Here is a 46,873-nt window from a genome sequence, read left to right on the forward strand (position 1 = left end):
CTGGCTTCAGGGTATGTCTTTAAAAAATTTTCTGAATAGCCTTTTTGATATAATCCGATATCTATACCTAGTGGCAAAATTCTGGACTTTATTTTTGGAATAAGTTGTGCAGCCTCTAGGGCTTCTTGCTTGCTTGTAAAATGTACGGCCGCAGCGTTACGGAGGATAGGCGTTTCAATCCAGCGGAACGATAAAGCTTTAATCCAGCGACGACGATGAAGCATACCGTAGCGATTAAGCACCCCAAGAGGACGAATTATATAGGGAACTCGTTTGATCCGAGCTATCCATGCTGCTACAAAGGAGGAAAAAGAGAAGAGCGCATGAATATGGACAATGTCGTAGCGACGGATATTTCGCCACAACCAGAATGCCATCGGAAATGAAATTTTATAGAAGTGAATTTGTTTTTTGAAATAAATTCTATAAACATAAGCTGACTCTTTTATCAACTGACCTAACGGAACTTTATTGCCTTGGTTTTCTCGCTGTAGGTCGTGGTCAGTAGTAACTGTAGTTACTTTAACGCGATGTATTTCAAGCGCACGCTCTATATTCCGTATGGCTTGACTTGGCCCTCCATCAGAAAGAGCTATCGACGGGATGGCGTGGAGAAGATGTAGAGGCATAAATATTACTTAAATTCAACCTGACCTAAGACTTTCAACACAGACGCTAAACACCAGGTTCGATACCAAGCGTTGAGAGGCACGGGCGAAAACTTTTCTATTTCGAAAAGTTGCTCTGAGAATTCCTTCTGCAACCATTCTTTGAAAGGAAAAACAAACCCGCGCTTAGGTTGCCTTAATATCCAAGCTGGAATTTCTGGAACTGCTTTCTTTAGAAGCGACTTAGAACGCGTCACTCTTACTCTTGGCGGAAGTATATCAAGGGCCATTGCCAGACGCGCATCAACTAACGGTAAGCGCAATTCAATCCCGTGAGCCATCGAGAAAATATCACTGTCACGGAGCAGTTGATTCGTTAAATAACGTGTTGTTTCAAGTTGCACAATAACCGAAAGCGGATCTTCAGGTAACTCCGAATCACTAATTTCTGAAAAGGGTTCTTGTGTGGGCTCCTTGCCAACGATTTTTTTTGTAATTAAAAATGCCTCATCTGGCGTAAAAATTCCGCGAAAGGCATGGTATGCATGTAACCAAGAGCCTTTCCCCTTCAGATATGCTAGTAATCGCCGATAAACAGACCCTTGAGGCTTTCTAGCTAGCCATGGAATTAGCACCTTTCGAAAGGGAGAATGATATAATCTATAAATCTGTGGCACTCGATAAAAGGAAGGATATCCCCCGAATAATTCATCCCCTCCTACCCCAGAAAGAGCTACCTTCATACCTTCCCTTCGTGCTAATAAAGATACACACCACGTGTTAAAACCATCTATAGTCGGGAGATCTAAATGTAGTAAGAAATTTCTAAGCTCAACTTGACCTTGACTAGCACTTAAAATCCATGTAATGTGCTCGGTATTGAAATGATGAGCCGTTTTTTCAGCAAGATTAGCCTCATTATATAAGCGTTCATGGAAGCCTATGGAAAAAGTATAAATTTTAGAATTCTCCCCCAACAGCTTCCTAACTAGCGCTAAAATTACAGTCGAGTCAATTCCACCACTTAGAAATATTCCGACTGGAACGTCACTCACCAAATGTCTCTTTATTGATTCCTCGAGCCAAAAACGTGTGTAAGCTATAGGATTTTTGCAATCCACAATACTTATTGACTGGTTTTCCGAAATATTATCATTCATAGATATAGAAAAATGAAACTTGCCTTTTCTTAAACTTGAGTGATGTTCAATTCTAACAGATCCCTTGTCCCAAATTAGATAAGCACCACTGGGCACTTGCCGTATCTCACTCCATAGTGTTTGCGGTGAAGGAACACTACCCCATAATAAAGTATCCCGAAAGCTATTCGGACACACTGTGTCGCCATTGGTTCTTAAAACCTTAGATTCTGAAGCGAAGATGAGTGTCCCATCTTTGTTGTAACGATAATACAAAGGCTTAATTCCGTAAGGATCTCTCGCTAATATACCTTCTTTCCTATCTTCATCCCAAAAGGCAAAAGCATACATTCCAGCAAGATACTTAAAAACGTGTTCCTTATACTTAATGATGAGATATAGTAGGATTTCTGTATCAGATTGACTTTTAAAAGATTTTGTATCAATATGACTTTTCAAAGCTAGATAATTATAGATTTCACCGTTGAATACGATACCTTGCCTTTTACTAGTTGAGAGCATCGGCTGTCGAGCGCTAATAGATAAGTCGATTATTGAAAGTCTTGTGTGGATAAGAATAGCATTTTCCGTTTTCCAAAAGCCATGATCATCTGGACCTCTATGCTTGAGAGATCGGATTAAAGCGTCAGGATCACTGCCGTTGATTGAGCCAAAAAAACCAGCTATCCCGCACATAGATTCAGAGTATATTGATTTTTGAAAAAAAGCATGTTAATTTTTTGTCAAAATTCTCTAATCCATATGCCTCTATAACTCTTGTCCTGAGATATTCAGGATTATAAAATTGATGGTTAGGGTGCATCCGCTTCAGTAATGAAATTAAATTTAACATCAATTGGTTTTCATCATTCGGATTAATCAAAACGCCTAAATCGCCATTAAGTAAAGGCTCCGCAGAAGCATCCAAATTTCCAGCTAATACAGGCAAACCAGATGCAAGTGCTTCAAGAAACACAATACCAAAGCCCTCCCCTGTGCTAGGCATGACGAATAATTCCGCTGATTGATATAGGTAGGGAAGCTCATGCGCCGGAACGTATCCGGTAAGAGTTACTGAATCTTGAATGCCTAGTTTTTGAATAGTCTCTTTAATATATGGCAAATCATCCCCCTGCCCCACGAGCACATAGTGAGCGTTGGTAACTTCTTTCAAAATACTTGGCCAAATCTTTAATATACGGTCATATCCCTTGTATCGTTCAAGCCTAGATAGGTGACATACTGTTAACACAATTTTTTTCTCTATAGGAATACCATATCGTCTTAATATTCTACGATTCTTAACACCTATTCTAAATCGTTCACTATCCACTGTATCAGGCAACACAAAAAATTTATTCTCAGCAATTTTTTGCTCCTTAATTACAATGGTTTTGGTAAATTCACTTACTGGCAACAAGTAATCTGCTTCTTTTAATCCATTAATTCTATATTGATTTTTTAATCCCCACACATCAATTCCGTGCAGGCACACTGCATATCGAATCTTTATATACTTCTTTATCAAATTAGCCACAGGGCTAAAATTAACATGAGTTGTGATAATATAGTCAGGCCGCTCGATAAATGCCCACCAGATTAAATGGACTGTGTAGAAAAAAGTTCCTAGGTGACCAAAGCCGAAAAAAGATATGTAACTGTTTGCTAATTGGTTATCCTTTATCCCGATATGCCTTTTAGGCAAGGTTCGAACATGGATTCCGGTGATTTTTTTAATTCTCCTATACAAGATGTTGGAATAAGTTCCAATTCCACCACTACTCGGATCAAAGTCAGGAGCCCAAAGATGAATTATCTTTTTTTTAAATGGTTTAGAATATGATTCTATAGCAGAATCTGCAGCTTTTATAAATTTATTTACACCGTTTTCTATATTGTGAAATTTTATAGATTCTAAAGCAAAAGAAGACATTTCAACAATTTCACGCCGATCCATCTCTGCCACATTCGACAAGGATTGCTGAAGTGCCTCTAAGTCTCCCCCAGGGATAACCCATCCATTTCTTCCATCCTGAATTAAATCCAAAGCTGCTCCCATCTTGTCCGTAGCAATAACTGGCAACCCTGAAGCGAGACCCTCTGGCACCACCAGTCCCCAACCGTCATATCTTGATGGCACACAGAGTATGTCAGCTTCAGCATAGACTTGAGGTAATTCAGACCAGTCCTTGAACCCTAAAAAGCGACATTTAGAATTACACTCCTTTAGCTCAGTAGCAAGTTTTGCTTTTAATTCACCTTCTCCGAGTATAATAAGCTCAAGCCATGGATACTTAAAAAAAATCTGCTTATATGCTCTACAAAGCAAATCTATTCCCTTGCGAAAAATAAGCGATCCAGAAAACAAAATTTTGATGTTTTCATGAATTAACTTAGATGAAGTTCTGTGAAATCGCTTAAGGTTTGAGTAATACGGAATGTTGAAATAATCCCTCCTCAGTCCAAACTCTTTTTGATAACTCACAACGGCATATTCACCAATTCCCCAAATAGGGACTGGATTTTTATGCAAGGCTTTAAGAAGCACTTTACGTATCAATCTTCCAAGACGAGGATGTTGATACCCTAAACGCTCCCCCCAGAAAACCCAAGGGCGTTTTTGTGAAGCTCTCTGATTGATAAGTTCAAGTGCTCTTAGGTCATAATAATAATTAAAAATCACTAAATCTGACTCTTGAACCCATTTCCGCGCTTTATGTTTGTCATCCTCGAGAATACATAGATCGTGCAAATAATCCTCCTTCTGCATCCATAAGCGCTTTGAACTTTGGCCAGTCATATAAACTACCCTTAATCTATTTTTTAGCTCCTGATTGATCGCATTGAAAAACTCAACTTGGTAAGGAGATGGAAAATGAGTAACAACAGTAATCATATCTTCATTAAACCAAACTTAAAATTCTTTCTGCAACGGTATGAGGTAAAAAATTTTTTTCTACATATGTGTTTCTTGACCATATTTCTAGGCTTCTAGGATTTAGTAAAATTTCATCAAGGACTTCAATTATTCTTACAGAACTGACCTCATCCAATATCTTGCCATTAACGTTGTCCTTTACAACTTCACCGCAGAAACGAGAGGCTATCACTGGCAATCCTCTATTTATAGCTTCAAGCTGAGTTATACCAAAGCCATCTGAATGCGTGGGAAAAACAAAAACATCAGCTTCTGAGTAAAATCGGTCAACCTCGCCTCTTGCTACCGCACCGAAAAATTTAACTTTCTCTAAGCTCCATTTTTTTTTTGCAACCGAAAGATCAATTTGTATCGGTCCAACAATCCAAAATTCTATAGGCCTTTCTTTCAAAAATTCTGCCGCTTCTAGAAGTTCGACTATTCCTTTTCTGATACTAACTTGTCCTAAGAACAATACCCTCAAAGGCCGTTCTATATCAAATTTCAGAGGATAACTTTTCTTGTGATTCTCAACGGCTCTCTCATACGCAAGGGGCACGATCTTCAACTTTATTGAGTCTATACCAGCGCGCATGACTAACTCTTTCGACCAGGCTGAATTTACTAAGATCACATCGGCAACTGAGCATTCCTCGCGCCACAAATCCCAATATAAATTCTTTATCGGTCTCCACTTTGGTGCAAGCTCTGAGTATTGTCGCACCTTTTCTGCTATAATTTTTTCTTCTTCGCTACCTGGATCGATTTGCCCTAAGATCGTTTTCCAGCCATTTTCCTTGGCCCATTTGAGGAGGTTTCGTGCGGCATAGCTGTAGGCAAAGAGAATACCCTTTTCTATCGAATTTTTTTTTACGAAGTCGCTGAGCAGTCGAAGCGCCTGTTTCTGAAACCATTCGTTGCGCTCCATGAAAAGCTCTGAACCGCGCCATCCCCTCGCCCTCGCCTGGAATTCCCATGCAAGGGAAGCGCAGTTATTAACCAACACGGGAATGCCCTTCAAATCTGCATGATAACGCTCTCGAATATGTCTATGTGGAATGTAACCCCAGGCGCTCCTGGGACTCGCCCACAAATCTGTCACCAGTGCCGCAAGGCACCCATGCGTAGCTAAAGCTCGTGCTACGCCGTAGTGCTCCCGCGCGCCAATTTGAGCCACAATCCAGGGCCTGCAGGCAGCTCGATTCATAAAGATACCTCTTTAGTTCAAGAGCATCACCCTGTCTATGCTAGATTCAAACCTTGATGCAAATTGTAGAAGCTGACGCACGTCTCGCCGTATTTCCTTTTTTCGTAGCAACACCAATTACCTCCCACAAGCACAGGCGGCATACGCGATGAAGTTTCTAAAACCAAAATCGTTTCAGAATGAGCAATCTTTTGCGAATGAATAAATAACTCTAAATAAGACACCTCAGGCCAATCATAAGGTGGGTCAGCAAAAATAATATCAAAAGCCACCCCCCTCACTTGCTTTAACCATCGAAACACATCCTCGCAATATATCCTAGCCTCGTTACTTTCCAACTTCAGAGCCCTCAGATTCTTCCGTAGCATTTTCACAGCATCACGATTTACTTCCACCCATGATACACTGCTTGCGCCACGGCTATAGGCCTCTATCCCATAAGCTCCCGTCCCAGCGCACAGATCTAAAACTCGAGCCTCGATGATCTCGGGTCCAAGCATCGAGAAAACTGCTTCTCGCACACGACCTTGTGTTGGTTTGAGGCCTCTGCATCTGGCAACATTTATGCAGCGCCCTCTCCACATCCCAGCAATAATCCGAATGTGTGCCATACAGAAGCTTTGACGAAATTATGAAAAAAGGATTATATGAAAAGCTCTATGAATGATTCATCCGAGGCTACGCCATCATCGCCTTACAACCGCTTAAACCCTTTTCAAGCACCACTCATTGAAAATCGTCGTCTAAATAAACCCGGTTCTCAAAAAGACACCCGACACATCGTTTTTTCAATTGAAGGTAGCCAGCTCACCTATGAAGTAGGAGCATCTCTAGGAGTCTATGCACGAAACTTTAAAACTGTCGTCCACGAGCTCCTACAGGCATTAAAATGGCCAGCAGATCTCTCATACAACACTAAACCCGAAAGCGAGACGCGCCCAATTTTTGATGTGTTGCTAAGCGATTTCATCCTCAACCGTGTATCTAAAAAATTCGTTAAACTTGTCTTTGATCACCTACCTCAGGGTAAATCAAAAGATTCTCTACGAGCCATTGTCGAGGATCCCGACTTACTCGATGAATATACTCATTCACGAGACTACGTAGATGTCTTAAGAGAATATCCAGCGGAAGGCCTCACACCAGAAGAAGTGCTTCCTACTTTTAATAAAGCTGTCCCAAGGCTTTATTCGATAGCCTCCAGTCTCAAGGTTCACCCCAACCAAGTGCACCTCACAGTTGGAGTAGTCTGCTACCATACCCATGGCCGCACAAAATATGGCTACTGCTCCGGCTACTTGGCTCACGAGTTACCGCTCGGCTCTACCACCGGTGTCTATCTACAACCCTCAAAACATTTCCACCTCGCTCCACCGGATCGGCCCATCATCATGGTCGGCCCGGGCACAGGCATCGCTCCGTTTCGCGCCTTTCTCCAAGAGCGTGAGGCTACTGGGGCTACAGGAAAAAACTGGCTCTTTTTCGGCGATCAACATGCTGCAACCGATTTTCTATACGGAGAAGAATTCGAATCATATCGTCAAAAAGGGCTTCTCACTTACCTCCACACCGCGTTCTCCCGTGACCAAAGCGAGAAGATCTACGTGCAGCACCGAATGCTCGAGAACAGCCGTCAGCTCTGGGATTGGCTCCAAAATGGAGCTTACTTCTACGTCTGCGGAGATGCAAAACGTATGGCTAAAGACGTTCACGAAACCTTAATCCAGATCGCACAAAAAGAAGGCGGCCTAGATCGAGAAGCGGCTGAAAATTACGTAAACGTCACCCTCAGCAAAACTGAAAAGCGTTATCTCAAGGATGTGTATTAAGGGTTCATTCCTTCAAATTCACAATTTTCCCTTCGAAGATTTCTAGCGCCTTTTGTATTGCAGGATCTTTAAGAAACTCCTCTTCACTGATTTTGCCAGGAGGCTTGGTAGATTGTGCAGCCTCATCGATTCTCGCAGAAGGGACAGATTCGTTTTTCCTTAAATCCCCTTGCTTGGGCTCACATTTAAGCTCCGTCTCGCTTTCGACGACATAACTCACCGTCGTGGATTTGCCCAATAATGACGTTAAGCGGCTCGAGACAAAATCGAGATTGCTAGGAGATAAAAAAAACGGCAGCTTGTGTTTCAAGGCGGAAGGGATCCGGATGACGACTTTGTCGTTCTCATAACCCTGATACCGCAAAGTCAGAATAGCTTCGCGTTCCAGCGATCGTTCTTGGGCAAATACCTCGACTACCTTATTCCAAGCCTGCTCTGGTGTCATGAAGCTTGGATGGCCAGAAACAGAAGTGCTAGAATTCGTGGCAGTAGACTGAACGCCTGGCTCAGCAGAAAGCGATGCATCGGAAGTTTGAATCAACTTCGAGAGCACAGCTTCAATCTGCAGCTTGTGTTGAAGATGGCAGAGTCGCAACAATGTAACTTCTAAAAGAATATCCTTAGCAAGGCTGTAGCGGAGCGAAGCTTCAAGTTGGCTCAGCTCACGCATCCATTCAAGCACTGTTGCTTGATTAGTTAACCGAGAAAGATGCAAGATCGACTCCCTCTCTTGCTCTGAAATTTCATTCTTCAGTGCATCTGGCTGCGTCTGAGCGACGATAATATGCCTCAGAAGACGCATTAAATCTTGACTCAGCCGTGAAAAATCACGCCCTGCCTGCGAGAGCGCACGGCATTGTGTCAAGACAGCACCCACATTTGCCTGGGCTATCGCCTCAACCAGGGCCACAATTGGCGCAAAACCAGTGAGACCAAACATCTCACTAACTCCCTCCTCAGTGATAGGCGAACCATAAAAACTAATCACTTGATCAAGCGCCACTTCTGCGTCACGTAGGCCGCCATCGGCATGACGAGCTAAAAGACGCAAGGCCTCCGGCGAAGCCTCCACGTGCTCGTTTTTGCAAATATATGCTAAGTGATCCGCAATTAACTTTTCTGGAATTCTTCTGAAATCAAAACGTTGACAGCGAGAGAGAATCGTCGCCGGCACTTTATGAGCTTCGGTCGTTGCAAAAATGAATTTCACATGCGATGGCGGCTCCTCAAGCGTTTTAAGTAACGCATTGAAGGCCTCATGGGTAAGCATGTGCACCTCGTCGATGTAATAAATTTTGAAACGTGCAGCATTCGGCGCATAGCGCGCGCTCTCTCTGAGTTCACGGATGTTGTCAATATTCCGATTGGATGCACCATCAATCTCGATTACGTCAAGCGAACGGCCTTCCGCAATTTCTACACATACGGGATCTTTCGGATCAAAATCAACACGAGGGCCATTAGGACAATTTAAGGCCTTAGCGATGATACGCGCTGTAGAAGTTTTACCTGTTCCTCTCGGCCCCACTAGAAGATACGCTTGCGCTATACGATTCAGGCGGATGGCATTCTCAAGCGTCTTGGTGATGTGATCCTGACCAATAATTTCAGCAAACGTCTGTGGCCGATATTTCCTCGCAAATACTTGATAGCCCATACCTCTCCTAAATAATAACTCAATCACCTCCTACATGCTGGGAACGGCTCCGCCTGCACCACTGAGTCCTTCGATAATACCTATTAACGGCATAAAAAGTGCAATAACTATAATGCCGACAACGACAGCTAGAAAAACAATCATCAACGGCTCAAGAAGAGACGTCAGGCCTGAGACTGCATTGTCCACTTCCTCTTCATAGACATCTGCCACCTTGATTAACATTTCAGGAAGACGCCCTGTCTCTTCACCGACTCGCACCATGCTGATCACCATCGCCGGAAAAAGTCCTGAACTTTCAAGTGGCACGACCACACTCTCCCCCTCTTTCACACTATCGTGCACTTTGACTATAGCTTGAGCGACGACGTGATTCCCCACAGTGTCTTTCGTGATATTGAGGGCCTGCAGGATCGGCACACCACTGGAGACTAACGTTCCCAACGTGCGAGTAAACCTCGCAATAGAAGTCTTTTGAACAATCGGCCCAACAATTGGCAGCTTCAGCCGCCAAGCATCAAGCACTGCTGAAGTCTTGGGATTCGAATTAAGATATTTCACAATAAGGACGACAAGGATGATGCCCCCGACTAGGACAAGGACGTGGCTTTGGATAAAATGGCTAACGTTGATCACCATCTGCGTAAGCCACGGCAACTCTTTACCTCCAAGAATTTCATTAAAAATTTGTTGAAACTTTGGCACCACAAAGACCATCAAAACCCCCACTATAAGAGCCGCAATGGCTAGGACTACCACAGGGTAAACGGTCGCAGAAAGAATTTTTCCACGAATCCGCTCAGCTTTTTCTTGAAACTCTGCAAGACGCTTCAATACGACCTCTAGCACGCCCCCGACTTCTCCCGCACGCACCATATTAACGAAAAGTTTACTGAAAATTTTCGGATGCTGTGCAAGCGCCTCAGAAAAAGTGCTGCCACTTTCGACGTTCTCTTTCATGCTCACCAAGGCTTGGTGAAGCGCACGATTGCGTTCTTGCTGGATCAGCGCCTCCATCCCACGAACAAGGGGCAAACCTGCCTCGATCAGCGTCGCTAGCTGGCGTGTAAAGGTGGTGAGAACTTTAGTCTTAACTTTTGTCCCACCCAGAAAAAATGAAAAAGACTTTTTTACGCCCACGCCCTCTTTAGTAGAGGTCCTAGCGGGGATCAGCCGAGTAGGGAAATAGCCTTGCTGTCTGATCTGCGATGAAGCGTCTGCCTCAGATGCTGCTTCGATCACGCCACTGATTTGTTGGCCGCGGGCGTCAACGGCTGTGTAAGAGTATTGGGGCATAGGATAAGGTAGCGTTTACGTGTATTTTAAGACTTCTTCAATGGTCGTTTCACCATCAAAAATGTTTCTCAATCCATCAGCACGGAGCGTGGTCATCCCAAGTTCAACTGCCTTTTGACGTATTACAATCGAAGGAGCTTTTTGGTTTATCAATTCACGGATTGGCTCCGTAACGTCGAGCAATTCATATATTCCTTTGCGCCCCTTGTAACCAGTCCAATTACAATGCTCGCAGCCTCGTCCGTAGTAAAATTGCTTATCACCGACGTCATGAGGCGTAAGGCCGATCTGCCTCAAGACTGCTTCGGTAGGCTCATACGGAGTGCGGCAGTGAGGGCAAATTTTACGAATCAAACGCTGAGCCAGCACGCCTTCTAAGCTTGAAGAAATCAGGAAGGGTTCAATCCCCATATCGATTAGCCTTGTGATGGCACCCGGAGCATCATTTGTATGGAGCGTAGTAAACACAAGATGACCCGTCAGTGATGCTTGGATAGCAATCTGAGCCGTTTCAAAGTCACGGGTTTCACCGATCAAAATTCGGTCCGGATCTTGTCTCAAAAAGGCTCGGAGCGCGCGTGCAAACGTTAAGCCGATTGCTTCATTGACTTGCACTTGCATGATCCCCTCGATTTCGTATTCAACAGGATCTTCGACCGTAAGAATTTTAGTATCGATCGTGTTAATTTCTCGCAGACAAGCGTAGAGAGTCGTAGTTTTGCCTGACCCCGTCGGCCCCGTGACAATGAAAATACCATTCGGCTTTTGAATTGTCTCTCGAATATAAGCCAGCAGATGTGGCGGCATACCAAGCGCATCAAGATCGAGATTGACGGTGGTGCGATCAAGAACGCGAAGAACCACAGACTCACCAAATTGTGTGGGCAATGTGGAAACACGCAGATCGACAGGGCGCCCAGCCATGATCGTCTGAATACGGCCATCTTGAGGAATGCGTCGCTCGGCAATATTGAGATTCGACATGACTTTGATGCGAGAAGTTATCGCTGCTGCTAGAGATCGGGGCGGTGGCGTCATTTCATAAAGTGCGCCATCTACGCGATACCGAATCTTGAACTCATGCTCAAAGGGCTCAAAGTGAATATCACTAGCCCGGGCTTTGATTGCTTGAACGAGCACTGAATCAACATATTTGATAATCGGCGCAGCGCTTGCTTCAGCCTGGAGATCTTTTTCGGAAATATTGTAGGCATCGCCAAGTGAAATTTCTCCAGCGAGTTGGGAGACAAGATCCTCGACATTAGCCGTCTCCGAGCCGTAATATCGCTCAATAAGGCTCTGCACCTGAGCTATCGGGGCAACAACTATTTGAACCTCATATGGAAGATTGTTACGCAGCGTGTCGATGTTTTGCAGATCGAGTGGGTCTGTAAGAGCTAAAAACAAGATGTTATTTTCAAATCCAACTGGTAACGCCCCATGGATACGCGCCGTCTGAGGCGGAATACGACTCAATACATCAGGCGGAAACTCTGTGTGTGTGAGGTCAGGGACGTATCCCGCTCCTAATTCTTGGGCTATAAGTTGAAGAATCTCGTCACTCGTGGCGATACCAAAATCGCTAATGACTTGTAAGATGGGTTTGCCTGAACGCTGCTGCTCATCGCGTAGATCTGAATATTGCACATCATCAATACGGCCATTGTTTTTGAGGAAATTAAGAAGTGTTATAGGATTCATAGCTAATTCTTATCTCCAAGAGTGGTAGAAATAACTTCCTCGGGGGTCGTGATACCAGCAAGGACTTTGCGTATGCCATCTTCACGTAGCGTGCGCATGCCCAGAGCACGAGCTCGAGCACGGATGGCAGACGTGGACTGTCGATCGTTAATCATGTTGCGTATCTCATCGTCTAAAATGAAAATTTCAAATATGCCAAGACGGCCTTTATATCCTGAACCACGACACTTATCACATCCACGACCTCGCCTGAATTGAGCTTGTTCAATTTGGGTTGGGGTTAAATTTAAGGCTCGCAACTCTCCCTCTGTCGGCTCGTAAGGCATAGCACACGATGAGCAGACTTTGCGGACAAGTCGTTGAGCCATGACGGCACGCACTGAAGAGGCCACAAGGAAAGGTTTGATACCGATATCTATGAGTCGCGTAACAGCGCTGGTGGCATCGTTTGTATGTAGGGTGCTAAAAACCAAATGCCCAGTTAGTGAAGCATTAATAGCGATCGAGGCTGTCTCAGAGTCTCGTATTTCCCCGATCATAATGATATTCGGAGCTTGTCGGAGAATAGAGCGAAGCGCAGCTGCAAAGGTCATTCCTACTTCTTCGTTAACTGGGACTTGGTTGATGCCGGAGAGTTGGTATTCGACGGGGTCTTCTACGGTGATGATTTTCCTGTCGGGCTTGTTAATAGAATTTAAGCAGGCATAGAGCGTAGTAGTTTTTCCGGAGCCGGTCGGTCCAGTGACAAGAAAGATACCATCCGGTAAATTGATGATACGCTCCATCGTGGCTGCATCATCGCTGAAAAAACCTAAGTCAGGAAGCCCAAGCAATAGACTCGATTTATCGAGGATACGCATGACGATCCCCTCTCCGTGGACCGTCGGAATGGTAGAGACACGCAAGTCGAGTTGTTTACCATCAACAAGTGTCAGTTGGATGCGGCCATCTTGCGGGAGACGTTTTTCAGCGATACTCATCCTAGACATGATTTTAATGCGACTAATGATCGCAGATTGAAGGCGCTTCGGAGGGTCTCTCATCTCTTGGAGCACACCATCTATGCGGTATCGAAGCCGTAACCGCTTTTCAAGCGGCTCCAGATGGATATCACTAGCCCGCATGCGGTGGGCATCGAGGATCATACTATTTACCATGCTAATAATGGGCGCATCGCCTTCCGTCGCAGGTGCTGCCTCCTCATACTGAGTATTTTGCTTTAGAATGAGCTGGGCGTCATTGTTCTCTTTGCTTGAGATTAGTGTGTCGATGGATTCAGAGAGCGATCCATAGTATCGTTTAATCGCTTGCTGAATAGTATCAGGCGGAGCCACGACGAGCTCGATGTCTGTATTCAGGAGATTCCGCAAGGTGTCTTGCGTCTCAAGGTCATATGGATTAGAGATGGCGATACGCAGGATAGGCCCATCTTTAAGAATAGGCATGATTTGATACCGCTGAGCAAAATTCTTAGGCACTGCTTTGACTGCGTCTTCGTGAATATGATCGAGATTCTCGACAAAAGGCATGCCGGCATCAGCAGCTATGGCACACCAAATGTCATTAGGCATGATGAGGCCTTGGAGCTCGAGTTCTTTGGCTATACTGTTTCCGTTTTTTGCAGCAGAGGCCTGCACTGCCTCAGCATCGCTCTGGTTGATGTAACCGTGACGAACAAGGATTTCGAGAATGGCTGATTCAGGCAAGGGCATCATTTCTCGTAAATGTATCTTTTGCTCGAGCTTCTTGTCTATGGGATTTTTTTTGAAAAAAATATAATAATGTTGATTCAGCCTGAATAGCCCTAAGCTAGAGTCTTCGTGGGAATCAACCTTATCACTAAATCACTGTATTATCAGGAATCATCGTCCCCTTAGGGATAACGATGATCCCGTCTCGGATGCAGGCAAGAGGATGATCGAAATGACTGGGTTTGCCTTCGGGCGTGATAATGCAGTTCTTCCCTATTCGCACATTTTTATCAATAATTGCATCGCTGATCACGCTCCCATCGCCAATTCCTAACGGCACGGGAAACTCATTAGGCGGACGTTGATCTTCATAGTAGTCGGCACCCATGATTAATGTGTTTTTAATTTTAACATTGTGGCCGATTATAGTCCGGTTGCCGAGAAGGGAGCGCTCAATGTTCGCAGAGCCAATTTTAATGCCCGTGCAAAGAACTGTTCGGGTAAGGTTAGCACTGCCAATGACATTTGGACGAAGATTTCTCGGCCTTGTATAGATCGGAGCTGATGAAAGTCCGTAATCAAATGAAGGGTGCTCGTTACAAAGATCGAGGTTAGCCTCGTAAAATGCCCGCACTGTCCCGATATCTTCCCAGTAACCCTGAAAAATAAAGGAATATACGCGATATTGTTCGATAGCGTAAGGGATAACTTCCTTACCAAAGTCAAGCATACTGTTATTTAGAAGTCGATGCAGGACGGAACGATTGAAGATGTATATTCCCATGGAAGCCAGATACAATTCATCATCAGGAGATTTACCTAGTCTTATTAAGCTATCAGAATCGAGCCGCAGAGAGTCTAAAAGTTCTGCAGTCTGTGGCTTTTCGACAAATCGCTTGATCCGACCTTCTTGATCTACACACATAATTCCGAAACCACGCGCCGCTTCCCGTTTCACAGGAATTGTGCAAACGGTCACATCAGCCTTACGAGTGATGTGCTCAGCTAAGACGTCCCGGTAATCCATCCGGTAGAGTTGATCTCCGCTTAAAATCAAGACGTAATCGTGAAGGACGTTATCGAAATGCTTGAGATTGGCACGAACTGCGTCCGCCGTGCCTTGATACCAGCCAGACGTGGGCTCCGGTGTTTGCTGAGCTGCCATCAGCTGAACAAAGCCGCGAGAGAATTCCTCAAAGTGATACGTCTGCTGGATATGGCGATGCAGTGATGCACTGTTATACTGCGTCAGAAGATAAATGAAGCGCATCCCTGAATTAATGCAATTGCTTATAGGGATATCCACCAGACGATACTTACCTGCTAAAGGAACAGCTGGCTTAGCGCGATCCTTGGTTAACGGATAAAGCCGCGTTCCAGCCCCACCCCCTAGAATTACAGCCACAGTCCTAGGAATCGCAGAGTGAATCGTGCTGAGCAACGTGGGATTCATGCCCACATTCAATCGCGCTACACTCCCAATGCAATAATTAATCTCGATCTTATTCTCTGCGCGTCAAAAGCGGTAAGAGATACCAGAGGAAATACACGAGCGAGGTAATAAATGCCGCTACATAAGTCAATGCAGCTGCATTTAGCACACGTTCCACACCGACCGCCTCTTCGCCCGCACGCACGAGATTCATCTTTTGCAAAATCAATTTGGCACGACGCGATGCATCATATTCCACAGGCAATGTGATTAAGTTAAACAGCATAATGATCCCCCAACAAATCGCCATAAACCATGCCATCGCAACGACATTTGTGATTAAACCCGTCCCAAATCCAATCAATGGCAGCCACAATACTGCCTGGCTGGCAAACGTAGTCACACCCACGGCCGCCATCCGCCACTGCAAGGGCGCATATGCGATTTTGTGCTGAATCGCATGGCCACACTCATGTGCAGCTACCCCCAGTGCTGCTGGCGAGCTTCCATGATAAACTTCCGATGATAAGACTAACCGCTTATGTATAGGATCATAATGATCCCCGAGGGGAGACGGATGCTCCACTATCTCCACATCATGTATCCCAGCTGTTTGCAAAATCCTCCGAGCCGCTTGATAACCCGTGTAGCCAGAGGATACAGGGATTTGCTGATAGCGATAAAAGGTGCTTTTTACCCGCCCCATCGCTACAAGCGAGAGCACCATCGTCACAGCCATGATCAATATTGCTAACGTCATAAGTCTTCAGTCTTTTGTTTTTTTGTTTTAACGCCCATATTCTACCTCCATTCTCTCAACGTGCAAGCATACAAGCCTTAAAATTTCCCTCCCCATCACTCCGTCCCATTTACTAATCTGCCCCTAGCACCACAAACTCATAACGGTGGTTGCGATAAATATACAACAATAATTTTTGCTCAGGCTTTAATTCCTCCTGAAGTTTCTTAAATTCTTGAAGCGAATACTCCCGCAGCGCTTCACCTCCTTGTATTTCCAGCGCAATAATGATATCCCCCAATCGCAAAACCTCAGACGCCACAGTCTGGCTTACTACACTTCGCACTACAAGACCTTTCACCTCTTTCGGCACATTCCAACGGCTACGGAAATCATCCTCCAACGTGACCACCTGAACGTCAACAATCGGATTTTTCTTTCTCAAACCCTCTCTGACTTGCACCACATCCCTCACCTTAAGCGGAGCATTTTCAAGCTGATCAATCTCCACCTCCACCTGATACTCGCGCCACCTCCTCCCATCACCTTTCACGTGCTCCCCTCGCAAATAATCCAGCACAATCTTCTCCCCCGGAGCTGTCTGCCCCACATAAAAACGCAAATGTCCTGGGCCTATTATCCGCTCCCCGTTACACCGGATCACAATGTCCAACGGCCGCAATCCTACCCTATCTGCCGGCGATCCCTTTATCACATCAACAATCAACGCCCCACCGTCTCGATCAAGCTTATAAAAATCCAAAAAATCCGTCCGCAACGGCCTCAGATGACATCCCAACCTACCTCGCCTAATCGCCCGCCCCTCCCGTATCTCCTTATAAACACGGTGCGCCAAATTAATCGGCACCGAAAAACTCATCCCTTGAAAAGCTCCACTCCCAGATAAAATCGCCGTGTTTATTCCCACAATCTCCCCACGACTATTCACCAACGCCCCGCCAGAATTCCCCGGATTCAACACCACATCGCTCTGAATAAAATCCTCATAATTATTCGTAAACTGCGGAGCCCGATTCTTACCACTCACCACTCCCCGACTCACACTACTGTTGAAATCATACGGATTACCGAATGCCCACACCTGCTCCCCCACCTGCAACAAGTCCGAATCCCCGATCCTTGCAGCCTTAAGCCCACCCGCTTCCACCTTCAACACCGCCAGATCCGTCAGCTCATCCAAGCCTACCACCCTAGCCTTCATCCGCCTTCCATCATACGTCCTCACGCGAATGTCCAAGGCATGCTTCACCACATGAGCATTTGTTAATATAAACCCCTCCTCGTCCATAATCACCCCTGCCCCCAATCCCTCATCTCGCGGCAAACGCAGCCCATCCTCCATCCCACTTTCAACTCTCTCCCTCTCCTCATCCCACCCATCCATAAAAAAATCATCCCCTACCGATGCCGGCTGCAACGTCGTAATATTCACCACCGAAGGCAAGACCTGCTGTATCATCACCACCTGCTCCTGATTTAGCCTCTCAAGAAGCGAACCCTCCTTCCCATCTCCAGCATACCACCTCGGCTCACTCGGCTCGCTGACCACTCGCCCTGCACTCACCGACAAAGCCTTCCTCTCCGCCCTCCAGTCCAAGTAAAATAGCACCCCTAGCACCAATATCCCCACTAGACTCAACTCTGCCACTCTCAAATTAACTCTCTCCACGCCCCCCTTACATACCCTGCTCCGCTTCTCACGTCACGACCATTTCCAACCCCCCCCACATTCCTTAAATCCCACTTTTCACTTCTCCCACTCTCCTCTACCATCCCCCCGCCATGCACCTCTCGCCTGAAGAACAACTCGCCATCCTCACCCGCGGCACCGAGCGACTCATCTCCCCCGACCAACTCCTCCGCCAACTCCACTCCGCCACCACAAAAAAACAACCCCTCCGCGTCAAAATGGGCGTCGACCCCACCGCCCCCGACATCCACCTCGGCCACTGCGTCGGCCTCCTCAAGCTCCGCCAATTCCAAGACCTCGGCCACACCGCCGTCCTCATCATCGGCGACTTCACCGCATCCATCGGCGACCCCTCAGGCCGCAACACCACACGCCCCACCCTCTCCCGCGACACCATCCTCGCCAACGCCCACACCTACCAAGAACAAGCCTTCAAAATCCTCCGCCGCGACCAGACCGAAGTCGTCTGGAACGGCACCTGGTTCAACAACATGACCGCCCACACCCTCCTCGAGCTCCTCAGCCGACGCTCCGTCTCACAAATCCTCCAACGCGAAGACTTCAAATCCCGCCTCGAATCCCACCACCCCCTCGCACTCCACGAAATCTGCTACCCCCTCCTCCAAGGCTGGGACTCCGTCATGGTCAAAGCCGACGTCGAAATCGGTGGCTCCGACCAACTCTTCAACCTCCTCATCGGCCGAGACCTCCAAGAACAATGCCACCAACCCCCACAAACCATCATCACCCTCCCCCTCCTCGAAGGCACCGACGGCGTCCACAAAATGAGCAAATCCCTCGGCAACACCATCAGCGTCAACGACCCCCCAAAAGAAATGTTCGGCCGCGTCATGAGCATCCCCGACCCCCTCACATCCCGCTGGAGCGAAATCCTCTTCGCCGAAACTCCCGACCCCAGCCTCCACCCCATGGAAGCTAAAAAACGCCTAGCCCAAAAAATCATCACCCTCTTCCATTCCGCCTCAGCAGCACAACAAGCCCGCGAAGAATTCGAGCGCATCTTCTCCCTACACCAACTCCCCACCGACATCCCCTCCCTCACCCCCCCAACACCACTCCCCCTCACCAAACTCCTCGTCCACATCCACGCCGCCCCCAGCAACAGCGAAGCCCGCCGCCTCATCCTCGCCGGAGCCGTCTCCATCAACCAACAAAAAATCACCGACCCCACCACCACCCCCGACTACTCCACCCCCTTCATCCTCCGCTGCGGCAAACGCTTCTTCGCCCAAATCCAACCCCCACCCCACCCCCCCAAATAACCCACATCCACCAACCACTTCCATTCCCCGCCCCAAACCAACACACCCCACCCAATGCACCCCCAGTCCCCCCCACACATGCACGCCACCATCCTCCCAAATCTTACCACACAGCCTTCTGAGTCAGACCAAACACAACCCGTTCCCCTATCACACGTTCATTAAAGAACCAACCCCAGCCCCCAAGTCACAACTTTTCCGCCCCCCCAAATAAGCCATAAATTCACACCTCAGCATTCACACCCCACGCAAGACTTAATCCAGCCAGAGAATGAAACAGCCATCCTTCATGCACCCCCCTCTCACAAACCCCTCCACCATCCGACAGCTCCTCGGCCCCAATAAAAAGTGCCACCTAGCCGCCAAACCCTACCCCATCACCCCTAGACAATTCCAAGTCCTCCAACGCCTCGGCAAAGCCCTTCACGCCTTCCAACGCGCACTCCACCTCCTCTACAAATACAGCTACCAAGGAAAAACCCTTCCCCAAATCGCACAGCTCCTCGACGCAGGAAAACCCGCCCCCCTCATCCGCGCAGCACGACACCCAAGCCACCACAACCAACTCCCCAAACTCATCCGCCCCGACCTCCTCGTCACCGACAACAATTTCAGCCTCTGCGAAATAGACTCCATCCCCGGCGGCATCGGCCTCACCGCATGGCTCCAAGAGACCTACGCAACCACTCACCCAAACGTCATAGGCGCACCGAATGGCATCCGTCACGCCTTCCACACCACATTCCCCTCCGCGGACGTGCTCGTCTCCCAAGAAGCTGCCGACTACTACCCGGAATGGCACCACTTCCTAAACGGCCAAAATCTCTACTGGGCCGAAACCTACCAACCCACCGGCCGCCCCATATACCGTTTCTTCGAAACATTCGACCACCACCTAATGCCCTGGCTCTCCCTCGACCCCCCCACCCCAATGCAGCCGCCACTCAAGCCCCAACTCGAAGAAAAACTCGCCCTCGCCCTCTTCTGGCTCAAACCACTCGAAACCTTTTGGCGCCAACAAATCGGCGAAGCCTACTTCCAACTCCTCCGTCAAATCATCCCCCGCACCTGGATCCTCACCCCAGAGCCTCTCCCCTGGCACGCCGTCATCCCCGAACTCAACGTCCACTCCTGGAGCGAAGTCGCCTCCTTCTCCCAACGCCAGCGCCGCCTCGTCCTCAAAATCTCCGGCTACAGCCCCCTAGCCTGGGGCTCTCGCGGCGTCACCTTCGGGCACGACATCCCCAGCGAAGCTTGGCGCGCTGCAATCGAGACAGCCCTCCAAAAATTCGAGACCCAACCCTACATCCTGCAGCCTTTCATCGAGGGCCGCCTGGAGACTCACGAATACTTCACAGACGATAGCCTCACCGCCACCGCCCCCCTCACAGGCCGCACCCGCCTCTGCCCATACTACTTCGTTCACAACGACCAAGTCACACTCGCCGGCATTCTCGCCACACACTGTCCCGCCAACAAAAAAGCACTTCACGGCATGAGTGAAGCTGTTTTAATGCCGTGCGCGTTAGAATAACTCTCCGATTCAACCCTATGGAAAACGCAACTCAAAACTGGCTTAACATCCTCGAAACGCTTCTCCGCCACATCCGCCCCGCAGAATGGTTCACCTTCGCTCTCTTTGTATTTCTCGGCCTCCTGGCATTCTGGCTGATCGATCAAAAGATCGTGCGCCTCATCCGCCGCTGGCTCATTGCCCACGATGCCCACACGATCACCACCATCATCCATCTTATCCGACTGCCGTTGGCCATCACCATTCTGGCTTACTTCACCCTGCTAGGGCTGGAGCAAATCACTTCACTCCCCGAGTCCATTCAAAGCCGACTGCAACGCATCTACCCCACGGCCAATCTCGCCATCATCATCTTCTTCCTCTATCGCGGCGTAGATATTATCGCCGTCATCCTTCGCCGCTACTGGAGCATCCAGGAAAACACTCTCAACAGCCGATGGACTGAAATCGGCACTTTCCTTGCCAAAGCCCTGATTATCGGCATTGGCGGGATGACTCTCTTGCAGATGCTTGGCATTCCCATCCTGCCCATGCTCACCGGCGCAGGTTTCCTGGGCGCCGCTCTAGCCCTCGCCTCGCAATCCACCCTGGCAAACGCCATCGGTTCGCTTGAACTCATCTTCGATCGCCCCTTCCAAGTAGGCGACCGCATCAGCTTTCTAGATTACGACGGATTCGTCACTCGCATGGGCATCCGCTCCATCGAGATTACAAGCCTCACTGGAGAACGCATCACCTTGCCGAACAAAGACGTCGTCGATAAACAAATCCGCAACTATTCAAAGACCAACGACCCCCAACTCATAGGCTGCACTCGCATCCTTCTCACAGTCGGAATCGTCTATCAACACAGTCGCACTGAGATCCAGAAGGCTTGCCAAATCCTCGAAGAAATCCTGCGCAGCCATCCCAAGGTCAAAAAAGCCTTCGCGCGGTTCCGCGCGCTGGCTCCCTCTTCCCTTGAGATTATCGGCATCGCGTGGGCTGATTACAAAAACGGCGATGAATTTTTCGCGCTCCAAAGTGAATTACAGTTAGAAATCAAAGATCGCTTCGACAAAGCTGGCCTACAATTCGCCTACCCGACCCAGACTTTGTTCATAGAAAAGTTGCCAGGGGGGGGGATCGAACCCCCGACCTAAGGCTTATGAAACCTCCGCTCTAACCCCTGAGCTACCCTGGCTTGTCCAAGGATTGGAATAATGAACTCAATCGCCGCTAAGAGCAAGCTTTCTGCTTATTTTTGCTCTTCCTTCTCCGTCGGAGACTCTTTCACCTCTACGACCTCTTCTTTCGAAGTCGCTTTTTTCTTTCCTTCGACAATCTGCGGTGCGTCATCGGTCTTAACGCTGTAATTCACCCACTCAAGAATAGCCATTGGTGCGGCGTCGTTGCGCCCTGTAGAACGGCTGCCTAGACGTAAAATGCGAGTATAGCCGCCTTTGCGGTCCTGCATAGCAGGGACAATCTCCTCAAAGAGTTTTTTGATTGCCTCTTTGTCCCCTTTCACTCTCGCAATAGCCAGCCTTCTGTGGTGCAGCGTCCCTTTTTTGCCGAGAGTGACCAGTTTCTCGGCAAACGGACGTGTCGCTTTAGCTTTGGCCAGCGTAGTGGTGATACGATTATGACGGATAAGAGCTGTAGCAAGTTGAGCGATCGTCCTCTCACGATGCTCCTTCTTTCTACCAAGTTTACCACGTATTTTTCGATGTCTCATAAGCCCGAGAAATTTGACGTTACACCTTCGCAGTTTTAGATTCCACAGTCTTATTCAAAATCTCGACAATTTCAGGATCAAATTTCATGCCGAGCGTCAACCCAAGCTCCTGCAATTTCTCTTTGATTTCGTTCAAAGATTTCTTACCGAAGTTGCGGAACTTCAACATCTCGCTTTCAGTCTTCATAGCAAGCTGGCCAACGGTGAGAATATTTGCATTGTTCAGGCAGTTGGTCGCACGCACGGAAAGCTCGATTTCATTGACGCTCATCGTGAGGAGTTTGATTAACTTATTATCCTCCTGCGTCGCTTCAGACTTACTCTTTTCAAATTCGACCACATCCTCTTGGAAGTTGACGAAGATATCCAGATGCTTACGTAGGATACCTGCCGCTTGAAGCAAAGCATCCTCAGGCGTGATGCGGCCATCCGTCCAAATATCAAGAATTAGCTTGTCGTAGTCCGTTTTTTGCCCGACGCGACTGTTTTCAACCGTATATTTAACTTTACGGACGGGCGAGAAAAGCGAATCAATCGGAATAATGCCGATCGGCTGATCTGGCTTTTTATTGGCCTCTGCAAGCGCAAACCCGCGCCCTACTTTGACTTCCATCTCCATGTAAAATTTCTGCTTTTTATCTAAAGTGCAGATAATTTGATCAGGGTTGACGACCTCAACGCCGGGCTCGAGTCTAATATCCCCGGCAGTAACTGGGCCTTCTTTGTTAACGGAGAGGACCAAATTCCGAGTCTCGCGATTAGGGAGCTTGAAAAGCACCTTCTTAAGATTCAAAATGATCTCCGTGACATCCTCGACGACATTAGGCAGAGTGCAAAACTCATGTTGAGCCCCTTCGATTCGAATTGAGGTGATAGCCGCCCCTTCAAGTGAGGAGAGAAGGACTCGCCGGAGGGAGTTTCCAATAGTGTGACCGTAGCCGATCTCAAAAGGCTCGGCGATGTATTGAGCATAGGTGTCTGTCCTCGTCTCGGTGTTCTTAACGAGGCTTTTAGGCATTTCGAAGCTTCCTAGTCTGATGGGCATAAGGATTTATTTTAAGTTCTCGAGGTTGTTTGATTAAGTGGTAAAATGAGCTGGGTTACCCTCTCCTTGCCTAGCCTAGGCTTGAGAAGAGGACCGACAGCTCGAGAGAAGAAAAACCGTAGATTACTTGCATTATCGGGAGTAAAGTTCGACGACAAGCTGCTCGTTGGCCACTGGAGCAATTTCTTCGCGTGTAGGAAGCCGCTTTACTTCGCCGCGAAACTGCTCTTTATCAATCACTAGCCAGTCGGGCACAGGAGAAAGCTGCATCGCTTCGAGGCTACGCGCAGCATATGCACGAGATTTAGGACGATCGCGGACTTCAATGACGTCTCCTGTTTTAACCTGAAAGCTGGGAATATTCACCACTCGGCCATTGACGAGGATGTGGCGGTGTAAGACGAATTGCCGCGCTGCACGTCGAGAGCTCGCTAGGCCAAGACGGAAAACAACATTGTCCAGTCGAGTTTCCAAAAGTTGAAGCAAAATATCACCAGTGACACCGCGCTTTCTCGATGCAATCTCAAAATAGCGTCGGAATTGCCTTTCAAGAATGCCATAAGTGTAACGCAACTTTTGCTTCTCTCCGAGGGCAACGGCATAATCTGATTGCTTCTTGCGGCCTTTGATACCGTGAACGCCCGGAGGATAGTTGCGACGTTCAAGTGCTTTATGAGGGCCAAACAAAGCAGCGCCGAAACGGCGGCTTTTCTTGGTGCGAGGTCCTGTATAACGAGCCATAGGTTAATTTGTGTATAACGTTCGTTAATTACACGCGACGTGGTTTCCGTGGACGGCATCCATTGTGGGGGATGGGCGTCGTGTCGACGATAGAGGTAATTTCAATGCCAACTGATTGAATGGCACGGATCGCCGATTCACGGCCTGACCCCGGGCCTTTGACGCGCACTTGCACTTCACGCAGTCCATGAGCCATTGCACGCTTGCAAGCATCTTGCGCGACAACTTGAGCCACATAAGCCGTGGACTTTTTCGACCCACGAAATCCACATTTGCCTGCGCTCGACCAGGCTATCACATTACCATTAAGATCTGTAAGCGTGACAATCGTGTTGTTGAATGTGGCGAGTATATGAGCAATCCCTGTAGTGACGTTTTTAGCTCCTTTTACCTTTGCAATTTTGATTTTTTCAGGCGTCTCACCTAGCAAATCTGCTGCTGTAAGCGGGCTAACTTCTTCAACCACAGGCGGCGTAGCTTCAACTTTGGCATCTGCTTTCTTGGCCGCCTTACTGGACTTCGATGATTTGCTGGACTTGGTTGTTTTGGATGGCTTATTCGATGTCTCAGGTGTTGAGGGAGATGGAGTCTCTTCAGACATAGGCTTGAAGGGGAATTAGTATTAGACTTTGCCTCTCTTGGCATCTTTGTTGCGCTGCACACCGACCGTCTTGCGAGGACCTTTGCGAGTGCGAGCGTTGGTCGAGGTGCGTTGACCGCGAACAGGAAGACCGCGACGATGGCGGATGCCGCGGTAGCAGCCGATTGCTTGGAGGCGTTTGAGGTTTTGTTGGATTTCACGCCGTAGATCGCCTTCAATTACGTATTTATTCTCTTGGACAACTCTAATGATTCGGTTGATTTGTGAGTCCGTGAGGTCTTTGGCGCGAATGTCGGGGTTGATCTCTGCTTGTTCGCAAATGATCCGGGCACGAGCGCGACCGATGCCGTATATGTAGGGCAAAGAGGCAACTATTTTTTTGTCACCAGGAATTTCTACTCCAAATATTCTTGGCATAAAATATAAGGTCGAGGTTACCCTTGCCTCTTTTTGAGGCGAGGGTTCTTTTTATTAATAACGTAGATTCGCCCTTTGCGTCGGACGATTTGACAATCAGCTGTCTTTCTTTTGACGGATGCGCGGACTTTCATGGTATTGTGGTTTGAAATTGAGATTACTTTCTACTGATGACACGACCTCGGGTCAAATCATAGGGTGAAAGTTCTACCAAAACTTTATCGCCGGGCAAGACTTTTATAAAATTTAACCGCATTTCCCCTGCAGCATGGCAGAGAATGCGATGACCGTTCGAAAGGCTTACGCGTAGAAGGTTGTGATTCATGACTTCAACGACGGTGCCTTCGATTTGGATATTTTCTGAGTTGGCAGACATGTGAGGATCTCCGCTTCTTTTTCGGTGATGACAATGGTGTGTTCAAAATGAGCTGATGGAAGTCCATCTCGAGTGACAGCTGTCCATCCATCAGCGAGGATGCGAACATCTGGCGTGCCTAAGTTTACCATCGGCTCGATGGCCAGTGTCATTCCAGGCTTGAGTATAGGACCTGTGTGAGGTTGACCAAAATTTGGCACTTGAGGCTCTTCATGAATGTGACGACCGACGCCATGCCCGACAAATTCTCTTACGACGGAGAAGCGGTGTTTTTTGATATAAGATTCAATGCTATGAGATATATCTCCCACCCGAGCCCCTGCGCGCGCCGCAGCAATGCCGTGATAGAGAGCTTCTTCAGTCGCTGTGATGAGTCGCGCGATGTCGGCGGAAATTTCTCCGATGGGAATGGTCGCCGCGGTGTCTCCTATCCACCCGTTATGCAGGATGCCGACATCTATTTTTACAATGTCGCCATATTGGATGCGGCGCGAGCTGCCGATACCGTGGACGACTTCTTCATTGATGCCTATGCAGATGTGGCCGGGAAACTTTCGATAACCGTAGAACGCGCTTTTAACGCCGTATTCGCGCATAAGGTCAGCAGCAGCCTGATCAATCTCACGCGTAGTGACTCCTGGAGCGAGAAGATTTTTGAGTTGCTCAAGGATGGTCGCTGCCAGGGCTCCGCTTTCTCGCATGGCTTGGATTTCTGGTTCGCGCTTTATTGGAATTTGTGCCATGTGGGGGATGAAAGGATGTGTGTTTACTTGCTAGAAAGCGCGATGGTGATGCCAGCTATGACGAGGATACCAATCAGCGCGTAAATCCACACCAGTGTAGTATCGTCGACAGTCCGGCTTTGTGTAGTGGCTTGAAACGCAGAACGCCCGCGGATACGCCCCTTTTTGAGGAAACCGTCATAATGACGTTGGAGAAGGTAGGTTTCCATTTGCCTCATGACGTCTAGCACTACTCCCACCACAATCAGGAGACTTGTGCCTCCGAAGAATTGAGCCGTGACGTTGGGGATTTTAAGATTATGATGGATGATTAATGGCAAGATGGCAATGAAGGCAAGAAAAACAGCGCCAGCAAAGGTTAGCCGCGTCATAGCATGATCAAGGAACATAGCAGTGCCTTCTCCTGGACGCACACCCGGGATAGCTCCATTGTTCTTCTTAAGATCTTCTGCGATCTGAACAGGATTAAAGACCATCGCTACCCAGAAATAGGAGAAGAAAAAGATCATTAGCCCATAGAGGACGTAATACATCCAGCCGTGGGTGAGGTTATTGATGAATTGCTGAATGCCGATGGGCATGTTTGGAATGATGCTTAGAACTGTGCTCGGAAAGAGAATGATAGATTGTGCAAAAATCACTGGCATCACACCTGCATAATTCAGCTTCAGAGGAAGATAGGAAGACTGGCCTCCGAAAATTTTGTTTCCGCGTATTTGTTTAGCATATTGGACTGTAACCTTCCGTATTGCTTGTGTGATAGCGACGGTGGCAGCAATGACGGCAAAAAGAAAACCGAGTAGTGCGACAACTAAAAGGGGGCTCGTCACAACACTTCCTGCCGTGATTTTATTCCAAGCTTGGATCAGCGCTGCAGGAAGCTGAGCAAGGATACCTACGGTAATGATAATTGAGATGCCGTTTCCTATTCCCTTATCAGTGATTTGTTCTCCCAGCCACATGAGGAGCATGGTGCCAGTCGTTAAGCTAAGAATTGTAGTAAACCGAAAAAGCGGGCCAGAATCAGAAACCAAGGGTGTCCCTTCTCTCAGGATGATCTCTTGAATCCCTTTGAGAAGTGGAATGCTTTCGGGCTTTTCAAAACCAATGGCCAAAAGGTAGCCTTGGAAAACGCAAAAAACAAGCGTCAAGAGGCGCGAATACTGAGTGATTTTCTGACGCCCCCCTTCTTCTCTCGAAAGTTTGCCGAGACTAGGCACGATTGCCGTGAGAAGTTGCATCATGATGCTTGCAGTGATGTAGGGCATTACACTGAGAGAAAAAATAGCGCAGTTTTCAAGCGCTCCCCCGCTGAAAAGATTGAAAAGACCAATGACTGAGCCTTGAGCTTGTTGATCAACAACACTCTCAAAGAACATTCCCAATATCGTGGAGTTAACACCGGGCACCGGTATCGCAGCCCCGACCCGTGCGATAACTATCACCGCAAGAGTAAAGAGGATGCGTTGGCGAAGCTCTGGAATCTTGAAGCAATTTGAAAAAGCCGAAAACATGGATATTCAGGAGAAGTTATTTCGAAATAATTTCGACCGTTCCTCCCACGGCTTCTATCTTAGCTCGCGCCGCTGCACTGACAGCATGAACTTTGAATTGAAGCGGTTGCTTTATTTCTCCTTGAGCTAGAATTTTGACGCCATCCCAACGGCCATTCACAAGTCCATGTTGACGGAGAACCGCTTCATCTATTATCCCCGTAAGTCCGCGTTCCTCTATCGCTTTTAAGTTAACGGGCGCGTATCGAGTAGCAAACCGTGCATTGTTAAACCCTCTCTTAGGAATGCGGCGTATGAGGGGCATCTGCCCCCCTTCAAATCCCAATCGTATGCTCCCACCCGATCGAGCCTTTTGGCCTTTATGTCCTTTTCCGCTAGTCTTGCCGTGACCAGAGCTTTCGCCACATCCGAGTCGTTTTTTGCGGTGTCGAGCACCAGGTTTGTTGCTGAGTTGTGGAAGTTTCATAGACACGAATCCGAGATTATGGTTTATGGAGTAGATTGAGATGACGAATCGTTCGTGTGGTTATCAGACGATATCGATGAAGAGGCTTTCCACTTTTTTCCCCTAAGGGTGTAGATCTCCTCCGGAGATCTCAACCTGCAGAGCGCATGAAGAGTGGCGTGGACAACATTAAACGGGTTAGCTGACCCAAGCGATTTAGCTAACACATCTCGCACTCCTGCAGCTTCACAGACTGCTCTGACTCCTGCTCCAGCGATAATACCCGTCCCAGGAGATGCAGGACGAAGCAGAACGTAACCTCCATCAAAGTGTGCCTCTACGGCGTGAGGAATAGTGCCATCCTTGAGCACAATATCATAGAGCCTTTTGGTCGCATTCTCAGTCGCCTTGCGAACGGCGTCAGCAACCTCATTGGCTTTACCAAAGCCCACCCCGACTTTACCTTTGCGATCACCGACTACGACTAGAGCGCTAAATCCGAAGCGCCGACCGCCCTTGACAACTTTCGTGGTGCGATTGATGTGAACAACTTTATCTATTAACTCCGATGTGGGAGCCCGGTTAGAACGATCGGTGGTTCGAGAATTTCGCGTGCGATTGTTGCGCGAATTGTTTTTCCGATTCTTAGAGAGAGAATCAGATGTCTCGGCATTCGGCTCTGAGATTAAAGCCGCATTTTCAATGCCTTCATTAAGTGTTTCTGTATTTACAGTGGATTCGATGTCTTGAGTAGGGTTAGGCATATGAATTAACTTTTAAAATTCTAATCCAGCCTCACGTGCCGCATCGGCGAGCGCTTTAACTTTTCCATGGTAGATAAATCCGCCTCGGTCAAAAACGACTTGATGGATGTTTTTTTCTTTTGCTCGCTGAGCAATAAGGGTGCCAATGACCCTTGCGCTATTGACGTTGGCAGATAATTTTTTTGCGCGTAGTTCCTTTTCAGTAGTAGCCGCACTCGCTAAGGTCACGCCGGCTTCATCATTGATGATCTGAGTGTAGATGTGCTTGCCAGAAAAAGCCACACTAAGGCGTGGGCGCTTTGCGGTGCCACTGATTTTTTTTCGAATTCTTTTGTGGATGCGTTTGCGAACAATGCGACGGGATATGCGCATATGATATGAACGAGGTTATTTGCTTTGAGCTGTTTTCCCTTGTTTGCGACGGATATATTCACCGACGTAGCGTATGCCCTTCCCTTTATAGGGTTCTGGAGGATAAAATCTCCTGATGTCAGCAGCAACAGCTCCCACTTTCTGCTTATCTATGCCTTCGACACTGATGTTCACGCTATCCGTGACGGTTATCTTTATCCCTTCCGGAATCTCATAGTTGATTGGGTGGGAAAAACCAAGATTGAGGACCAGTGTCTTGCCTTGAACCGCTGACTTAAATCCCACTCCTTCGATTTGAAGATCTTTTTTGAAACCCTGTCGCACACCAATAATATGATTAGCAATTATAGCTCGAGCGAGCCCATGCCAAGCTTTGTGCTGACGGGTTTCTCCTTTATTTTCTAGGTAAGCACGTGATCCATCGAGTTTAAGGGTAATTTGAGGAGGCAATGTGTAACTGAGTTTACCTTTCGGTCCTTCGATATTCACAAGGTTATCTATGACGTTCAGTTTTACGTCACTCGGGATCTCTATCGGTTTCTTGCCTATTCGAGACATAGATTACAATCAATTAATGGACGGTGAGTAGTAATTCTCCTCCTAACCCTAATTTTTTAGCTTTATGGCCAGTTATGATGCCTTTAGGAGTTGATAATACTGCAATACCCATACCACCTAGAACTCGAGGTATTTCCTTGCAGGAGACGTAACGTCGAAGGCCAGGCTTACTTTCACGTTGAATGTCCGTGAGCGCGTATCTCTTACCTTCCACTCGAAGACGGACTTTGAGAAGCGGCTTTTTGCCGTTGGGTATGATCTCAACATCACTCAGGTAACCCTCTTCTTTTAAGACTCGGGCAATTTGCCCTTTTACGCGGGAATGGGGAACTGTAACTTCAACTAGATGTGCTCGCACCGCGTTACGGAGGCAAGTAATGAAGTCAGATATGGGATCGGTTTGCATAGCCTTATCTGGTTCTACCAACTTGCTTTCATTACGCCTGGTATTTCCCCCCACTGGGCGAGCTCCCTAAATTGTATACGGCTGACCCCAAATTTACGGATATAGGCCCTACGACGGCCAGAAATTTTGCAGCGGTTATAAGCGCGCGTCCTAAACTTGGGTGTGCGTTTTTGTTTAGCGATCCAGGATTTCTTAGCCATAAGAACGTAGGTGTTTGGTTTATTTAGCAGTAGTTTGTAGATTTCTATTTCGATCGGAAAAAGGCATGCCGAAGAGCTGTAATAACTCCTTAGCCCGCTCGTCATTCCTTGCCGTAGTTACGAATGTGATGTCCATCCCTATATTTCTTTTAACTTTATCGAGCTCAATTTCTGGAAATATCGTATGATCTTTGATACCCAGGGTATAATTTCCGTGACCGTCAAATGCTCGTGCAGAGACCCCTCGAAAATCACGAATACGAGGAAGCGCCATTACAATGAGCCGCTCCATAAACTCATACATCATCCGCCCGCGTAAAGTCACTTTTAGGCCAATCGGTTGATTTTTCTTGAGCTTAAAGTTGGATATGGCTTTCTTCGCTTTTGTTTGCACAGGTTTTTGACCAGTTATCGCAGCTATATCTTTTTCAGCGTCTTCAAGAGCTGTCTTTTCTTCCGTCGAGCCGATGCAACAATTTACAACAATCTTCTCGATCTTAGGTATTTCGTTAATGTTGGAATAACGCCCAGACTCCATTAAGCTTGGAACGATTTTTTCTCGATAAAGGCGATCAAAATTTGCCCTAGCGTTCATAACTCAACCAGTTATTTAGATTTGGCTGCTCTTTTTCTTTGAAATCGCTCTTCGTATTTTTTAACATCCATGACCTTTGAGGCGTGGATTGGCGCTTCTCGTTGCACAAAACCGCCCTTAGGATTTTTTGGGTTGGGCTTAACTGCCTTCGTGACAATATTTACTCCTTCGACGATCACACGGTTCTTCTTAGTAAGCACCTCCAGCACTTTGCCTTTCTTATTTTTGTGAACACCGGATATAACAATCACCTCTTGACCTTTCTTGACGTGAACACGGTGCCGCCTGGGAGCTAGCTGCGCTTTTCTCATACGATTCATAGAGCTATCAGACGACCTCTGGTGCAAGAGAGATAATTTTCATAAAGTTCTTATCACGCAGCTCCCTTGCAACTGGACCAAAAATACGCGTGCCACGGGGATTCATATCCTTATCTATCACCACAATCGCGTTGGAGTCAAAGCGAAGATACGAACCGTCGCTACGTCGAATCGGATGCTTTGTGCGCACCACTACTGCACGGACTACATCACTCTTTTTCACCGTGCCATCTGGAGCTGCTTCTTTAATGTTGGCCGTTATGATGTCTCCGACGCGTGCAGTAAGAGATTTTCGGCCTACCACACCAATCATAGTTGCTTGCTTTGCGCCTGTGTTATCAGCAACAGTGAGCCATGAACGAATCTGAATCATAGATTTACCTCCTGAACTGTCGAAGAAGAGGGTTCTGCCTTTTTGTCAATAGACACAAGCTGCCATCGCTTGAGGCGACTCAGCGGTCGTGTCTCACGAATTCTTACAATATCACCTACCCGCGCTTCATTCTTCTCATCATGCGCATAGTAGTTCTTATGCACCGTGATAATTTTACGGTAGCGAGGATGTGCAATCCGACGAGCTACCCTCACGACAATCGTCTTGTCCATTTTATCAGAGATAACCTCTCCAACGCGCTCTTTTACTACAGGCTTGCGCGTCGTTGCCGAAGCTGGGACATCGATATTGTCATTATTCATAACCAAACTTTACTTCGTTCGAGGGGGAGAAAGTGTAGATGATACTGCCAAGTTTTGCATCACTTTTTTTACGTTTTCTTAAGCTCTCGTTCCCTCAAGATAGTTTTCCCACGTGCAATAATCTTTTTAAGCTCTCTAATGCGATGTGGCTTCTCCAGCTGCCCTGTGACTTTCTGTATCCGAAGGTTAAACAGCTCTTGTCTAGCCTCCTGGCATTTACTTCTTATCTCTGCATCAGATAGCGCGCGTAATTCCTGGAGCTTCATATGTCTTGTAAAGTTGGGTTAATATCCAAGTTGAGTAGTGCGATCAATAAAACGCGTTCGCACAGATAACTTGCTGGCTGCAAGACGGAAACACTCCCTCGCAGCAGCCTCAGTAAGCCCGTCCAATTCAAAGAGGATATTCCCCGGCCTTACGACTGCCACCCAAAATTCAGGTGCTCCTTTCCCCTTACCCATACGAGTCTCAGGGGGACGCTTAGTGACTGATTTGTCAGGAAAGACGCGGATCCATAGCTTGCCCTTACGCCGCATATTCCGAGTGATGGCGACACGAGCCGCCTCAAGTTGTGTATTTTTAATCCACCCCCGCCCAAGTGCCTGCAGGGCATAGGATCCAAAGGCTATCGTTGTTCCACGAGTTGCGTTTCCTGCGCGACTCCCTCGTTGACTCTTTCGATACTTTACGCGTTTGGGTAACATTGCCATAACGTTACACTGTCAATAAGACATCCTCCTTCCGACAAATCCAGACTTTGATTCCAATTTTGCCAGCCACTGTATTGGCTTCAGCAAATCCATAATCCACATCTGCTCGAAGTGTGTGTAATGGAACTTTCCCTTCGAGGTATTGCTCAGAACGTGCAATCTCAGCGCCACCAAGACGTCCAGACACTTTAACACGAATTCCGATAGCACCAGCTTCTTGAGCGGATTGCACAGCTTTTTTCATAGCTCGTCGGTGTGAAATACGCCGTTCGATTTGCATCGCGATATTCTCTGCAACCAGTTGCGCATCGAGCTCAGGAGTCTTAACTTCCTTCACCTCTACGAAAATCTCACGCGAGGGATCAACAATCTCAGCAATCATCCTTTTAAGATTGTCGAGTTCAGCTGCCTTTCTCCCGATCACAAGCCCAGGTCGTGCCGAAAAGATATTCACTCGAAGACGATTACCAGATCGCTCGATGAAGACTTTAGAGACCGCTGCTTCACGAAGCTTCTTCTTCAAGAACTGGCGAATGCGGTAATCCTCGATGAGAAATTCCGAGAATTGCTTTTTATTTGCATACCACATAGAGCGCCAGTTGCGATGGACGCCGACTCGAAAACCGATTGGGTTAACTTTTTGTCCCATAGTTTATTCAGCTACTTAGTTTGAAGTGTCAGATGATTCAGTTTTTTTCGTTGACTTTTTGGATTTGCTTGCTGACGGCTTAGTTACTGGAGGCTGGTCCGTCAGCACAATGCGGATATGACTCGTGCGCTTTATTATTGGCCCAGCACTGCCTCGCGCTTTGGGTTGGTAACGTTTGAAACTCGGCCCTTCACCAATAGTTGCCTCGCGAATGTAGAGCGTCTCAGGCAGCAGATTATGATTATTCTCTGCATTTGCGATCGCTGATTTCAGCGTCTGGTAGATCAGACGCGCTGCTTTCTTAGGATAATATTCAAGCCGCCGCAATGCAAGAATAGCAGGCTCTCCTTGTATAGCACGAGCGACATCTCGAGCTTTGAATGCTGAGATACGCGCGTAACGGTAAATAGATTTCACTTCCATACTTTTTATTTTGTATTGGAAAATTTCTTTTTCGGAATTTTGAGCTTATCGGATGGCAGCTTAGCCTCTGCTTTTTGGACAGCGAGAATCACTCGATCTTTCGTTTTGAAGATTTCGTTTCCTCTCACTTCCTCAATCACAGCAGCAGAGATAGTCTCACGGGTCTGCAAGACCTTGATACTGCCAATTACTATATCATTTCGAAGCACGTAGAAGGGCATGCCTACTTCGACTCCATGGCTTGATCCGACGTTGATAATCACCGTCTTAAGATCAAGGTTAACGCCGACAATTTGCGCATCTGCTAGGCTTTGTGCCATCGGTATAGGGCTAGCCCCTTTCCCTTCAATTAATCTTTGTGCACTGCGATAAGTCTGTTCAAACTGTGCCCGCAGCATCGGGTTATAACCTGAACCCGAACGAATCAAATTTAGACTAGCTTTTGACAATTCATCAAGGGCTTTGATCGCCTGACGCCGCTCTTGTTCTGTATTGTATAATTCTTTAACAGCTTGCACGAGCCGTTGCTGTAAAGCTTGAGCATCTCCAGTGAGAATATCAATGCCCATAGCTTCATTTGCCAGGCGTTGTTGTTGCCATTGTTGACGAAAAAACTCCGCCTCAGCATTAGCCAATATAAGCGCATCTCTAAGGCGATGCGCATAGGCCAGAAGCTGATCGTAATTCATCAACTCCAGACTATCGCGGGGCACATCTACCGCCTGCAGTGCATCTTGCACCGACCGAGCAATCGCTTCGGCTTTACTCTCAATACTATCCTCGGTCACTCCCAAGATAGGAATTTGCAGATCCTCCCGGGCGTCTCTTGCCCCATCAGTGGATAGTTTATTGAGTGTTGGAATCGAAGAAGGATCCGCTTCACTAGAACTCACCTTTGCAGCCGAATCATCGTGCAAAGACGTTCCCTGTGAAGCGCCTTCTTCCGGCTTCAAAGAACGTTCCGAAGAAGATCGAGCTTCCTCGGTGCGCCCAGCTTGCGCAAGGCACAGCAAAGGCGCGCATGCTATAGCTATTCCAAAAGAATAGCAAGCAATTCTTTTCGAAAAATTATTTCTACTTAGCAACAGCCTTTTCAGTATGCGCTCCGTGCTTCTTAAAGGTTCGGGTTGGCGAAAACTCTCCAAGCCGATGCCCGACCATGTTCTCCGTCACAAAAACTGAATGGAATATCTTGCCGTTGTGCACAAGAAAAGTGTGGCCGACAAAATCCGGCGTAATCATTGACCTGCGAGACCAAGTCTTTATTGGCTTCTTTACTCCAGAGTTGTTCATCTTCTCTATTTTCTCCAGAAGATGATCATCTACAAATGGACCTTTTTTAAGACTTCTACCCATAGGCTTGTTATCTAGGTTTACTTCTTGCGACGGTCTTGCACAATAAATTTGTCAGAAATTTTGTGCTTACGACGTGTCTTCAGTCCCTTAGCAAGTTGCCCCCAAGGCGAGACAAGATGCTGACGTCCCCCTCCTCCTTTACTTTTACCCTGCCCCCCACCGTTCGGATGATCAACTGGATTCATGGCCATCCCTCTGACAGTAGGTCGTATCCCTAGCCACCGCTTCCTACCCGCTTTACCAAGCGACTGGTTAAAGTGGTCGATATTTGAGACTTGACCTATTGTTGCGTAACATTTCGCATGGATCTTCCGGATTTCACCTGACGGCATGCGAATATTTGCATAGCCGGCATCCAGAGCCATGAGCGTAGCTGAGGACCCAGCTGAACGACAAATCTGAGCTCCGCGGCCCGGAATCATTTCTATATTATGTATCACTGTGCCCAGGGGAATTTTTTCTAAAGGAAGAGCATTTCCCACCGTAGGCTCGCAGTCTGGGCCACTCATTATGGTTTGTCCGACAGTTAGTCCGTTAGGTGCAATAATGTAGCGCTTTTCGCCATCTTTGTATTCCACTAAAGCGATGCGTGCGGTGCGTATGGGATCGTATTCGATTGTTTTTACTTCAGCTGGTATGCCATGTTTGTCGCGTTTGAAATCTATAACCCGTATGCGTTGTTTATGCCCGCCTCCGATGTGCCGGCACGTAATACGCCCGTAATTATTTCTACCTCCAGTCTTGCGACGCGCAATCGTCAACGGACGATAAGGCTTATCTGTCGTGATGTCCGAAAAATCATCGAGCTCTGTAAAACGCAAGGACGGTGTCAATGGACGAAATTTTTTTAATCCCATATTATTCCTTCTCCTTTTACTCTAAATGAATTCAATTGTTTGCCCTTCTTTTAGCTTCACATAAGCCTTCTTAAACTTTGGCGTTTGACGTATAAGCCCGTTACGAGTTCGCTTGGTCTTGCCTTTTACCACAACAATATTTACTCGCTCAACATCTTTATTAAATAGAGCTTTAATTGCCTTTTTAATTTCCAATTTATTGGCTGAACGATCTACCTCAAAGACGTAACTGTTGCTGGCCTTTGCCGCAGCAGTGCCTTTTTCCGTAATCCGAGGTCTTCGTATAATCTCGTAAGGATCTCGCATAATCTTTTATTTCTTTAATCGTGCTGCTATCTTGCCCATTGCCTCTTCGGTAATGATAATGTTATGATATGAAATCAAATCCTCTGCATTACATTGATCTGCATCGGTAACCCCAAGTGTCGGAACGTTACGCGCTGCTAAATAGAGCTTCGGATCCATTTTTCCAACGATAATCAAGGTCCGACCTTTCAAATTTAGAGGATCGAGTATCGAAAGGAGTTCCTTCGTCTTTGGATTTTTTAATTCTATGGGAGAACTCAAGCTCACAGCCCCATCCATTACCCGCATGCTGAATGCTTTTTTAAGTGCAAATTTCTTCACACGCTTAGGGATCTTCTTCGAGAAATCGCGCGGCTGTGGCCCAAATACAACTCCGCCTCCTCTCCAAATCGGTGAAGCGACATACCCGGCTCGTGCACGCCCTGTCCCCTTCTGGCGCCACGGTTTCTTTCCTGATTTCTGGACAGTGCCTTTCGTCTTTGTAGCTCGCGTGCCTTGACGCCGGTTTGCACGATATGCTGTGACCACCTCAAGAAGAGTCTGCGTCCCTTTCCGATTCGGGATGAGGGGAACGTCCAAAAGTTGGCTAGCTTGTTCCAATGTGAGAGTTTGGGTCTTCATGGAATCAATTACTTTTTGGCAGGCTTTGTCTCAGCTTTTTTAGCGGCCTTCTTAGGCTGTATTTTAGGTCGTGGCTGTCCCTTGATTGCAGGCCGAATGACTACATGGCTTCCCCTTGCTCCAGGGACTGCACCCGCGACTAGTATAATATTATCCTCAGGGCGGACTTGGATCACCTCAAGATTCTGTACAGTCTTACGCTCATTTCCCAGATGCCCGGGCATCCCATGATTTTTAAATACACGCCCTGGAGTTGAACGTTCACCGATTGCCCCATTGCGCCGATGCATCTTCGAGCCGTGGGATGCCGGCTGACCAGAAAAGTTATGTTTTTTAACAACTCCTTGAAAGCCTTTCCCTTTCGTTCGGCCGATCACGTCTACCCACATCCCGACTTTGAAACGATCCACACTCACAACGTCCCCCAAATTCACTTTGTCTAAATCATCTTTCGGATCTATGGGGAACTCACGGATAAAACGTTTAGGTGCCGCATTCGCTTTCTTGCAATGACCAATCAGGGGCTTAGAAGCACGTGTTTCTTTCTGATCAAAAACACCCAGCTGCACTGCTGAGTAGCCATCCTTTTCAACAGTTCGCACCGCCAAGACAGTATTCGGCTCCGCTAAAATTGCCGTAACCGGCCGTATCACCCCCTTGGCATCATACACCCTCGTCATGCCTAGTTTTTTACCTAGTATACCTATCTTCATATTTAGCTCGATCTCTATATCTTAATGGTGATGTCTACTCCTGCAGGCAAGTTAAGCTTTTTAAGCTCATCTACAGTCTTAGAAGTGGGATCAATAATATCAATCAACCGCTTATGCGTCCTCAACTCAAAAGTATCCATACTTTTCTTATCAACATGCGGAGAGCGGTTCACTGTGTAGCGCTCGATTTTGGTGGGAAGCGGGATAGGCCCCGCCACAGCGGAACCTGTTCTCCGTGCAGTCTCCGCAATCTCATTCGAAGCCCGATCTAGGAGTCGGTAGTCAAACGCCTTTAGACGAATTCTGATTCTAGGTGTAGCCATATATAAAATACTCTTTAGTTTTTCTTATTTGCATCCGTGATCTGTGCCACGATCTGTGCGGGCACTTGTTCAAAATGTGAAGGCTCCATCGAATAGGCTGCACGTCCCTTAGACAGCGATCGAATAGTATTCACATATCCAAACATTTCAGCCAAAGGCACTTCAGCGTGTATAATTGAAGTGTTTCCCTTCGTCTCTACGTTAATGATTTTTCCACGGCGACGATTAAGATCACCCAATATATCCCCCTGAAACTCATCCGGTGTAGAAACTTCGACTTTCATGATAGGCTCAAGCAGTATAGAATTGGCCTTCTTCAACGCATCTTTCAATGCAAATATCGCTGCCATTTTGAAAGCCAACTCGCTTGAATCAACCTCATGATAACTTCCAAACACAATGTCTATCTTTATATCAATAACAGGGCTTCCGTTAACCACCCCATTCAGTAATCCCTCCTCTAACCCCTTTTTCACAGCAGGAATATACTCTTTAGGAATCACCCCGCCGACGATCTTGTTTTCTATAACAACTCCTTTACCTCGCCCGTTAGGCTCAACTCTGATACACACATGTCCGTATTGACCACGTCCACCCGTTTGCTTGATTAACTTACCCTCACCGTCCGCAGGCTTCAAAATAGTCTCTCTATAAGCAATCTGAGGTGCCCCCGCAATGGTCTGCACATTAAATTCCCTGCGCATCCGATCCAAAATGATATCAAGATGCAGCTCACCCATTCCGGCAATGATAGTCTGACCAGTCTCCTCATTCGTTGAAACTCGAAATGTCGGATCTTCCTCCATCAACCGGGAGAGACCTTCTGCCATCTTCTCCCGATCAGCTTTAGTTTTGGGTTCAACAGCCATAGAAATAACTGGCTCCGGGAAAGACGGCGGTTCAAGACTTATAGGAAAATCTTCGGCTGCAAGTGTATCCCCCGTTGTGATGTTTTTCACGCCTACTAACGCAGCAATATCTCCCGAATAGACCGTTTCTATATCATCCTTTTTATCTGCTTGCACCTGGATGATTCGCGACACTCGCTCTCTCTTACCAGTCCGTGTATTGACGACTACGTCCCCTTTTGAAAGTTTCCCTGAATAAACCCGGAAAAAGACAAGTTTGCCGACAAACGGATCCGTCCAAAGCTTGAAAGCCAATGAAGCAAACTTCCCATTATCATCTGCCTTAGCCTCTAAAGGTTCAGAAGTATCTTTGTTAACCCCTCTTGCAGGCGGAATATCTAGCGGGCTCGGCAAATAATCCACCACTGACTCGATCAAACTTTGGATACCTTTATTCTTAAAAGCAGCGCCACCAATTACTGGCACAAATTTTAATCCGATAGTCAAGCGGCGTATGGCTTGCTTAAGTTGTTGAGGCGTGGGTTTCTTTTCTTCTAAAAACAATGTCCCAATTTCATCATCTAAGTTTGCCACAGCTTCTATAAGATCCTCTAAGGCTTTTTCAGCCACGGCCTTATACTCATTCGGAATTTCAGTAACCTGGTAAGTGGACCCAAGGACATCATCATCTGAATATATAATCGCTTTTTGATTAATTACGTCTATCTGACCGCAAAGTTCGTTTTCTTTCCCTAATGGAATGAGAACGGGCCATGCGTTAGCACCAAGCTTGGTGCGCATATCGTTTATGGCGTTCTCAAAATTTGCACCGACACGATCCATTTTATTAACAAATGCAATTCTAGGCACGTTATACTTATTCGCCTGCCTCCACACCGTCTCCGATTGAGGTTGCACCCCCGCAACTCCACAAAAAACTGCAATCGCTCCATCGAGCACACGCAACGACCGCTCAACCTCTGCTGTAAAGTCTACGTGTCCGGGAGTGTCTATAATATTTATTCTGAACTTCTGGCCTTCAAAGATCTTATATAAACCTTCCTCCTTGCGAACAGGCCAGAAACAGGTCGTAGCAGCACTCGTAATCGTGATTCCGCGCTCACGCTCCTGTTCCATCCAATCCGTAACCGTAGTGCCTTCGTGCACCTCTCCCATTTTATGAATACTCCCTGTGTAAAATAAAATGCGTTCAGTAGTGGTTGTCTTCCCAGCATCAATATGTGCACAAATGCCGATATTACGCGTCCTTTCCAAAGGATAAGCGCGTTTAGGTGAATTTGGATTTGAAACTGAACCACTCATACACTGTCTCTCTACTTAAATCGCAAATGAGCAAACGCACGATTAGCCTGTGCCATCTTGTGAACATCATCACGTTTCTTGATCGCGCTACCTTGGCCAGCCGCTGCATCTAGCAGCTCAGACGCCAAAGCCTCATACATCGGCACCCCCTTACGTTTATCGGCGAAACTCACTATCCATCGCATGGCTAACGACAGCTGTCTCTCAGGAGCAACTTCGACAGGCACTTGATAGGTCGCACCTCCAATTCGTCGGCTTTTAACCTCAACCCGCGGCTTAACGTTTTCTATTGCACGGTTTACAATCTCAAGTGGATCTCCGTCCTTGTTTTTTTCATTAATCAAATCAATCGCTTTGTAGACGATACGCTGCGCCAAGGTCTTTTTCCCACAGCGCATGACCTTATTAATCAAAAGCGCAACGTTAACTGACTCAAACTTCGGATCAGGCTCTATCTGCCGGCGTATTGCTCTGCGACGTCTTGCCATATACCAATACTCAATTTACTTCTTCGCTCCTTTACTAGCCGGAGCAGCCGATGCACCTCCAGCTTTAGGTTTCTTCACACCATATTTACTACGTGAGACATTACGGGTAAGCTTATTAGTGTTACTCGGTCCCGCCGCTCCAAGCGCATCCAGCGTTCCACGGACTATGTGGTAACGCACCCCAGGCAAATCTTTAACACGACCGCCACGCACTAAAACAATAGAATGCTCCTGAAGATTGTGCCCCTCCCCAGGAATATAAGCAATCACTTCATTCCCGTTAGTCAAACGCACTTTAGCAACTTTGCGCAATGCTGAATTCGGCTTTTTGGGCGTGCGAGTCATCACTTGCACACACACCCCACGTCGTTGTGGACACTTGTCCAAAGCAGGAGCCTTGGTCTTCGCTCTGACCTTCTTACGCCCCTTCCGCACTAATTGATTAATCGTAGGCATAGGCAAACTCTATTTCCCCACAGCTTTTCAGTGCACCAGAAGTTCCTGAACCACTCAGAAACCCCTGCACGCCATACTTCAACACTTCCGTAAGCTTAGCTCGAAGCCCTCAGAAGTCCGGCTGTGAGAGATTGAAACAATGCCAAGAGCCCAAACGCAATCAAGCCTTTTTTTAAATTATCTCTACCTACTAAACTCCCTATCCTCAAAAGTGCCCCTCACAACCCCAACCCCGTTTATCGCCGAAAGTTCCCGAATTAAACATTCAGCCGTCTTTCCCCCCCTGTGCAACGCCTCATAACTCCTCAACAACCTAAGTGCCTCAGCTCGACTCTCATTCAATAATTCTATCCTAAAATTCCTAATTCCTGCTTGCTTAAATACCGAAAAATAGGCAGCCCCACTCTGCGACCGCGCATGAAACACAGTATTCCGGCATCCCACATCAGCTATCACAGGGTGCCTTAACCCAACTCGGTCTTCTAGCTCCACACGGTAACACTCGCATGGGCGACCGCAATTCGTATGATCCGTGCCCTTGGACAAAAAGGCTGCAAACACACAATGCTCCATATGAAACATAGGCATGTGTTGATGAAGCGTGACCTCAAGCCCTCTACCTCCCATAGCCTCAGCGAGCCGTATAATTTGATCCCACGTTAAATCATAACTTACCGTCACCGCCTCTAATCCCCATTCCATAAACCATCGCGCCGACCACGGATTCGCAACATTTAAAGAAAAATCCCCAATACATTTCAGCCCATGAGTTTTAGACTTAGGTGTAAAAAAGAAGAGTCCGCCTAAGTTTCTTATCAAAACCCCATCAGGATTCGCTGCATGGATCACATTAAAAAAACCTATCTCTCCAGATTTTTGGATCCGCGGCGTCGCCAGGTAAATTTCTGCATCGCCATTCGCCAGGGCTTTTAGTTTTTCGACTGCCCCCTGATATCTTCGTATATCTTCGAAATCAAGGTAAATCCGCTTCCAGCCGCACTCTACCGCCACCTCAGCTTGTTCCTCCGTGCGACACAAAACGCTCCATGTAAGATGGCTTCCATCACCGTAAGGTTCAAAACCGCAAACACCAATAAAATCGATTTGCTTTATAACCTTAACTGTTCGATCAGATAAATTGTTTTCATTTACAAAATATAACGCTTTCTCTTTCCTCCGCTCATAAACCCATTGAATCCATCCCTCACATGGCATTATTTGATACAAAAGCTCAACCGCCTTACGTCGCATGCGGTTAATCTCACTCAGCGGCAAAAAGACCTTCCCCTCTATCTGACAGTCAAATCTCTCTAGGGCAAAACAAGTCTCCCCAAGACGCGCGACATGCGCCTCGACACATTCCGAAGTTAAATACACATTCCGCGCTGCCACGACAATCGTATCGGAAACAACCCTTACCTCCCACTGATCTGAGCCGCCGGTCACACTAAAAATTAATTCCGCAGGCTTCCCAGCAGAGCATTTCCAATTAGCTTTGATGAATACTTTTAGGATTTCCTTATCCTTCGCAAAACGTTGACGAATTTCGCGCCTGAGTTGCGGATCATCTGTCTTGAAAACCTTATCGCCCGCCTTGATCTTTGCTTGATTGATCAGCCCTCGTTCAAAAAAAAGCCAATCGCCTCTTACCTGATAAACTCTACCTCCCAGAAGATCACTTTGATCACCGCCATTGTCAAATAAGACACCGTCACCTCGCCTTAATGAAACTTTCACTCCCACCAAGCGAACTCCGTTCCCCTTCACCTCAGCTATCTCACCAACAAATGCACCTCGTTTATTCGAATACAACCCATGCACAAGCTTTTGATGATTTACCCCTTCCAACCACCCCGAATAAAGTCCTCGCGAAAACATCATCTCCATCTCATAGTTGACTTTCGTCCCATTCTTGCTCCGTCTATCACATTCAACAACTTGAGCCTCGATACTCTTCCATGCCTCGTCAATAGCTGAACGATAAGCACCAGTGATAGCCGCCACATACTCAGGCGTCTTCAATCTGCCCTCTATCTTGAAACTAGATATCCCCGCAGCAATTAACTCAGGTATATAATCAATCGCTGCTAAATCCTGGGGAGACAACAAATATCGCCTCTCTCCCAGATCCTTAATCTCGCCGTCCACCCAAAGACGATAAGGTAAACGACAAGCTTGCGCACACTCGCCACGGTTCGCACTTCGACGCCCAAGCGCCTCACTCGTTAAACATTGCCCCGAATACGCCACACACAGTGCCCCGTGCACAAAAACCTCCAAAGGCACACCACAACCCCCAAAACGCCTAAGCTCTCGTATCGAAAGTTCACGTGCTAAGACCACTTGTTGAATCCCCAGCTCTCGCACCACCTCAACCCCTTCCGGTGAAGTCACAGTCATCTGCGTCGATGTATGCAGAGCCACACTCGGAGCAAAACGCTTCGCCAAAAGGCATAAGCCTATATCTTGCACAATTACTGCGTCCACCCCGCTCTCCTCGGCCATTTTCAAGATTCTCACAGCTAAGGGAAGCTCATCAGTAAAAACCAAGGTATTCAAAGCAAGATAACCTCGAACTCCCCTCTGATGCAGATAATCCATCAGAGTTTTCAGTTCGCATAAGCTAAAATTATCAGCACGCATCCGTGCATTAAAACCATCTTTAAGCCCAAAATAAACGGCGTCTGCACCACAAGCTACCGCAGCCCGCACACATTCCCAATTCCCAGCGGGAGACACCAACTCCGGCTTACGACGCACTATGCCATCCTTAGTCGAAGAAACCATAGCCCCTAATCAACTTACACACGTCTCCTCTCCTGCAAAACCCTCTCTACACGAACCAAGTCCTCCTCTCGATCCACACCACACGCATGAAACGTCACACCCATCACACCTATCCTCATCCCAAGCGCTACCGCACGCAGCTGCTCCAACCCTTCACATATCTCCCAAGCCTGCTGTGGAGTATTGACAAACCGCTCCAACGCCTCTCGCCGATATCCATACAAACCGACATGTCTCCACACTTTTCCAGCAGGCACAGGCCAACTCTTTGCGTAGGGAATCTCAGAGCGTGAAAAATAAACCGCTTGCCCATCATCTCGAAATATAACTTTCACCACATCCCGATTTCGCCACTCCTCCTCAGACTCGATCGGATGAGCAAGTGTAACCATATCCCACTTCCCCGCCACTAAAAACTCAATTAAATTATCAACCTCCCTCGCCTCAATCAATGGCTCATCTCCTTGAACGTTGAGCCACCATTCCGCATCAATCGTGCGCGCCACTTCTGCCATCCGATCCGTGCCCGTTGCATGCAGACTCGATGTCATCACAACTTCTCCCCCAAAACCTTCCACTACACGCTTTATCCTCTCGTCATCTGTCGCCACAATCACACGCGCCCCATGTTGATTTTCAATCACCGACTCCCACACCCACTGAATCATAGGCTTCCCGAGTATGGAAGCTAACGGTTTACCCGGAAACCGTGTCGAACCGTATCGGGCTGGTATCACAATAACCACCGAATCCGTTTTCATAGCCACACCAATACCTTTCTTACTTCATCCCACACCTCTGAAAAGCTAATCGAGCTAATCAATTCCCCCACCCGCCGAGTCTGCACAACCCGATGTCGAGACGGATCCACCCCCCTCGGCCCGCAAGCCTCAATTGAAGAACCTCGATCCGTTGGCGCAAACAACGTAACCGTCGGCGTCCCAACTGCCACAGCGATATGATAAGGACCAGTATCTCCCGATAAAAAAATCCTCCCATCACGTATCAATGCAGCAAGCTCTCTCAAGCTAAGTTCTCCACAATAATTATAAACACGATGGACCCCATCCGATTGAGATAGAGCGGAAAGTCTCTCCGCAAGAGCCTTCTCACTTTCATTACCCGTCAACACGAGATCCCAACCAGTGCTTAAAAAAACTTTTCGCGCTATTTCTGCCCAACGCTCCAAGGGCCAGCATTTACTCTCACGTGAAGCGCCAGGATGAATGATAAAATAAGGGTTCCGATCCCCATGTGGATTTTGTTCATTTATATGCAGACGGATTTTTTCTTCCTTAACGGTCAACCCCAGTGCGCGTGCCATAGCACAATTATTCTCTACAGCATGGCCAGTCGCATAGTCAGACTCTCCCGCTCGCCGCATTTCATGCTGATTTGCGAACCAACTGGCAAAACGACTCCATCGCGTGCGATAACGCAGAAACCCTCTTATTCCGCACCAATAAAGCCACGGAATAAGATCCGGCTCTGTGCAATTAGCCACAAGCGCAAGCCTATAATTAGTCCCTTTCAAGCTTACTTTCAATTGCCCCAATCCACGATACTTCCCCCTCACACAAAATACATCGCCCACACTCGGTGAATCCCAATACAACGACTGATTAGGATGCCTCACCAAAAAACCCACACGTTCACGCCCTAAATTCTCAGCCAACGCCGCCAACAAAGGCGTGCAGAGGACAGTATCCCCCAGCGCAGTATTCGCGACAACCAGAACTCCGACTCCCTTTCTCAACTCATCTTGACAACGCTCCAAATCCCACGTCTTCAACAACCCCAAACAGTGGGCAACCTTATGGCTATACTCCCAACTAGGATCAAGGCCTGGAAAGTTCATCTCTTACTTTTCAGTCTATTGTTTCCATCAACTCACACACCTTGGAAAAAACGAGTTCCGCAGTGATCTCTCTCATATCGGCATCAGCAGGACACCGATAGCCTAAGGGTCTCGGCAACTCCACAACGCGATGACGATCCCCGTATCCATACGGGCCCACACGGCTCGCAGGATTGTTACAGTGAATAAGCGCTACAACTCTAGCTCCGACTGCAAATGCTAAATGCATCATCCCCGTATCCGTGGATACCACGACTTTCGCGCTTCCCAACAATGCAGCCGATTCCTCGATACTCAACTTTCCTACACAATCCACCACATTGAGTTGTCCCAGTCGCCGCTTCAATTCATCCCTACGATCCAGATGATCGCGCCCACCCAAAATTATAACATTCACTAAAGGCCACTCTCTCTTAATTAACATGATCAACTCCACATACCGATCAATAGGCCAATCCCGCCAGGCCGCACGCTTCCCTCCACCAATCTGCAGCACGATTCTATGCCCATCGCTGAACCCCAACTCCCTCCTCGCGCGTGCCTCAAAACCAACGCGCTCTTCCTCTTTCACTTGATAAACCAGGTGCGGCTCTGCTGTATCCGCACCCACATACCGCGCTACCCGCAAGGTTTGTTCTACTCCATGTATCTCATCCCAATCCGCAAATGTCAAATTATGCCCGCACAATTCATTCATCCGACTCATGTGCGTAATGCCCACCGTCCGCCCTGCATCGAGCAGAAAACTCAAACAACGTGGCTCTGGATCGTTACCTCTCAAATGCAAAAGCGCATCCCACGGGCCATCCTCTTTCAGTCTCTGATAAAGCCGATAAAAGCGAATCCATCCCTTTTTCAGCCTATAAATTTTCGACACATAAGGATTATGCTCAGCCAATGC

At 47.5% G+C, this 46,873-nt stretch carries 53 protein-coding genes and 1 tRNA gene; 4 read left to right on the forward strand and 50 right to left on the reverse strand.

Annotated features, from left to right (window positions below):
* The 5 genes from NZM04_11195 to rsmD all read right to left on the reverse strand — a co-directional run.
* The coding region (locus NZM04_11195) for a glycosyltransferase (GenBank protein MCS7064580.1) at positions 1-629 on the reverse strand (629 nt) is incomplete at its 3' end.
* Positions 630-634: 5 nt separating this feature from the next.
* Positions 635-2,443 carry an asparagine synthase (glutamine-hydrolyzing) gene (gene asnB, locus NZM04_11200; GenBank protein MCS7064581.1) on the reverse strand — a complete coding sequence of 603 codons (1,809 nt, stop codon included), beginning with the start codon at positions 2,441-2,443 and terminating at the stop codon, positions 635-637.
* 4 nt (positions 2,444-2,447) lie between these two features.
* Entirely contained in the window at positions 2,448-4,643 is a 2,196-nt protein-coding gene (locus NZM04_11205; protein ID MCS7064582.1) for a glycosyltransferase family 4 protein, read from the reverse strand.
* Between the two features lie 7 nt (positions 4,644-4,650).
* Positions 4,651-5,871: a glycosyltransferase family 4 protein gene (locus tag NZM04_11210; protein ID MCS7064583.1), complete on the reverse strand. Its 1,221-nt coding sequence runs from the start codon at positions 5,869-5,871 to the stop codon at positions 4,651-4,653.
* A 35-nt stretch (positions 5,872-5,906) separates the two neighbouring features.
* Positions 5,907-6,482 (reverse strand): 16S rRNA (guanine(966)-N(2))-methyltransferase RsmD, encoded by a 576-nt coding sequence (rsmD, locus tag NZM04_11215; GenBank protein MCS7064584.1) that lies wholly within the window; start codon positions 6,480-6,482, stop codon positions 5,907-5,909.
* Positions 6,483-6,530: 48 nt separating this feature from the next.
* On the opposite strand from rsmD, the gene NZM04_11220 reads away from it, so the two are divergent.
* Positions 6,531-7,700 carry a sulfite reductase subunit alpha gene (locus NZM04_11220; protein MCS7064585.1) on the forward strand — a complete coding sequence of 390 codons (1,170 nt, stop codon included), beginning with the start codon at positions 6,531-6,533 and terminating at the stop codon, positions 7,698-7,700.
* A 4-nt stretch (positions 7,701-7,704) separates the two neighbouring features.
* Here the strand turns inward: NZM04_11220 and dnaX are convergent, their stop codons facing one another.
* The 7 genes from dnaX to NZM04_11255 all read right to left on the reverse strand — a co-directional run bounded on the left by dnaX (position 7,705) and on the right by NZM04_11255 (position 17,906).
* Positions 7,705-9,357, reverse strand: a complete 1,653-nt coding sequence (gene dnaX, locus NZM04_11225) for a DNA polymerase III subunit gamma/tau (GenBank protein MCS7064586.1) — start codon at positions 9,355-9,357, stop codon at positions 7,705-7,707.
* A 30-nt stretch (positions 9,358-9,387) separates the two neighbouring features.
* Positions 9,388-10,653, reverse strand: a complete 1,266-nt coding sequence (locus NZM04_11230) for a type II secretion system F family protein (protein MCS7064587.1) — start codon at positions 10,651-10,653, stop codon at positions 9,388-9,390.
* Positions 10,654-10,668: 15 nt separating this feature from the next.
* Positions 10,669-12,354: a type II secretion system ATPase GspE gene (gene gspE / locus NZM04_11235; protein MCS7064588.1), complete on the reverse strand. Its 1,686-nt coding sequence runs from the start codon at positions 12,352-12,354 to the stop codon at positions 10,669-10,671.
* 2 nt (positions 12,355-12,356) lie between these two features.
* Positions 12,357-14,069, reverse strand: coding sequence for a type II secretion system ATPase GspE (gene gspE, locus NZM04_11240; protein MCS7064589.1), 1,713 nt, complete (start codon positions 14,067-14,069; stop codon positions 12,357-12,359).
* A 124-nt stretch (positions 14,070-14,193) separates the two neighbouring features.
* Entirely contained in the window at positions 14,194-15,498 is a 1,305-nt protein-coding gene (locus tag NZM04_11245) for a glucose-1-phosphate adenylyltransferase (protein ID MCS7064590.1), read from the reverse strand.
* Between the two features lie 49 nt (positions 15,499-15,547).
* Positions 15,548-16,237 (reverse strand): zinc metallopeptidase, encoded by a 690-nt coding sequence (locus NZM04_11250; protein MCS7064591.1) that lies wholly within the window; start codon positions 16,235-16,237, stop codon positions 15,548-15,550.
* A gap of 112 nt (positions 16,238-16,349) precedes the next feature.
* A complete protein-coding gene (locus tag NZM04_11255) occupies positions 16,350-17,906 on the reverse strand; it encodes a trypsin-like peptidase domain-containing protein (GenBank protein ID MCS7064592.1) in 1,557 nt (518 codons plus the stop codon).
* Positions 17,907-18,019: 113 nt separating this feature from the next.
* Here NZM04_11255 and tyrS point away from each other — a divergent pair, with 113 nt between their 5' ends.
* From tyrS to NZM04_11270, 3 genes are all read left to right on the forward strand, one after another.
* The gene (tyrS, locus tag NZM04_11260) at positions 18,020-19,210 is read left to right on the forward strand and encodes a tyrosine--tRNA ligase (GenBank protein ID MCS7064593.1); all 1,191 of its coding nucleotides are present in this window, start codon (positions 18,020-18,022) and stop codon (positions 19,208-19,210) included.
* A 289-nt stretch (positions 19,211-19,499) separates the two neighbouring features.
* Positions 19,500-20,744, forward strand: coding sequence for a hypothetical protein (locus NZM04_11265; protein MCS7064594.1), 1,245 nt, complete (start codon positions 19,500-19,502; stop codon positions 20,742-20,744).
* A gap of 17 nt (positions 20,745-20,761) precedes the next feature.
* Positions 20,762-21,886: a mechanosensitive ion channel family protein gene (locus tag NZM04_11270; GenBank protein MCS7064595.1), complete on the forward strand. Its 1,125-nt coding sequence runs from the start codon at positions 20,762-20,764 to the stop codon at positions 21,884-21,886.
* On the opposite strand, the gene NZM04_11275 is transcribed toward NZM04_11270, so the two are convergent.
* From NZM04_11275 to NZM04_11460, 38 genes are all read right to left on the reverse strand, one after another.
* Positions 21,855-21,927 (reverse strand) — tRNA-Met (locus NZM04_11275). The genes NZM04_11270 and NZM04_11275 overlap by 32 nt on opposite strands.
* A gap of 54 nt (positions 21,928-21,981) precedes the next feature.
* Positions 21,982-22,461 carry a 50S ribosomal protein L17 gene (gene rplQ, locus NZM04_11280; GenBank protein ID MCS7064596.1) on the reverse strand — a complete coding sequence of 160 codons (480 nt, stop codon included), beginning with the start codon at positions 22,459-22,461 and terminating at the stop codon, positions 21,982-21,984.
* A gap of 19 nt (positions 22,462-22,480) precedes the next feature.
* Positions 22,481-23,479 (reverse strand): DNA-directed RNA polymerase subunit alpha, encoded by a 999-nt coding sequence (locus NZM04_11285; protein ID MCS7064597.1) that lies wholly within the window; start codon positions 23,477-23,479, stop codon positions 22,481-22,483.
* 159 nt (positions 23,480-23,638) lie between these two features.
* A complete protein-coding gene (rpsD, locus tag NZM04_11290; protein ID MCS7064598.1) occupies positions 23,639-24,247 on the reverse strand; it encodes a 30S ribosomal protein S4 in 609 nt (202 codons plus the stop codon).
* A 28-nt stretch (positions 24,248-24,275) separates the two neighbouring features.
* Positions 24,276-24,653: a 30S ribosomal protein S11 gene (rpsK, locus tag NZM04_11295; GenBank protein ID MCS7064599.1), complete on the reverse strand. Its 378-nt coding sequence runs from the start codon at positions 24,651-24,653 to the stop codon at positions 24,276-24,278.
* A gap of 216 nt (positions 24,654-24,869) precedes the next feature.
* A complete protein-coding gene (gene rpsM / locus NZM04_11300) occupies positions 24,870-25,265 on the reverse strand; it encodes a 30S ribosomal protein S13 (protein ID MCS7064600.1) in 396 nt (131 codons plus the stop codon).
* 17 nt (positions 25,266-25,282) lie between these two features.
* Positions 25,283-25,399, reverse strand: coding sequence for a 50S ribosomal protein L36 (rpmJ, locus tag NZM04_11305; GenBank protein ID MCS7064601.1), 117 nt, complete (start codon positions 25,397-25,399; stop codon positions 25,283-25,285).
* Positions 25,400-25,422: 23 nt separating this feature from the next.
* Complete coding sequence (infA, locus tag NZM04_11310) at positions 25,423-25,641, reverse strand: translation initiation factor IF-1 (GenBank protein ID MCS7064602.1); 219 nt, start codon at positions 25,639-25,641, stop codon at positions 25,423-25,425.
* Positions 25,587-26,384, reverse strand: coding sequence for a type I methionyl aminopeptidase (gene map, locus NZM04_11315; GenBank protein ID MCS7064603.1), 798 nt, complete (start codon positions 26,382-26,384; stop codon positions 25,587-25,589). Before map ends, infA begins: the two co-directional genes overlap by 55 nt.
* A 23-nt stretch (positions 26,385-26,407) precedes the next feature.
* Positions 26,408-27,898, reverse strand: coding sequence for a preprotein translocase subunit SecY (gene secY, locus NZM04_11320; protein ID MCS7064604.1), 1,491 nt, complete (start codon positions 27,896-27,898; stop codon positions 26,408-26,410).
* 16 nt (positions 27,899-27,914) lie between these two features.
* Positions 27,915-28,364 (reverse strand): 50S ribosomal protein L15, encoded by a 450-nt coding sequence (rplO, locus tag NZM04_11325; GenBank protein MCS7064605.1) that lies wholly within the window; start codon positions 28,362-28,364, stop codon positions 27,915-27,917.
* A 23-nt stretch (positions 28,365-28,387) separates the two neighbouring features.
* Positions 28,388-28,903: a 30S ribosomal protein S5 gene (gene rpsE / locus NZM04_11330; protein MCS7064606.1), complete on the reverse strand. Its 516-nt coding sequence runs from the start codon at positions 28,901-28,903 to the stop codon at positions 28,388-28,390.
* 216 nt (positions 28,904-29,119) lie between these two features.
* On the reverse strand, positions 29,120-29,479 hold the full coding sequence (rplR, locus tag NZM04_11335) for a 50S ribosomal protein L18 (GenBank protein ID MCS7064607.1): 360 nt from the start codon (positions 29,477-29,479) through the stop codon (positions 29,120-29,122).
* A gap of 15 nt (positions 29,480-29,494) precedes the next feature.
* Positions 29,495-30,037 carry a 50S ribosomal protein L6 gene (gene rplF / locus NZM04_11340; protein MCS7064608.1) on the reverse strand — a complete coding sequence of 181 codons (543 nt, stop codon included), beginning with the start codon at positions 30,035-30,037 and terminating at the stop codon, positions 29,495-29,497.
* A 13-nt stretch (positions 30,038-30,050) separates the two neighbouring features.
* Positions 30,051-30,443, reverse strand: a complete 393-nt coding sequence (gene rpsH / locus NZM04_11345) for a 30S ribosomal protein S8 (GenBank protein MCS7064609.1) — start codon at positions 30,441-30,443, stop codon at positions 30,051-30,053.
* 14 nt (positions 30,444-30,457) lie between these two features.
* A complete protein-coding gene (locus tag NZM04_11350; protein MCS7064610.1) occupies positions 30,458-30,643 on the reverse strand; it encodes a type Z 30S ribosomal protein S14 in 186 nt (61 codons plus the stop codon).
* A 19-nt stretch (positions 30,644-30,662) separates the two neighbouring features.
* Positions 30,663-31,238 carry a 50S ribosomal protein L5 gene (gene rplE / locus NZM04_11355; GenBank protein MCS7064611.1) on the reverse strand — a complete coding sequence of 192 codons (576 nt, stop codon included), beginning with the start codon at positions 31,236-31,238 and terminating at the stop codon, positions 30,663-30,665.
* Between the two features lie 11 nt (positions 31,239-31,249).
* Positions 31,250-31,549, reverse strand: a complete 300-nt coding sequence (rplX, locus tag NZM04_11360; GenBank protein MCS7064612.1) for a 50S ribosomal protein L24 — start codon at positions 31,547-31,549, stop codon at positions 31,250-31,252.
* Between the two features lie 16 nt (positions 31,550-31,565).
* Entirely contained in the window at positions 31,566-31,931 is a 366-nt protein-coding gene (rplN, locus tag NZM04_11365) for a 50S ribosomal protein L14 (GenBank protein ID MCS7064613.1), read from the reverse strand.
* Positions 31,928-32,254, reverse strand: a complete 327-nt coding sequence (gene rpsQ, locus NZM04_11370; GenBank protein ID MCS7064614.1) for a 30S ribosomal protein S17 — start codon at positions 32,252-32,254, stop codon at positions 31,928-31,930. The genes rplN and rpsQ overlap by 4 nt, the downstream gene beginning before the upstream one ends.
* A 68-nt stretch (positions 32,255-32,322) precedes the next feature.
* Positions 32,323-32,520, reverse strand: a complete 198-nt coding sequence (rpmC, locus tag NZM04_11375) for a 50S ribosomal protein L29 (GenBank protein MCS7064615.1) — start codon at positions 32,518-32,520, stop codon at positions 32,323-32,325.
* 18 nt (positions 32,521-32,538) lie between these two features.
* Positions 32,539-32,958, reverse strand: a complete 420-nt coding sequence (gene rplP, locus NZM04_11380; GenBank protein MCS7064616.1) for a 50S ribosomal protein L16 — start codon at positions 32,956-32,958, stop codon at positions 32,539-32,541.
* A gap of 10 nt (positions 32,959-32,968) precedes the next feature.
* Positions 32,969-33,613: a 30S ribosomal protein S3 gene (gene rpsC, locus NZM04_11385; GenBank protein ID MCS7064617.1), complete on the reverse strand. Its 645-nt coding sequence runs from the start codon at positions 33,611-33,613 to the stop codon at positions 32,969-32,971.
* Positions 33,614-33,628: 15 nt separating this feature from the next.
* Complete coding sequence (gene rplV / locus NZM04_11390; GenBank protein ID MCS7064618.1) at positions 33,629-34,036, reverse strand: 50S ribosomal protein L22; 408 nt, start codon at positions 34,034-34,036, stop codon at positions 33,629-33,631.
* Between the two features lie 5 nt (positions 34,037-34,041).
* Positions 34,042-34,989, reverse strand: coding sequence for a rod shape-determining protein MreC (locus NZM04_11395; protein ID MCS7064619.1), 948 nt, complete (start codon positions 34,987-34,989; stop codon positions 34,042-34,044).
* Between the two features lie 121 nt (positions 34,990-35,110).
* Positions 35,111-35,392 carry a 30S ribosomal protein S19 gene (gene rpsS, locus NZM04_11400; protein ID MCS7064620.1) on the reverse strand — a complete coding sequence of 94 codons (282 nt, stop codon included), beginning with the start codon at positions 35,390-35,392 and terminating at the stop codon, positions 35,111-35,113.
* 17 nt (positions 35,393-35,409) lie between these two features.
* Positions 35,410-36,249 carry a 50S ribosomal protein L2 gene (gene rplB / locus NZM04_11405; GenBank protein MCS7064621.1) on the reverse strand — a complete coding sequence of 280 codons (840 nt, stop codon included), beginning with the start codon at positions 36,247-36,249 and terminating at the stop codon, positions 35,410-35,412.
* A 21-nt stretch (positions 36,250-36,270) separates the two neighbouring features.
* Complete coding sequence (rplW, locus tag NZM04_11410; protein MCS7064622.1) at positions 36,271-36,555, reverse strand: 50S ribosomal protein L23; 285 nt, start codon at positions 36,553-36,555, stop codon at positions 36,271-36,273.
* A 6-nt stretch (positions 36,556-36,561) separates the two neighbouring features.
* Positions 36,562-37,176, reverse strand: a complete 615-nt coding sequence (gene rplD, locus NZM04_11415) for a 50S ribosomal protein L4 (GenBank protein MCS7064623.1) — start codon at positions 37,174-37,176, stop codon at positions 36,562-36,564.
* An 8-nt stretch (positions 37,177-37,184) separates the two neighbouring features.
* Positions 37,185-37,889, reverse strand: coding sequence for a 50S ribosomal protein L3 (rplC, locus tag NZM04_11420; protein ID MCS7064624.1), 705 nt, complete (start codon positions 37,887-37,889; stop codon positions 37,185-37,187).
* Positions 37,890-37,903: 14 nt separating this feature from the next.
* On the reverse strand, positions 37,904-38,212 hold the full coding sequence (gene rpsJ, locus NZM04_11425; protein ID MCS7064625.1) for a 30S ribosomal protein S10: 309 nt from the start codon (positions 38,210-38,212) through the stop codon (positions 37,904-37,906).
* Positions 38,213-38,226: 14 nt separating this feature from the next.
* Positions 38,227-40,383, reverse strand: a complete 2,157-nt coding sequence (gene fusA, locus NZM04_11430) for an elongation factor G (protein ID MCS7064626.1) — start codon at positions 40,381-40,383, stop codon at positions 38,227-38,229.
* 11 nt (positions 40,384-40,394) lie between these two features.
* Entirely contained in the window at positions 40,395-40,871 is a 477-nt protein-coding gene (rpsG, locus tag NZM04_11435; protein ID MCS7064627.1) for a 30S ribosomal protein S7, read from the reverse strand.
* 15 nt (positions 40,872-40,886) lie between these two features.
* A complete protein-coding gene (rpsL, locus tag NZM04_11440) occupies positions 40,887-41,327 on the reverse strand; it encodes a 30S ribosomal protein S12 (protein MCS7064628.1) in 441 nt (146 codons plus the stop codon).
* 183 nt (positions 41,328-41,510) lie between these two features.
* Positions 41,511-44,114 (reverse strand): U32 family peptidase, encoded by a 2,604-nt coding sequence (locus tag NZM04_11445; protein ID MCS7064629.1) that lies wholly within the window; start codon positions 44,112-44,114, stop codon positions 41,511-41,513.
* Positions 44,115-44,128: 14 nt separating this feature from the next.
* Positions 44,129-44,875, reverse strand: coding sequence for a 3-deoxy-manno-octulosonate cytidylyltransferase (kdsB, locus tag NZM04_11450; protein MCS7064630.1), 747 nt, complete (start codon positions 44,873-44,875; stop codon positions 44,129-44,131).
* On the reverse strand, positions 44,872-45,972 hold the full coding sequence (locus tag NZM04_11455) for a glycosyltransferase family 9 protein (GenBank protein MCS7064631.1): 1,101 nt from the start codon (positions 45,970-45,972) through the stop codon (positions 44,872-44,874). Before NZM04_11455 ends, kdsB begins: the two co-directional genes overlap by 4 nt.
* Positions 45,973-45,982: 10 nt before the next feature.
* A partial coding sequence (locus NZM04_11460; GenBank protein MCS7064632.1) for a hypothetical protein occupies positions 45,983-46,873 on the reverse strand: 891 nt, incomplete at its 5' end.

Source organism: Candidatus Methylacidiphilales bacterium (assembly GCA_025056655.1).
Classification (GTDB): Bacteria; Verrucomicrobiota; Verrucomicrobiia; order Methylacidiphilales; family JANWVL01; genus JANWVL01.

Bases quoted from the DNA above. Each gene is read 5' to 3' on its own strand.
- rplF (MCS7064608.1), bottom strand. From the start codon at position 30,037: ATGTCTCGAATAGGCAAGAAACCGATAGAGATCCCGAGTGACGTAAAA.
- NZM04_11455 (MCS7064631.1), bottom strand. From the start codon at position 45,972: ATGAACTTTCCAGGCCTTGATCCTAGTTGGGAGTATAGCCATAAGGTT.
- rplC (MCS7064624.1), bottom strand. From the start codon at position 37,889: ATGAAGATAGGTATACTAGGTAAAAAACTAGGCATGACGAGGGTGTAT.
- asnB (MCS7064581.1), bottom strand. From the start codon at position 2,443: ATGTGCGGGATAGCTGGTTTTTTTGGCTCAATCAACGGCAGTGATCCT.
- rpsM (MCS7064600.1), bottom strand. From the start codon at position 25,265: ATGCCAAGAATATTTGGAGTAGAAATTCCTGGTGACAAAAAAATAGTT.
- gspE (MCS7064588.1), bottom strand. From the start codon at position 12,354: ATGAATCCTATAACACTTCTTAATTTCCTCAAAAACAATGGCCGTATT.
- dnaX (MCS7064586.1), bottom strand. From the start codon at position 9,357: ATGGGCTATCAAGTATTTGCGAGGAAATATCGGCCACAGACGTTTGCT.
- rplO (MCS7064605.1), bottom strand. From the start codon at position 28,364: ATGAAACTTCCACAACTCAGCAACAAACCTGGTGCTCGACACCGCAAA.
- NZM04_11205 (MCS7064582.1), bottom strand. From the start codon at position 4,643: ATGATTACTGTTGTTACTCATTTTCCATCTCCTTACCAAGTTGAGTTT.
- rpsJ (MCS7064625.1), bottom strand. From the start codon at position 38,212: ATGGCTACACCTAGAATCAGAATTCGTCTAAAGGCGTTTGACTACCGA.
- NZM04_11250 (MCS7064591.1), bottom strand. From the start codon at position 16,237: ATGACGTTAGCAATATTGATCATGGCTGTGACGATGGTGCTCTCGCTT.
- rplW (MCS7064622.1), bottom strand. From the start codon at position 36,555: ATGCGAGATCCTTACGAGATTATACGAAGACCTCGGATTACGGAAAAA.
- rpsC (MCS7064617.1), bottom strand. From the start codon at position 33,613: ATGGGACAAAAAGTTAACCCAATCGGTTTTCGAGTCGGCGTCCATCGC.
- infA (MCS7064602.1), bottom strand. From the start codon at position 25,641: ATGTCTGCCAACTCAGAAAATATCCAAATCGAAGGCACCGTCGTTGAA.
- rpsG (MCS7064627.1), bottom strand. From the start codon at position 40,871: ATGGCAAGACGTCGCAGAGCAATACGCCGGCAGATAGAGCCTGATCCG.
- rplB (MCS7064621.1), bottom strand. From the start codon at position 36,249: ATGGGATTAAAAAAATTTCGTCCATTGACACCGTCCTTGCGTTTTACA.
- rpsS (MCS7064620.1), bottom strand. From the start codon at position 35,392: ATGGGTAGAAGTCTTAAAAAAGGTCCATTTGTAGATGATCATCTTCTG.
- map (MCS7064603.1), bottom strand. From the start codon at position 26,384: ATGGCACAAATTCCAATAAAGCGCGAACCAGAAATCCAAGCCATGCGA.
- NZM04_11220 (MCS7064585.1), top strand. From the start codon at position 6,531: ATGAATGATTCATCCGAGGCTACGCCATCATCGCCTTACAACCGCTTA.
- rpsL (MCS7064628.1), bottom strand. From the start codon at position 41,327: ATGCCTACGATTAATCAATTAGTGCGGAAGGGGCGTAAGAAGGTCAGA.
- rpmJ (MCS7064601.1), bottom strand. From the start codon at position 25,399: ATGAAAGTCCGCGCATCCGTCAAAAGAAAGACAGCTGATTGTCAAATC.
- NZM04_11350 (MCS7064610.1), bottom strand. From the start codon at position 30,643: ATGGCTAAGAAATCCTGGATCGCTAAACAAAAACGCACACCCAAGTTT.
- rpmC (MCS7064615.1), bottom strand. From the start codon at position 32,520: ATGAAGCTCCAGGAATTACGCGCGCTATCTGATGCAGAGATAAGAAGT.
- rpsQ (MCS7064614.1), bottom strand. From the start codon at position 32,254: ATGAATAATGACAATATCGATGTCCCAGCTTCGGCAACGACGCGCAAG.
- rplE (MCS7064611.1), bottom strand. From the start codon at position 31,238: ATGAACGCTAGGGCAAATTTTGATCGCCTTTATCGAGAAAAAATCGTT.
- rplP (MCS7064616.1), bottom strand. From the start codon at position 32,958: ATGTTACCCAAACGCGTAAAGTATCGAAAGAGTCAACGAGGGAGTCGC.
- secY (MCS7064604.1), bottom strand. From the start codon at position 27,898: ATGTTTTCGGCTTTTTCAAATTGCTTCAAGATTCCAGAGCTTCGCCAA.
- NZM04_11285 (MCS7064597.1), bottom strand. From the start codon at position 23,479: ATGCCTAAAAGCCTCGTTAAGAACACCGAGACGAGGACAGACACCTAT.
- rplX (MCS7064612.1), bottom strand. From the start codon at position 31,549: ATGAGAAAAGCGCAGCTAGCTCCCAGGCGGCACCGTGTTCACGTCAAG.
- tyrS (MCS7064593.1), top strand. From the start codon at position 18,020: ATGCACCTCTCGCCTGAAGAACAACTCGCCATCCTCACCCGCGGCACC.
- rpsH (MCS7064609.1), bottom strand. From the start codon at position 30,443: ATGCAAACCGATCCCATATCTGACTTCATTACTTGCCTCCGTAACGCG.
- NZM04_11230 (MCS7064587.1), bottom strand. From the start codon at position 10,653: ATGCCCCAATACTCTTACACAGCCGTTGACGCCCGCGGCCAACAAATC.
- rplD (MCS7064623.1), bottom strand. From the start codon at position 37,176: ATGAAGACCCAAACTCTCACATTGGAACAAGCTAGCCAACTTTTGGAC.
- NZM04_11245 (MCS7064590.1), bottom strand. From the start codon at position 15,498: ATGAATCCCACGTTGCTCAGCACGATTCACTCTGCGATTCCTAGGACT.
- rplV (MCS7064618.1), bottom strand. From the start codon at position 34,036: ATGGAAGTGAAATCTATTTACCGTTACGCGCGTATCTCAGCATTCAAA.
- rplN (MCS7064613.1), bottom strand. From the start codon at position 31,931: ATGATTCAGATTCGTTCATGGCTCACTGTTGCTGATAACACAGGCGCA.
- rplR (MCS7064607.1), bottom strand. From the start codon at position 29,479: ATGCGCATATCCCGTCGCATTGTTCGCAAACGCATCCACAAAAGAATT.
- NZM04_11210 (MCS7064583.1), bottom strand. From the start codon at position 5,871: ATGAATCGAGCTGCCTGCAGGCCCTGGATTGTGGCTCAAATTGGCGCG.
- kdsB (MCS7064630.1), bottom strand. From the start codon at position 44,875: ATGAAAACGGATTCGGTGGTTATTGTGATACCAGCCCGATACGGTTCG.
- gspE (MCS7064589.1), bottom strand. From the start codon at position 14,069: ATGATGCCCTTGCCTGAATCAGCCATTCTCGAAATCCTTGTTCGTCAC.
- fusA (MCS7064626.1), bottom strand. From the start codon at position 40,383: ATGAGTGGTTCAGTTTCAAATCCAAATTCACCTAAACGCGCTTATCCT.
- NZM04_11445 (MCS7064629.1), bottom strand. From the start codon at position 44,114: ATGGTTTCTTCGACTAAGGATGGCATAGTGCGTCGTAAGCCGGAGTTG.
- rpsD (MCS7064598.1), bottom strand. From the start codon at position 24,247: ATGGCTCGTTATACAGGACCTCGCACCAAGAAAAGCCGCCGTTTCGGC.
- rplQ (MCS7064596.1), bottom strand. From the start codon at position 22,461: ATGAGACATCGAAAAATACGTGGTAAACTTGGTAGAAAGAAGGAGCAT.
- NZM04_11265 (MCS7064594.1), top strand. From the start codon at position 19,500: ATGCACCCCCCTCTCACAAACCCCTCCACCATCCGACAGCTCCTCGGC.
- rsmD (MCS7064584.1), bottom strand. From the start codon at position 6,482: ATGGCACACATTCGGATTATTGCTGGGATGTGGAGAGGGCGCTGCATA.
- NZM04_11270 (MCS7064595.1), top strand. From the start codon at position 20,762: ATGGAAAACGCAACTCAAAACTGGCTTAACATCCTCGAAACGCTTCTC.